The sequence below is a fragment of the Marinobacter sp. NP-4(2019) genome (assembly GCF_003994855.1).
In the GTDB taxonomy this organism is placed as follows: Bacteria; Pseudomonadota; Gammaproteobacteria; order Pseudomonadales; family Oleiphilaceae; genus Marinobacter.
In genome coordinates this window covers 3338701-3396371 of sequence record NZ_CP034142.1, presented here as the reverse complement: position 1 = coordinate 3396371, position 57671 = coordinate 3338701, and the positions used below count along the sequence as shown (strand labels likewise).

Annotated in this window: 46 protein-coding genes and 1 pseudogene (2 of these 47 only partly in view); 25 read left to right on the top strand and 22 right to left on the bottom strand. The window is 59.4% G+C overall.

Annotation, left to right across the window (positions count from 1 at the left end):
• Positions 1 to 150: the final stretch of a hypothetical protein gene (locus EHN06_RS15400; RefSeq protein ID WP_127333420.1), read on the top strand. The gene continues 174 nt to the left of window position 1, outside the view; only the last 150 of its 324 coding nucleotides appear in the window; its start codon lies off the left edge, out of view; the stop codon is at positions 148 to 150.
• 32 nt (positions 151 to 182) lie between these two features.
• On the opposite strand, the gene EHN06_RS15395 is transcribed toward EHN06_RS15400, so the two are convergent.
• Entirely contained in the window at positions 183 to 626 is a 444-nt protein-coding gene (locus EHN06_RS15395) for a YHS domain-containing (seleno)protein (protein WP_127333419.1), read from the bottom strand.
• Positions 627 to 780: 154 nt separating this feature from the next.
• Here EHN06_RS15395 and EHN06_RS15390 point away from each other — a divergent pair, with 154 nt between their 5' ends.
• On the top strand, positions 781 to 1284 hold the full coding sequence (locus EHN06_RS15390; protein ID WP_127333418.1) for a Crp/Fnr family transcriptional regulator: 504 nt from the start codon (positions 781 to 783) through the stop codon (positions 1282 to 1284).
• A 12-nt stretch (positions 1285 to 1296) separates the two neighbouring features.
• On the opposite strand, the gene EHN06_RS15385 is transcribed toward EHN06_RS15390, so the two are convergent.
• Complete coding sequence (locus tag EHN06_RS15385; RefSeq protein ID WP_127333417.1) at positions 1297 to 2247, bottom strand: GlxA family transcriptional regulator; 951 nt, start codon at positions 2245 to 2247, stop codon at positions 1297 to 1299.
• 92 nt (positions 2248 to 2339) lie between these two features.
• On the opposite strand from EHN06_RS15385, the gene EHN06_RS15380 reads away from it, so the two are divergent.
• Positions 2340 to 3116 (top strand): MBL fold metallo-hydrolase, encoded by a 777-nt coding sequence (locus tag EHN06_RS15380; protein ID WP_127333416.1) that lies wholly within the window; start codon positions 2340 to 2342, stop codon positions 3114 to 3116.
• 22 nt (positions 3117 to 3138) lie between these two features.
• Here the strand turns inward: EHN06_RS15380 and EHN06_RS15375 are convergent, their stop codons facing one another.
• Both EHN06_RS15375 and EHN06_RS15370 read right to left on the bottom strand, forming a co-directional pair.
• Complete coding sequence (locus EHN06_RS15375; RefSeq protein WP_127333415.1) at positions 3139 to 3984, bottom strand: DUF72 domain-containing protein; 846 nt, start codon at positions 3982 to 3984, stop codon at positions 3139 to 3141.
• A 39-nt stretch (positions 3985 to 4023) separates the two neighbouring features.
• Positions 4024 to 5049 (bottom strand): AraC family transcriptional regulator, encoded by a 1026-nt coding sequence (locus EHN06_RS15370; RefSeq protein ID WP_127333414.1) that lies wholly within the window; start codon positions 5047 to 5049, stop codon positions 4024 to 4026.
• 150 nt (positions 5050 to 5199) lie between these two features.
• Here EHN06_RS15370 and EHN06_RS15365 point away from each other — a divergent pair, with 150 nt between their 5' ends.
• The 7 genes from EHN06_RS15365 to EHN06_RS15335 all read left to right on the top strand — a co-directional run bounded on the left by EHN06_RS15365 (position 5200) and on the right by EHN06_RS15335 (position 12133).
• Positions 5200 to 6099, top strand: a complete 900-nt coding sequence (locus EHN06_RS15365; RefSeq protein ID WP_127333413.1) for a fatty acid desaturase family protein — start codon at positions 5200 to 5202, stop codon at positions 6097 to 6099.
• Between the two features lie 94 nt (positions 6100 to 6193).
• On the top strand, positions 6194 to 6577 hold the full coding sequence (locus EHN06_RS15360; RefSeq protein ID WP_127333412.1) for a hypothetical protein: 384 nt from the start codon (positions 6194 to 6196) through the stop codon (positions 6575 to 6577).
• 19 nt (positions 6578 to 6596) lie between these two features.
• Positions 6597 to 7400 (top strand): SDR family oxidoreductase, encoded by an 804-nt coding sequence (locus tag EHN06_RS15355; RefSeq protein WP_127333411.1) that lies wholly within the window; start codon positions 6597 to 6599, stop codon positions 7398 to 7400.
• A gap of 8 nt (positions 7401 to 7408) precedes the next feature.
• Positions 7409 to 7792: a DUF2750 domain-containing protein gene (locus tag EHN06_RS15350; protein ID WP_127333410.1), complete on the top strand. Its 384-nt coding sequence runs from the start codon at positions 7409 to 7411 to the stop codon at positions 7790 to 7792.
• Positions 7792 to 8796 carry an AraC family transcriptional regulator gene (locus tag EHN06_RS15345; RefSeq protein ID WP_127333409.1) on the top strand — a complete coding sequence of 335 codons (1005 nt, stop codon included), beginning with the start codon at positions 7792 to 7794 and terminating at the stop codon, positions 8794 to 8796. Before EHN06_RS15350 ends, EHN06_RS15345 begins: the two co-directional genes overlap by 1 nt.
• Positions 8797 to 8889: 93 nt before the next feature.
• Positions 8890 to 9522 carry a sterol desaturase family protein gene (locus EHN06_RS15340; RefSeq protein WP_127333408.1) on the top strand — a complete coding sequence of 211 codons (633 nt, stop codon included), beginning with the start codon at positions 8890 to 8892 and terminating at the stop codon, positions 9520 to 9522.
• 34 nt (positions 9523 to 9556) lie between these two features.
• Entirely contained in the window at positions 9557 to 12133 is a 2577-nt protein-coding gene (locus tag EHN06_RS15335) for a DUF2339 domain-containing protein (RefSeq protein WP_127333407.1), read from the top strand.
• 121 nt (positions 12134 to 12254) lie between these two features.
• Here EHN06_RS15335 and EHN06_RS15330 read toward each other — a convergent pair whose 3' ends face one another.
• Positions 12255 to 13733, bottom strand: coding sequence for a hypothetical protein (locus EHN06_RS15330; RefSeq protein WP_127333406.1), 1479 nt, complete (start codon positions 13731 to 13733; stop codon positions 12255 to 12257).
• A 71-nt stretch (positions 13734 to 13804) separates the two neighbouring features.
• Here EHN06_RS15330 and EHN06_RS15325 point away from each other — a divergent pair, with 71 nt between their 5' ends.
• A complete protein-coding gene (locus EHN06_RS15325) occupies positions 13805 to 14332 on the top strand; it encodes a shikimate kinase (RefSeq protein ID WP_127333405.1) in 528 nt (175 codons plus the stop codon).
• Between the two features lie 114 nt (positions 14333 to 14446).
• Positions 14447 to 15286 (top strand): alpha/beta hydrolase, encoded by an 840-nt coding sequence (locus tag EHN06_RS15320; RefSeq protein ID WP_127333404.1) that lies wholly within the window; start codon positions 14447 to 14449, stop codon positions 15284 to 15286.
• 10 nt (positions 15287 to 15296) lie between these two features.
• Here the strand turns inward: EHN06_RS15320 and EHN06_RS15315 are convergent, their stop codons facing one another.
• The 7 genes from EHN06_RS15315 to EHN06_RS15290 form a co-directional block, all read right to left on the bottom strand.
• Complete coding sequence (locus tag EHN06_RS15315) at positions 15297 to 17711, bottom strand: hypothetical protein (protein WP_127333403.1); 2415 nt, start codon at positions 17709 to 17711, stop codon at positions 15297 to 15299.
• A gap of 3 nt (positions 17712 to 17714) precedes the next feature.
• Complete coding sequence (locus tag EHN06_RS15310; protein ID WP_127333402.1) at positions 17715 to 18449, bottom strand: protein-L-isoaspartate(D-aspartate) O-methyltransferase; 735 nt, start codon at positions 18447 to 18449, stop codon at positions 17715 to 17717.
• Between the two features lie 285 nt (positions 18450 to 18734).
• Positions 18735 to 18878 carry an alpha/beta fold hydrolase gene (locus EHN06_RS21190; RefSeq protein WP_164735619.1) on the bottom strand — a complete coding sequence of 48 codons (144 nt, stop codon included), beginning with the start codon at positions 18876 to 18878 and terminating at the stop codon, positions 18735 to 18737.
• A 3-nt stretch (positions 18879 to 18881) separates the two neighbouring features.
• A complete protein-coding gene (locus tag EHN06_RS15305) occupies positions 18882 to 19169 on the bottom strand; it encodes a hypothetical protein (RefSeq protein WP_127333401.1) in 288 nt (95 codons plus the stop codon).
• A 207-nt stretch (positions 19170 to 19376) separates the two neighbouring features.
• Positions 19377 to 21152, bottom strand: a complete 1776-nt coding sequence (locus EHN06_RS15300; RefSeq protein ID WP_164735618.1) for a diguanylate cyclase — start codon at positions 21150 to 21152, stop codon at positions 19377 to 19379.
• A 229-nt stretch (positions 21153 to 21381) separates the two neighbouring features.
• Entirely contained in the window at positions 21382 to 21531 is a 150-nt protein-coding gene (locus EHN06_RS21535) for a hypothetical protein (protein ID WP_416332528.1), read from the bottom strand.
• A 37-nt stretch (positions 21532 to 21568) separates the two neighbouring features.
• On the bottom strand, positions 21569 to 22024 hold the full coding sequence (locus EHN06_RS15290; protein WP_127333399.1) for an aminoacyl-tRNA deacylase: 456 nt from the start codon (positions 22022 to 22024) through the stop codon (positions 21569 to 21571).
• 223 nt (positions 22025 to 22247) lie between these two features.
• Here EHN06_RS15290 and EHN06_RS15285 point away from each other — a divergent pair, with 223 nt between their 5' ends.
• From EHN06_RS15285 to EHN06_RS15265, 5 genes are all read left to right on the top strand, one after another.
• A complete protein-coding gene (locus EHN06_RS15285) occupies positions 22248 to 23609 on the top strand; it encodes a glycine cleavage T C-terminal barrel domain-containing protein (protein ID WP_127333398.1) in 1362 nt (453 codons plus the stop codon).
• A gap of 37 nt (positions 23610 to 23646) precedes the next feature.
• Entirely contained in the window at positions 23647 to 24588 is a 942-nt protein-coding gene (locus EHN06_RS15280; RefSeq protein WP_127333397.1) for a methylenetetrahydrofolate reductase, read from the top strand.
• 105 nt (positions 24589 to 24693) lie between these two features.
• The gene (locus EHN06_RS15275; RefSeq protein ID WP_416332562.1) at positions 24694 to 26376 is read left to right on the top strand and encodes a formate--tetrahydrofolate ligase; all 1683 of its coding nucleotides are present in this window, start codon (positions 24694 to 24696) and stop codon (positions 26374 to 26376) included.
• A 219-nt stretch (positions 26377 to 26595) separates the two neighbouring features.
• Positions 26596 to 34095 carry an RHS repeat-associated core domain-containing protein gene (locus EHN06_RS15270; RefSeq protein WP_127333396.1) on the top strand — a complete coding sequence of 2500 codons (7500 nt, stop codon included), beginning with the start codon at positions 26596 to 26598 and terminating at the stop codon, positions 34093 to 34095.
• A 42-nt stretch (positions 34096 to 34137) separates the two neighbouring features.
• Positions 34138 to 34470, top strand: a complete 333-nt coding sequence (locus EHN06_RS15265; protein WP_127333395.1) for a hypothetical protein — start codon at positions 34138 to 34140, stop codon at positions 34468 to 34470.
• A 227-nt stretch (positions 34471 to 34697) separates the two neighbouring features.
• Here the strand turns inward: EHN06_RS15265 and EHN06_RS15260 are convergent, their stop codons facing one another.
• From EHN06_RS15260 to EHN06_RS15235, 6 genes are read right to left on the bottom strand one after another with little or no spacing between them, the layout of a single operon-like run.
• A complete protein-coding gene (locus tag EHN06_RS15260) occupies positions 34698 to 34937 on the bottom strand; it encodes a formate dehydrogenase subunit delta (protein ID WP_127333394.1) in 240 nt (79 codons plus the stop codon).
• On the bottom strand, positions 34930 to 35769 hold the full coding sequence (gene fdhD / locus EHN06_RS15255) for a formate dehydrogenase accessory sulfurtransferase FdhD (RefSeq protein WP_127333393.1): 840 nt from the start codon (positions 35767 to 35769) through the stop codon (positions 34930 to 34932). The genes EHN06_RS15260 and fdhD overlap by 8 nt, the downstream gene beginning before the upstream one ends.
• Complete coding sequence (gene fdhF / locus EHN06_RS15250) at positions 35769 to 38639, bottom strand: formate dehydrogenase subunit alpha (protein WP_127333392.1); 2871 nt, start codon at positions 38637 to 38639, stop codon at positions 35769 to 35771. Before fdhF ends, fdhD begins: the two co-directional genes overlap by 1 nt.
• A gap of 2 nt (positions 38640 to 38641) precedes the next feature.
• The gene (locus tag EHN06_RS15245) at positions 38642 to 40219 is read right to left on the bottom strand and encodes a formate dehydrogenase beta subunit (RefSeq protein WP_127333391.1); all 1578 of its coding nucleotides are present in this window, start codon (positions 40217 to 40219) and stop codon (positions 38642 to 38644) included.
• Complete coding sequence (locus EHN06_RS15240; RefSeq protein WP_127333390.1) at positions 40216 to 40758, bottom strand: formate dehydrogenase subunit gamma; 543 nt, start codon at positions 40756 to 40758, stop codon at positions 40216 to 40218. Before EHN06_RS15240 ends, EHN06_RS15245 begins: the two co-directional genes overlap by 4 nt.
• Before the next feature lie 40 nt (positions 40759 to 40798).
• Positions 40799 to 41944, bottom strand: a complete 1146-nt coding sequence (locus EHN06_RS15235; RefSeq protein WP_127333389.1) for a GlxA family transcriptional regulator — start codon at positions 41942 to 41944, stop codon at positions 40799 to 40801.
• 280 nt (positions 41945 to 42224) lie between these two features.
• Here EHN06_RS15235 and EHN06_RS15230 point away from each other — a divergent pair, with 280 nt between their 5' ends.
• Positions 42225 to 43607, top strand: a complete 1383-nt coding sequence (locus EHN06_RS15230) for an L-serine ammonia-lyase (protein ID WP_127333388.1) — start codon at positions 42225 to 42227, stop codon at positions 43605 to 43607.
• A gap of 27 nt (positions 43608 to 43634) precedes the next feature.
• Here EHN06_RS15230 and EHN06_RS15225 read toward each other — a convergent pair whose 3' ends face one another.
• A complete protein-coding gene (locus EHN06_RS15225; protein WP_127333387.1) occupies positions 43635 to 46205 on the bottom strand; it encodes a GcvT family protein in 2571 nt (856 codons plus the stop codon).
• A gap of 152 nt (positions 46206 to 46357) precedes the next feature.
• Here EHN06_RS15225 and EHN06_RS15220 point away from each other — a divergent pair, with 152 nt between their 5' ends.
• The 3 genes from EHN06_RS15220 (at position 46358) to EHN06_RS15210 (ending at position 49642) form a co-directional block, all read left to right on the top strand.
• Positions 46358 to 48088, top strand: coding sequence for a chloride channel protein (locus tag EHN06_RS15220; protein ID WP_127333386.1), 1731 nt, complete (start codon positions 46358 to 46360; stop codon positions 48086 to 48088).
• On the top strand, positions 48075 to 49193 hold the full coding sequence (locus EHN06_RS15215) for an ABC transporter substrate-binding protein (protein ID WP_164735617.1): 1119 nt from the start codon (positions 48075 to 48077) through the stop codon (positions 49191 to 49193). The genes EHN06_RS15220 and EHN06_RS15215 overlap by 14 nt, the downstream gene beginning before the upstream one ends.
• A gap of 140 nt (positions 49194 to 49333) precedes the next feature.
• On the top strand, positions 49334 to 49642 hold the full coding sequence (locus EHN06_RS15210; RefSeq protein WP_127333384.1) for a lipoprotein: 309 nt from the start codon (positions 49334 to 49336) through the stop codon (positions 49640 to 49642).
• A 3-nt stretch (positions 49643 to 49645) separates the two neighbouring features.
• On the opposite strand, the gene EHN06_RS15205 is transcribed toward EHN06_RS15210, so the two are convergent.
• Complete coding sequence (locus tag EHN06_RS15205) at positions 49646 to 50704, bottom strand: malate dehydrogenase (protein WP_127333383.1); 1059 nt, start codon at positions 50702 to 50704, stop codon at positions 49646 to 49648.
• Between the two features lie 104 nt (positions 50705 to 50808).
• Between EHN06_RS15205 and EHN06_RS15200 the strand changes: the two are divergent.
• A pseudogene (locus tag EHN06_RS15200) lies at positions 50809 to 51576 on the top strand (AraC family ligand binding domain-containing protein); the annotation flags it as partial.
• Between the two features lie 66 nt (positions 51577 to 51642).
• Here EHN06_RS15200 and EHN06_RS21530 read toward each other — a convergent pair.
• On the bottom strand, positions 51643 to 52230 hold the full coding sequence (locus EHN06_RS21530) for a LysE family translocator (RefSeq protein WP_127334465.1): 588 nt from the start codon (positions 52228 to 52230) through the stop codon (positions 51643 to 51645).
• Positions 52231 to 52463: 233 nt separating this feature from the next.
• Between EHN06_RS21530 and EHN06_RS15190 the strand changes: the two genes are divergently transcribed.
• Positions 52464 to 53099 (top strand): DUF1326 domain-containing protein, encoded by a 636-nt coding sequence (locus EHN06_RS15190; protein WP_127333382.1) that lies wholly within the window; start codon positions 52464 to 52466, stop codon positions 53097 to 53099.
• A gap of 24 nt (positions 53100 to 53123) precedes the next feature.
• Here EHN06_RS15190 and EHN06_RS15185 read toward each other — a convergent pair whose 3' ends face one another.
• On the bottom strand, positions 53124 to 53576 hold the full coding sequence (locus EHN06_RS15185; protein ID WP_127333381.1) for an Lrp/AsnC ligand binding domain-containing protein: 453 nt from the start codon (positions 53574 to 53576) through the stop codon (positions 53124 to 53126).
• A 159-nt stretch (positions 53577 to 53735) separates the two neighbouring features.
• On the opposite strand from EHN06_RS15185, the gene EHN06_RS15180 reads away from it, so the two are divergent.
• On the top strand, positions 53736 to 57266 hold the full coding sequence (locus EHN06_RS15180) for an NAD-glutamate dehydrogenase (protein WP_127333380.1): 3531 nt from the start codon (positions 53736 to 53738) through the stop codon (positions 57264 to 57266).
• A gap of 170 nt (positions 57267 to 57436) precedes the next feature.
• Positions 57437 to 57671, top strand: the beginning of a protein-coding gene (gene putA / locus EHN06_RS15175) for a bifunctional proline dehydrogenase/L-glutamate gamma-semialdehyde dehydrogenase PutA (RefSeq protein ID WP_127333379.1). 3395 nt of this gene lie beyond the right edge of the window; only the first 235 of its 3630 coding nucleotides appear in the window; the start codon lies at positions 57437 to 57439; its stop codon lies off the right edge, out of view.

Sequence of the window (57671 nt, the reverse complement as noted above, 5' to 3'; positions counted from 1 at the left end):
ACGCTCATTCTGCATGATGGGCATCCGGGCATGGTGCTCTACCAGTTCGTGACCATGGATGATGAAGTGGGTAACGATTTTAAACAGATGCCATTATCCGATGTGGATGTAGATACGCTGTTTGACTGGATGCAGGACTACTTCGGCTGAACGGAGTGCCCGCCCCGTGATCCAGTTGGTATTTACTCCAGCACCTGTGGCCAGTTCTTATCCGCCTGACGGATAAAGGCTTCGGTGTCTTTCAGCCAGCGGTTCTGCACGGATTCGTCGTAGTTAAGGAACAGGCGCCCGTCCCTGATGGCCCAGTGTTGTGGGTCGCCTTTTGCCAGATACCCCTGACTGACCGCCCAGGCACAATAGCCGCCATAAGCCGGAGCGTAGCGTTCGGGGGTTGCCTCGAAAAGAGCCAGGTTTTCCGCAGTTGAGAAACGCCAGGTGGCGCCCATGTATTCCGTGGTGTATTCCGTGGAGCCTTTGGTTGGCTCCCCTGTTTTGAAGTAGCTAACGGTGTCGTAACCGCCGGCGCCGGTATTGCTCAGCAGGCCCGTGTAAACCGGATCTTCATCCGCCAGCGCATGGCTTGCTGAGAACAGGCTTATAGTCATGAGAATCAGAATCTTGATCATACTCGTCCTCCGTGTTGAATCTATTGAGTAGGACAACGAGGGGCGGGATTTGTTACAGGTTAATATTGCTGGAGCAGAGCGTATTGTGGTTGGTGGAGACCAGTGCGGGCCGGGTCTATACTCAATACAGCAGGAACCACGAAGTAACAGATGTATGCGTGAGATTAATGCTCAGGAATTCTGGCAGGCGCAGGCTGCCGATTACTTTCGCGAACTTTCTACTTTTGGCGCTCTTCCGGACGAGGTGATACAGCGCCTACTGCAAAATGGGCGGGTGATCACGCTTAACGCGGGGGACGTGCTATACACCGTTGGCGAGCGCAGTGACGCTTTCTATATTATCCTCAGCGGTAAAGTTAATACTTATATGCCGCGGCACGACGGTGGTTGGACGCTCGCACGTTGCCATGAGCCGGGCGACGATATGGGGTTTGTGCCGATGATCGCTCTCCAGGACCGGCCTGCCAGTACAGAAGCTGAAGTCGACTCAGTGGTCCTTGAGATCAGTTGTGGCCAGTTCCTTGAGCTGCAGCGGCAGGAACCGGACGCCTTTGGCGTTATTCTGTTAAACCTTGTTCGCGGTATGGCCAGGGCAATCATCAGTATGGCTTCTGTTCTGGCGGAGCAGGACAATGAGCTGCATAAAACGTACGAGTAGCCTGGGCGCTACTTACCATCCTGTTTGCCCAAATTGCTGACGGTATTCCCGTGGTGTCATGCCGGAAACCTGCCTAAAGCTACGCCTCAGGCTGGCGTCGTCAGCGAAACCCAGGGTGTTGGCGATTACGCTGAGCGGTTGTTCCGAGCTGATCAGCCGGTCACCGACCTGGTTAAGCTTGACCAGTCTCATCAATTCACCACAGCGATACCCGCTTTCCCGTAGCACTCGACGCTGTAACGTGCGTGGGGAGGTTTTCATGGCATTTGCCAGTGCGGCAATCTTCTGCCGGCTGGCAGGTGTGTGTTCAATCCACTGGATCACCTTCCTTAACCAACCCCCGCGCTGGATCAAAAGTGGCAGTTCCTGAAAGGGTGTATGGCTGGTGGCAGGGCGAGGTAGCACCATATACCTTCGCACCTCTTCCACCATGGTGGTGCCCAGGTATTCCTCTAGTACCGCAAGTGCCAGGGGCAGATAGCCGTGCACGCCAGATGCCGTTGCGTGGGTGTCCGTGTATACCAGGGTTTGACCGGGCTTCCAGTGAATGTCGGGGAAATTGCTGCCGGCGCGGTCGCGGAGCCACCAGGTGGTGGTAGCTGGTAATCCGTCCAGCCTGTGGGTCTGGGCGGCCAGGCAGACACCTGTGCAGTAGCTCCACAGGCGGGTCGTTGTCGGCAGGCACCTGATGGCGGCGACAATCTTGGCGTCTTGGGGGGTGAGGACAGTGTCGGTATCGCGCCAGGCTCCGGGAATCACCAGAGCGTCGAGTGGCTGCTCACCAAGCGGTTTCGTTTCAAGAGATATGCCATTGGCGGTCCGAATGGTGCCTCCCTGTTCACTGACCCAGTCGAACTCGAAGGTTTTCCGGCCATTGCGCAGGCTGGCTGCCAACAGCAGATCAGAAAATCCGAAAAGGCCAGCCGGCAGGCAGTCAGGGTAAAGAAGAAGTCCAATTCGCATGTGGCAACTTGTGCAATATTAATGTCTTTAAGTGCCATAGTAGCAACCGCCTTGATGGAATCACAATGGAGTCTTTCATCTCGGAGGTTGTCATGCAGATTACTCAGTTGAGAAACGCCACGATCATCATCGCTCTTGGGGAATACCGGATTCTGGTGGACCCGATGCTGGCCCCGATGGGCGCTATCCCGCCGCTGAAATACGCAACACGACATCGCAGACGTAACCCGCTGGTTAAGTTGCCGGAGAACACTGATGCGTTGCTGGAAACTGTTACCCATTGTCTGATCACCCACTGTCAGAAGGGCCATTTTGATCATCTGGATCGTGCCGGCGCCAAATGGCTTCGCAGTGGCAAGGTACCGGTATTCTGCATGCAGGGCGATGCCGGGTTTCTGCGGAAAAAGGGGCTAATGGTGACAGAACTGGAAGCCGGTAAAACGCAGCCTTTCCTTGATGGATTGATCACTCCGATTCCCTGCATTCATGGAATCGGATTCGTGGGCCGCTTCATGGCGCATGGCTACGGTTACCATATAGAGTTTCCAGAGGAGCCCTCAGTCTATATTGCGGGGGATACGGTGCTTAGTGACGACGTTCGGCGGTGCCTGGTCAGCAGTCAGCCTGACGTCTCGGTAGTGCCCGCCGGCGGAGCCCGGTTCGATCTTGGTGAGGAAATCATCATGGGTGTGGAAGACCTGGAAAAAGTCACTCGTCTGACCAGCGGTGTAGTGGTGGCCAACCATCTGGAAGCTTTGGATCACTGTCCGGTCACCCGGGAGGAGCTCAGGGGACTGCGGGAACAAAAAGGTCTGGGGGATCGGTTGCGGATCCCGATGGACGGGGAAACTCTACAATTTCCCGCTTAAGTGGCTGCGATATCAACCCTGTCTAGAACAGCCCCATCTGGGGCAGTTCATCGTTCAGGTGCAGGGCGTTCACTTCTGGTGTCCGTTCACTCAATAGCTCATTCCAGAGCGCCGCCAAGGGCAGGGCATTGCCATTGTCCGGCATGTGCATAAAAACAAATGGCCGCTTCCCTTCTTCTATCCAGTCACCAACGCGTTCGACCCACGGAGCCAGAAAACGGCGGTTGGTCTGAAGGTCGGGATGGCCAATGTAGCGGATCACCGGGGGCGCTTCGGAAGGAAGCAGATGCACCGGGACTCGTGGCTTTTTGCGCTGGGCGTCACGGATTGATTCACTATCCGGGGGCGCTGCAAACAGTGCCCGGCTGTCAAAGCATACTCGTGCCAGATTTCGCTCGCGCAGGCCGCGGTTCAAGGCTTTTTCTGCTTCGCCTTTGCTGAAGAACGCATTGTGACGGACCTCGATTGTGCTGGTCAGGGGAGCTGGTAAGGCATCGACAAACCGCCAGAGATTATTCAGGTGTTCGGGGCCAAATGCCGCGGGAAGCTGAACGAGTAGGGGGCCAAGTACATCGTTCAGCGGGGCCAGGATGTCCAGAAAGTCCCGTATTTCAGAACCAGGCCCTGCGAGTAGACGATCGTGGGTGATCCGGCGTGGAAACTTGAACAGGAAGCGAAAGTTATCTGGAACCTGAGATCGCCACTGTCGGCACTGCTCCTGGGTGGGGGTGGCGTAGAAGGTAGTGTTGCCCTCGACACAGCTGAACACCTTGCTGTAGCGCTCAAGCGGGCTCTGACCGGGTGGCAGTTGTGAGTTCCAGGCAGGGTGTTGCCACTGCGGACAGCCGAGAAAATAAGGTTGTGTCATGGCCTGATCGATGGATGTGTATGAGTCTTTCCAGAGGTTTCAGAGTCTATCAAGGCGTTGGTTCTGGCGATACTCTCCCGGAGAGCAGCCCATCCAGCGCCGGAACGCACGGGTAAAACTGGCGGTATCGGTGTATCCGAGATGGATGGCAAGTTCCTCCAGTTTCATGTCGCTGCCATCGAGAAACTGCAGGGCAATTTGCCGGCGCTCTTCTTCCACCAGGGTTCGGAAACTGGTGCCTTCCTGGTCCAGCTTACGGCGCAGGCTGCGTGGTGACAGGGCCAGTGCCTGGGCTATTTCGTCCAGTGAGGCGACCAGACCCAGCGGACCATGCAGCTTTTGACGCACCTGACCCGCCAGGCCGCTGGTCTGTAAACGCTCCAGACGCCGCCGACACTGGTCATCCAGCATGCGGACAAGGTGCGCGTCGTAAGTGGACAGTGGCTGATCGGCGGCGTCGCTGTGGACCACAATGGCGTTTCTTGCACAGTGGTATGTCGGCGTGATGCCACACAACTGCCCGATGCGCTGAGCATGCTCGGGAGGTGCCCCCTGAAATTCCAGAGCAACGATATCGATACTGGCCAGGCTGAGTTCCTTCAGGAGATTGAACCCCGTGGCCAGGTCCCGCTCCAGAAGAAACTGGCGCAGATGATGGGGAATCGGTTGCGCATCCATTGCGACGCCGAAGCAGTTGGCTTCATCGATTCTGGATATTGTGCAATAGGCAGTACTTAGCGGAAGGTATCGCATGGCCCTGGCGATCGCCTCCCGCAGGGTCCGGCTGGTGCGCAGGGCAAAACCCCAGATCCCGAAGGTGGCAAGGCTGTATTGGAGGCCAAGCTGGAAGCCTAGCGCCGGGGTGTCAGGCAGGGCGAGGATCAGGTTTTCGATCAGCCGCATTTCCTGATCGCGGCTAATCAGCGCCTCCCCATCCAGCAAGTCCCGGTCGCTAATACCGGTGCCTAACAGGCAGGTATCCCGATCCACCCCCTGGCTGGCGGCAAAGTTGATCATGACCTGACTGATCGCAACCGGATGCAATGTGTTTTCAACGTTCGGCATGGTGGGAAGTCTACTCCGGCACCGTCATCTTGGACAGTCATCCCGCGCCCTGGCCATAAATGCCTGCCGAATGGCCACTGCGGTCCTGTCTGGCGGTCCTGGCGCTGAATAGACTGGCATTCGTACCCACGTTCAATCCGGAGATTGTCAATGTCACAGGATCTTGCTGTACTCAATAAACAGGCGATTGCATCCGCCAAACGCTATATGGGGCATGTGTCCTGGCCCACCGTCGTTCTGGTAGCCGCCGTGGTTGTCGGATTTGTGCTGAACCTGGCGCTGTTCGCTCGTGGGGTGATACCAGCCTGGGTGGCTTTGCCAGTCCTCGGGGCCCTGACCTACATGTCCTATACGCCGTTGCATGAAGCTGTACATGGTAATATCCATGGCGGGCAGGAGTCGTTGAAGTGGCTGAACGACCTCTGCGGTTACCTGGTGGCGCCCATGATCGCGATACCCTACGCATCACACCGGGTGGAACACTTTACTCATCACCGTTACACCAATCAGCCGGACAAGGACCCGGATTATATCGTCAGCGGGATGGGCAAGGGGGTGATTCCCGCTGTGGTCACGGTGATCAAATTCCTCTGGGTTCAGAACAGTTTTTTCGTCAAGCAGCACTGGGGGACGGCGTCATTGAAGGATCGCGCCATCTATTGCCTGGAGGTGCTGGTGTCTGTGGGGTGGCGAGTGGCGTTTGTGGTGGCGGTCGATCAGCCCGGGACTCTCAGCGTTATCCTGTTGGGCTACCTGCTGGGCGGTTTCTTCACCGCTTACTGGTTTGCCTATCGCCCACACATTCCCTATCAGGACCCAAAACGCTACCGCAACACGAACAGTCTGATCATGCCGACGTGGATGAAGCCGCTGGAGTGGTTCTGGCTCGGCCAGAACCTGCATTCCATCCATCATCTGTTCCCGCGCGTGCCGTTTTACCGGTATCACGCCCTGCACCGGGATATCGAACCCATACTGCGCGCCCATGGCACCCCCATCGTGGGCATCTTCAGCCGTCAACCGGTGGAGGCAGGTACTCAACGCCCCTGACAGGGAATGAGTGAGTCCCGGGACTGCTGGCTTGGCTCGGGGGTAGAAGACCTTTATGATCCGGGACTCACGTCATCAAACTGGAAACCCGTCTATGAAGTTCCCCAAAGCGACCGTCATACTGGTTTCAGCAGCGCTGATTTTCGTCGTATGGGAACAATTCCGCGACCAGCCGGATCCCGTTAATTCTGCCCGGTTCAAGAATCTGGCCGCCAACCCGGCAGAGCGTAGCGAAGTGGTTGACTGGGTGGTCACCCAAATCCCCGTGCTTTGTGAAGAGGCCTCTGGTGGGGGAGAGGGGCGCGCGACCTATTCTGAATGCGTTGAGCGTGGTGAATCCCGAACGTCTACATGTCGGCGCAAGATCTACGACGCGTTCCCGGGTGTTATCGCCTCTGATTCGGTGTTTCGGGATGTGTCGATCACCATGATGAATTGTCTGGTGCCGCGTTCCGGACTCATCGACCCTCAGCAATAACAATAAAAGAGGAATGTGTATGCCGACTCAAACCATCTGGATTACCGGAGCATCCTCGGGCATTGGCGAGGCGTTGGCCGTCCGCTTCGCCCGGGACGGTGCCCGCCTGGTGCTCTCTGCCCGGCGGGAAAGTGAACTGGAGCGGGTGGCCGCGCGATGCCGGGAGGCGGGTCTTGAGCAAGACCAGGTCCTGGTGTTACCGCTGGATGTGACGGACTGGGAAGGATTGCCGGGTACGGTGCGACGCGTGCTCGATACCTTTGGGGGCATTGACCTTCTGGTCAATAATGCCGGCGTGTCCCAGCGTTCGTTGTGCAAGGATACCGATATGTCGGTCTATCAGACATTGATGGATGTGGACGTGATGGGACAGATTGCGCTTACCAAAGCGGTACTGCCGCACATGCTGGAGCGTGGTAGTGGCCACCTTGCAGTGACCGCCAGTGTGGCAGGCAAGGTGGGCGTGCCTCAGCGCACGGGGTATTGCGCCGCCAAGCACGCCGTCATGGGCTTCTTTGACGCCTTGCGCGCGGAAGTGGAAGATCAGGGTATTCACGTTTCAACGATCACCCCGGGCTTTATCCGGACGGATATCTCCCGCAATGCCCTGGCCGGTGACGGCAGGGCCTTCGGTCAGGAGGATGACGATATCGCCGGTGGCATGGATGTAAACAAATGCGCCGATGTGATTTTCAAGGGGCTCACAGCGAAGAAGCGGGAAATCCCGGTCGGCAAGGGCAAAGAAATGGCTGCACTCTGGATCAAGCGGATTTCACCGAATGCGCTGTTCCGGATTATCAAGATGCGGAACGGAAAAAGTTGAGTGACCCTATGAACAATGACGAGCTAAAGAGAGTTCTCGAATCAGACGGCGAAGAACGCTACGACTACTTCCTGAGCCAGGTGCTTGAAGAGCGTGAGATCTGGATTCTGGTGAATGCAGAGAATCGCTTTCTGAAAATTGTGTCTGACGATGGCGAAGTGGAGCACCTGCCGGTCTGGCCCAGCAAGGCCTTCGCGGCAGAGTATGGTAAAGATTCCAGTGATCTCACTCCGAAAAGCATTTCCCTGCCGGATTTCTTCAGGAAATGGGTGCCGGGTTTAACAAAGGATGGCCTGGATATCGGGGTGTTTCCCGGCCGGGATAAAACCCTGTGGATAACGGAGCCGGAAGAACTGAAGCGTGACCTGCAGGATGAATTGTCGAGTTTCTGATGGCTGAGAAAAGCGATAACGGCATTTTTCTCCTGATGACCTACCAGGCGATGAGCCGGGCCGGGCTGGATTGTGCCGCTATTTTCGCCAGCGTTGGCATGCCCGACGAGCCACCTGACCAGCAGTTGCGACGGAAGAACTCGCCCCAGCATCAGTTCTGGTCCGCCGCGGAGAAGGTCAGTGGTGACCCGGACATCGGTTTGCGTATTGGCGACCTGATGCCGCCATTCCGAGGCCAGGTGATTGAATACCTGTTTCTGAGTAGCCCTACCTTTGGCGATGGACTTGAACGTTGCATTCGCTATCACCGTTTGCTGACAGATGCCTTGCAGTTCAGCCTGCGGGTGGAAGAAGATGTGGCCGTACTCGCCGGCCTGGAACACCCGGTGCGTCACTATCTGGAGTGCGCCACCAGCGTGATTCTTCGCTTCCTGCGGCATGTGTCCGAGGGGCATTTTCAGCCCCGGGAAATCTGGTTCACCCATCAGGATGGCGCTGCGGCGGAAACCTACGAGCGGGTTTACCAGTGTCCGGTGCGGCTCGGCATGCCAGAAGGCGTGATTCGCTTTGAGCCCGACGTGCTGTCCAGGAGTTCCCTGACGGCCGAACCGGAATTGCTGGCGATCCATGAGGATCTGGCGAACGCCAAAATGGCGGACCTTTGCCGCAGGGATTTCTTCTACCGGATTGAGAACGAGCTCGGCAGCTTGCTGGAGCAGGGCACCGTGTCCCTGGACACACTCGCGATGCAGATGGGCATGTCCCCCAGGAGCCTGCGTTCGGAGCTCAGTAAAGCGGGCACCAGTTACAAGGAGGTGCTGGCGGGCTTCCGGGAGAAGCTTGCCCGGCGGTTGTTGGCTCGAACACAAGAACCGATTGACCAGATTATTTACCTGACCGGGTTTTCCGAACCCGCTGCCTTCTCCCGGGCGTTCAAGCGCTGGACTGGCGAAACTCCAACGGCTTACCGATCTCGCAAGCAGCAACAGAATCCCGACATTTGATCGAGGTGACGCTTCGCCGGCTACGCAGGATCAAAGAGGCTGGGGCAACCTGCGGCATGATAGATCCAACGAAGCAACGAGTGAGGATTGATCATGCTGGGTTTTCCAATTGCGATTCTGGGCGCCAACGCCTTTGAGTGGTACGCACACAAGGTCTGGCTGCATGAGTACCCGTCAAAGCATCGTAATGCACCGTTTTTCACCCACATCCGCCACCACAAGCGGGCACGACTGAACCAGTTTGAGGATGAGAGCTATCGCGAGTCCATGTGGCGGGATCAGGAGATGTTCAACGAGAAAACTGCCCTGATAGGCCTGTGTGTAGTATCGACCACGGTATTGCCCGTAGCACCGTTCTTTACCCTGGGTGCTTATTACAGTGCCTGGCAGTATTGGTCCAAACACAGTAAGGCGCACCTGGATCCCGAGTGGGCAAAGCAGAACCTGCCGTGGCATTACGACCATCACATGAATTCCAATCAGAATGCCAATTGGTGCGTCACCCGCCCCTGGTTCGACTACATTATGGGAACGCGTATTATTGGGGATCCTGAGATCGCTGAGTCGAATCCTTTGGGTATGAACCTGCCAGGCTGGCTGGAACGACCGGTAAATCGTGTCGCCCGGCGAGTGTTGCCCAAGGCATTCCGGCGCCTCGATGAGAACCGGCTTGAAGAAAGCCAGCGACAGGCGAAGGGACAAACGACTGAGATAGTAGCGGCTTGAGGATTGTTGATGGTGGAGAGACAGGGAGAAGGACTTGGAAGCATTACTCATCGTTCTGGTTGCCGGCATTGTTTTATTTGTTCCCGTCGGTTCCGTCCTTGGACTTCTCGCCTTTCGGCAACGTAGTGCGCAATCCGCCCGCATCGAATCGCTGGCGCGGGAGATATCGGAGTTGCGGGAGGAGGTTGGCCACCTGAGACGTCAGATGACGCCAGAGGGGGATGTGCCAGCGTCGCAACATGAAGAACCTGTAGAGCCTGCCCCTGTTGAACAGGCGCCAGTACCGCAAGACGTCGGAGCAGCCGACTCCAGATCAACTGATTGGATCGAGCAGGCGCCGCCGGTGGTGCACAGTAAACGATCGGAGCCGGACCGTGTTTCCCGCCTTACCGCCGCCCTGAAAGAAAACTGGATGGTCTGGCTTGGTGGCCTGAGCGTGTGCCTGGCCGGCATTTTCATGGTCAGCCATTCCATCAGTGCCGGGCATATCGGACCGGTCCAGCAACTGTTGCTCGCTCTGTTCACGGGGCTTGCCCTGCATGCTGGCGCAGAGTTCCTTCGTCGTCGCAATCGAGGGGCGGAGCAGGTATTTGCCGCGTTGGCGGGCGGTGGAAGCATTACCCTGTATGCGGCGTTACTTGCCGGTGTTCACCATTATGAGCTGATCAGCCCGCTGACCGGCCTGGTGGGGCTTGCGGCGGTCTCGCTGGGCACCATGGTGCTGGCTCTGGTTCATGGCCCGTTGCTGGCCATCATGGGGCTGAGTGGCGCCTATCTGGTGCCCCTGCTGATCGGGGGGGAGGACGGCAGTGTGGCCTTTGTGCTGTCGTACAGCTTCCTGATTACCCTCAGTTCGTTGTTGTTAATGCGCTATGTTTTTCGTGACTGGCTGTGGTTTGCCACCCTGGCCGGCGCGCTGTTGTGGTGGCTGGTTACCCTGTCCTCGGCCCCGGTTGGGGCTGCGACGGCCTGGTATATTGCGGGACTGTTTGTGGCCTTCGCGAATCTGCAGGGTAACCGGCAGGCAGGAGCGCCACGCCTGCGGGAAACGCTGCTCGCGCTGTCGGCCCTCTGGGGCTTGTCGATCGCTGACCAGCCCGCTGACAGTCCGTTGTTCTGGAGTTGGTTGCTTATCCTGCCGGTAGCCGCACTGGTGCCACAAAGCCGTGGGGTATTCTGGTACCTGCCCTGGGCGGCGGTGGCGGCCAGTGCCGCCGGTTGGCTGGCTTATCTGGTTCGTGACGTGGCAGATCGTGTGTATCTGGAGCAGATGCCGGTGGCGCATCAGGGCGGTTTCCTCTCCTACCTGATTGCCGCCGCGATCCTGACCCTTGGGCTCGGTCTGTGGCACTGGGTGCGTGACCCGGATCGCCGTCGCTGGGCATCGCTCACGCTGCTCTCACCGGTGGTGTGGCTGACCCTGGGCTGGTTGTTGCTGCACGGCTACGGTACGTCCTCCATGTGGGCGGTTGGCACATTGTTGCTTGGCGGTTTGTACGGTGCCCTGGCCTGGCTGATGGAAGGCCGTGAGCGCTATCGTATGGGGGTGGTCTGGGCCATCCTGGCCGCGCATGTCAGTTACTCGCTGGCGGCGGTAATGGTGTTCCGCGAAGCCTCACTCACGCTGGCGTTGTCCGTTCAGTTCATCAGTCTTACCTGGCTGGCGCGCCGCTATGAGATGCCGGAACTGTATCTTCTGCTTAAAATCGCGCTGGCGCTGGTGGTGGCGCGGCTGACCTTCAATCCATGGTTGCAAAGCTACGATGCCAGTGTGCACTGGTCACTGTGGACCTACGGTGGCGCGACCCTGTGTGCGGCGGTGGCCACCTGGATCGCAAACCGGAATCACAGCATCCGCCCCTGGCTGGAAGGGGCGACGCTGCACCTTCTGGTGTTATTCCTGGGGTCGGAGATGCGCTACTGGCTCTACGATGGCAACATCTTCGCCCATGAGTACAGCTTCACCGAGGCAACGATCAACACACTGCTCTGGGGTGGACTCAGCGTTACCTATACGGTTCGCGCCAAGGCCAGTGAATCCCTGGTCTGGCTCTACCGGCTGTTTGCATGGATTCTGCTCGGTCTTTCCTGCCTGAGTTATCTCACGCTGGTGACGGTGCACAACCCCTGGTGGGGTGGCAGTGCCATTGGCGATACGGCGATCTTCAATATCCTGTTGCCTGCCTACGGCGGACCGGTGCTGCTGGCACTGATTGCCAGTCGGTTCCCGTCGCTGGCTCCGAGATTCTGGTCACTGTGCGTGGCGGCTGCGAGTTTTTTGTTGTTCACAGTGCTGGAGATTAGACAGCTCTGGCAGGGCAGCGAAATGGGGCTGTCGTTCGGGATCAGCGAGGGTGAACTTTACAGTTACTCCGTTGTGGGCATGCTGTACGCCATTGCCGCAATCATCTATGCCACCGGACGCAGTAATACGGTGTTGTACAAAGCCGGTATGGCCTTGTTGGGGCTGGTTATAGGCAAGATCTTCCTGATTGATATGGCCGGTCTGCAAGGCCTGTGGCGGGTGGCCGCCTTTATGGGATTGGGACTTGCACTGTTGGGATTGGCGTGGCTCTACCGAAAAGCTCAGGGGGCTCCGGAGCGTGGTTAGGTAGCCCGGCAGCGGCAGGCGGTCAATTAACGGTCATATTCCTGAAACGCCCGTTTTATGGCCCTTGGGAGTACCTTTCCTTACGTTGCTAACACAGTTATCCACAGATTCTGTGGGCAACTTATTCCCTGACTGGCTCGAAGTAGCGTTCGAGCAAGTCCGGATCGTCGAAATGGCGCTTGCCGATAAACGCGGTGGCGTGGTGGCCCCATTGGCGCATGGCCCCGGGTGAGACTACGCCGGTGTTCCAGAGCAGGAATCGCTCCAGGCGTTGTGTGCCGGCCACCAGGCCGTTGGGCAGGAACAGGCTGCGGTATCTGCCGGTATTGTCCGGTATCGCCCTGAGCCGGTCATAGTGGATAAGTTGGTAAGGTGTTGTCTCTTTTGTCAGATCCGGAGGAGTTCCAAACTTCACATTGGTGACGTAGTGAGTACCACTGGCCAGTTGCACCACGGGGCGGGACATATCCCTGTGGCTGGCCGGCGGTTCAAGAGGCAATACTGTCATGATCTCGTCCCCCACTGCGCCGGGTTTGAGCCGGAGGCGGTCCGACAGCGGATACCATTGGTGATAGCAGCCACAAGGGTGGACGCTGTCATACATCAGGACCTCACCATTTTCGTCCAGGGTGATGCGCCACATCAGTCCATCCAGCCGACCGCCGTAAATATCCAGGGGGTGGGGCTTGGGACGTTCATCGAACCAGAACACATAGACCAACTGCGGCAGCCATTGGTTCTGCCAGCGAACCTGAGTGACCAGCGTATACGCTCGGGCGGGTGGTTCTACCACCCACTGGCTGTCTTGCCACCGGGGGGTTCCCGGCCGGTCATAGGATTTGTCGCTTGCCATGATCAGGTGAGGAGCGTGATAGGCCAGCAGTTTTTCGGCATCTTCCTGTGGAAACACCGGCAACCCAAGACGGTCCCGGGACTGCTCATGGCGTAAAATGGGCGCTACTTGTGCAGGATCCGGTGCCGGTAACTCTGGTGCGAACTGACGGGCACCGGAGTTGTCAGCCTGAGCGCCAAACTGTTTCACCTGTGACGCCTGGAGTCCGCGGACCTGATGAGCCAGTATGGGCCGCATCAGGGGATAGGCGCCAATGGTGCGGCGCCAGTCCAGATAGGCATCCGGCACCTGCACGTTGGATACAAGGTCCGCCCACTGGCGCGAATCGGTCGCCAGCGCAGCCAGCTGTTGTCTGGCGCAGTGCATCAACCAGCCGGGGTCAAACATATGACGTTTTTTTAGCCGGGCGAGTCGGACACGCAACGCCCGCTCCCCGTTGTATAGTGCATGGTGTAACCAGTCATGGCGTTCCGGGGGCGTGAGGGCAGGCAGGTCAAAATCGGCCAGCGTCCGATCAACTCGCAGGTAAGGGTAGCCGGGAACCGGATTTCCCTGGGCATCCTCAATGCCGACCTGTTGCAGTTGCCGCTCAACATCCTGCCAGGCTATGGTGCAGGCTTCGCTGGTCAGGGGCATCACCGGTGGTGTGGCTGGTTGGCCGGCACAGCCGCCAAGTAGCCACGCCATCACCATCAGGGTCAGGAGGTTGCAGTTGAACGCCTGGTGCGGCCTACGGAGTTTGAGCATTTGCCTGGCTGCCTCGGGTGTCTCTAGCGCTATTGACCCCGGGGCGGTTTGGAAGTTTCAGGAGGACAATAATGAGTAGCAGTATACCCACCAGCAATATCATCATGACCGGCATGCCGGGCAGCGGTAAAAGTACCGTAGGTGTTTTGCTGGCCAAACGACTCGGGCTTGGCTTCGTCGACACCGACCTGCTGATCCAGCAACACGCCGGTTGCACGCTGCAGGACATCGTGGACAACCAGGGCTACCAGGCATTGAGGGCCGTCGAGGAAGACGTCCTGCTCAAGCTGGATGTGGAACAGCACGTCGTTTCCACGGGGGGCAGTGCCGTCTATAGCGCGAAGGCAATGGAACATCTCAAGAAGAATGGCGTGGTGGTGTTCCTGGATATTCCGCTGGATCTGGTCACCAAGCGCCTGGGGGATTTCAGCCTGCGTGGCATCTCACGCCGGCCGGATCAGTCCCTGGAAGAGCTGTTTGAGGAACGCTTTGAACTTTATAGCCGTTATGCGGATATCACTGTTTCCGGTGTCGGGCGGGATCAGGATGAGGTGTGCGAGGCGGTAGTCGAGGCCCTGGAAACGCAGCTTTCCTCTTGATTTGCTGTTCATTGAACAGCAATGAGCGTCTCGCAGTCATCTTCTCTTGTTGTCGTATGAATGGGGCATCAGGGCAGGCAAAGGATGGGACAAAACGAACCCCGGAGGGGATTCATGGGAATGCTGGCGAGCGTTGTGCTGATAGCAGTGGGGGTCTATCTGGCGCTATTGTTGTTGCTTTTCCTGATGCAGTCACGTCTCCTTCATCTTCCTGGCGTGCCGGGGCGGTCTCTGGATGCCACTCCTGCAGCAATCGGCCTTAACTGGGAGGAGGTAACACTGAGTGCCGCCGATGGTGTCAAGCTACATGGCTGGTACCTGCCGGCGCCGCAGGCCGAGCACCGCACTGTTGATCGTACTGTGTTGTTCCTCCATGGCAACGCCGGCAATATCAGCCATCGTCTCGAAAGCCTGGAGATCTTTCACGAACTGGGCCTGGCGACACTGATTATTGACTACCGTGGTTATGGCCGCAGTGAGGGCAAGCCGTCGGAAGCCGGCCTGTATCGTGATGCGGACGCGGCCTGGCACTACCTGGTGGAGGACCGCAAGATCCCGCCGCAGCGGGTGATCGTTTTCGGCCGCTCCCTGGGCGCCGCAGTGGCCGCACATTTAGCGGCTGAGCGACCGTTGGGCGGCCTGATCCTCGAATCCGCCTTCACGTCGGTACCGGATCGTGGAGCGGAGCTCTACTCAATCTTCCCTATTCGGCTGCTGGCCCGTATTCACTACCCTACGGCCGAATGGGTCACGCAGGTCAGGGCGCCCGTGTTGGTCATCCACAGCGAAGAGGATGAGCTCATTCCCTTCCACCACGGAGAGGCGGTTTACCAGGCGGCACCGGAGCCAAAGCAATTCCTGCAAATTCAGGGCGACCACAATTCCGGTTTTATCCTCAGCCGTCCGGTGTACATGGAGGGTTTGGCGCAATGGTTCGAAAGCCTGTCGCCATAGCGGATGAGCTTCATACAGCGGCGGTTCTTCCAGGTGGGTCTGCAAGCCGGCTTCCCAGAATGGCAGCGGCCAGGTAGCAGATGCTTGCACACCCCATCAACACCGTGAATCCCCAGTGCATGGCGATCAGCACCGCCGCCAGTGACCCGATGACGCTGGTAAAGCCGTTGATGCCCCAGGCCCAGGCGATGGTGGACTCGCCGGCGGCGCGAACGCGAAGCATACCCTGGGGCAGGGCGCAGCCCATGGGAAAGGCGATGGCGAAGACCGCGGCAGAGATAAAGCCGGCGCGGGCCGCGAACGGCCAGTCCGCGGCAATCTGGAAACCATGGGCGAACAGGCCCATAAACAGGGGCGCGAGGCCGGCAGGCAGGAGCAGCCAGCCGACTAGTGCACGGTTGGTCAGCCGCCGCCGGCCCAGCCAATAGCTGCCCATACCGGCACCAACAAGCATGGCGGCGACCACAATGCTGAATGCACTACTGGTAGCATCAAGCAGCAAGGTGCTCTTTTGCAGCAGGCCGATCTCAACAAACATGAAGCCCAGGCCCAGGGCACTGAAATAAAGGCCGGTGGGGAGTCTTCGTGCCCGGTTCACGTGCATGGTGTCCCGGCGGATAAAGGCCAGGGGAGCAATAACGGCCGTCAGGGCCAGCCCGGTGCCGATCAACAGTGCGGCCCAGTGCAGCAGGTAGCCCCAGCTCAAGTGGGCTCGCCAGGTTGGCCCGAAGCTCTCGCGTAACGTGGCCAGGCCCTGGTGGCGGAAAAATTTGTCGAAGAACGGACTGTCGTCGGTGGTGGGCCGGACGTCGAAGGCATAGTTCTCCTGAAAGGTCGTTGCTTCGCCCTCAAGGAGCGCCTTGAAAGGGGCATAGAGACCGCCGTTTCGCCGATGATGAAAGCGATTCGTGTCCGTCTCCTGGAGCCCTGGCAGTGCCACCAGGTCGAACCGCCAACGCTCGGCGAAGGCACGCAGCGCCCGTTGCCGGTTCTCGTTGATGGGGGCCTGGGTGACGAGCAACACGAGGTTGCGCCAGTCCCGAATCGCCGCAATGTGCCCGGAGGGGGGCTTGCCCAGCTCGCGTAACGCGCGTGTTGCGGTCGCGGCCAGCCGCAGGCTGTGTTGGGGCATGGCCTTGATGTCGGTCACGATGGCATAGACACCGGTCTCGCTCACATCGGCCAGTACTTCCCGGAAGGCTTCCACCGTGGTGTCGTAGCTTACGGTACCCGCTGCAAGCCCGGCTTCCGGCGCGGAGAGGGTCAACATGACGACATCGAATTTGCCTGAATGAGCAGCATGGAACCGCCGCGCGGTCATCGGTACCAGTTCAACGCCGACAGGCAGGTAGGGGCGTGCCAGGACTGTGGCGGCGGCACCGGTGAGCAGACGGCGCAGGGCGGCGTTTTCCTCGCTGGCCTGGATGCGTTCCGGGTCATGGGATGTGGCAACCCAGGCCTGCCAGCCGCCACCCAGTGAATGCAGCAGCACCGTGGGCTGTGGTGGTGCCAGGTGAAAGGCAGCGCTGGAGATGACCGATTGCATCAACGGTGGCGGCGTTGCCACGTCCAGCAAGGGCGTGCCACCGTCGCCGTCAGAAAACAGCCGCGCCTGGGGCGGGGCGTTCGCGGTTGAAGCGATACTTAGCCCCGGCGCGCCGTGAAGACCGGGGGCCTCCAGCACCGTCAGGCGGGTGTCGGGGGTGTCCCGTTCCCAGAGAATCTGCGCATCGCGGGTGTTCAACTGGACGGACAGCTCCTTGTACTCAGCGGGTTGAACGAGCAAGACGTTGAGGTTGTAAATAGCCGCCAGAATGCCCACCAGACCGACGCCGATGGCCCTGTTCAGGGCAGACGCCCGGGCCAGGACCACGGCTATCGCCGCCGCCAGGGATAACAGGATCAACAGGTTTTCCAGGGCCATCACGTGCAGGGCAAGCGGTACGCTCAGGGCGCCAGCGGCACTGCCGATCAGGTCGGCGGCGTAAAGTTGGCCAATGCGTGCCGACCAACAAATGAAGCACGTAGTGACAAACAGCGCGCCCAGGAAGAAAGCGGGCAGGAAACAGGCAACGTAGAGGCCAAACCCCACCAGTTCCTCCGGACGCCAGGCCAGTGCCGGCAGCGTCATGTCGATGCGTCCGGACACGACCACGCTGATCGGCAGGGCCAGGGTGAAGCCGGCGGCGGATACCGTGAGCCAGGCTGCGCCGTGGCGCCGGATGGTGTCGGCGAACAGGCTCGCAAAGGCGCCAGCGGCTCCGAAACCGAGCAGGCCCAGAGCGATGATCACTGATGCGAGGTGATGCAGGTGCTGTATCGCGATGATGCGGGTGAGCGCTACCTCAAAGCCGACGATTCCGGCGGCCACCAGGCCCAGCGACAGGAGCAGGGTTCGATGGGGTGGGGCGTCGGCGGGTTGCATGGGTCAGCGTAGGGAGTTGCTGGTCAGAGGTACAAACCGGACCGGTAACAGGCTCTCGGTGGTGGTTTCGCCGGTCTGGTCTTTGGTTACCAGCATCAGGGTCTGCGCCCCCCAGCGGGGGCCAACGGGAATGACCATCCGTCCATCGGGCTTGAGCTGTTGCAGCAGTGGCGGTGGAATATGCGCTGCGGCCGCAGTCACCAGGATGCGGTCAAACGGGGCCTGCTCTGGCCAGCCATAATAGCCGTCACCTTGTCGTGTCCGGATGCGGTTATAGCCCAGGTTGGCCAAGCGCTGCTGGGCATCCCGGGCCAGGGGCTCGATGATTTCGATGGTATAAACCTGGTCCGTCAGTTGCGCGAGAATGGCCGCCTGATACCCCGAGCCGGTACCCACTTCCAATACCTTGTGGGTGGCGTCCACATCGGCCAGTTGTGTCATCAGGGCAACAACCGTCGGTTGTGAGATGGTCTGGCCATGACCAATGGGTACGGGTTTGTCCAGGTAGGCCTCGTCCTGGAGCCCGTCTGGAACAAAACGGTGCCGCGGTACGCGCAGCATGGCCGCGCGGACGTTCGGGTCGTCGATCATCAGGTCGGGCGCGACACCGCGCAGGGACTGAACCAGCGCTTGCCGTTCCGCCTGTCGGTCCGGGTCGGCCAGGGCCAGAGGTGCCTGGCTTAGGGCCACACAGGCGCCCAACCACATCAGGATCAATGCGTAGACGCTTCGGCTCATTACAGGCAAGAGCAGGCACGGATGGCCGCACCGGCTCGATGCTCCCTAGAAGTGAAGCACCTGCGGGTGAACCAATCGGTCGTAATCCTGGTAGCTCACCGCATTGCTGTCGAGAAATTCTCGGAGTTTCTGGCTGATCATGGCATTACCCCCCCCCCTCACCGTAGTGAAAGTTCCATGACATCTTCCTTACCAGTCTAGCACGCCAACCCGACCCTGCCGGTAGCAGTATTCCCGCGTCACGAAATCGTGCGTGTTCCGGCAGGGCAGGCCAAAGGGAAGAGGCTACGGGCCGGCCGGTTCCTCGGTGGCGGACTCGAGCAGGAAACGGGTGAATTCCTGCTGGAATCGCAGGGGTTCGTCCAGCATGGGTATGTGGCCTGAATTCTCGAATATCACCAGCCGGGACTGGGGGATCAGGCCTTGCATGGCCTATTGCGCCTCCAGGGTAAAGTAGCGGGAGTGACGGCCTATCATCAAGGTGGTGGGGACGTCGATATGCTTCAGCGCGTGCCAGGTATTCCGCCCCGCCATGAACGCCCGCATGACCAGCAGGTACGCGGACCAGCGCTCGACGGGCATGAGCACCTGGGTGAGCAGCCCTTCCGCCAGCCGGGCGCCGGCCATGATCCCCAGCCGGGTCCAGGGCCGGTTTAGGGTGTAGTGGAAGATGTAGGCCACGGAATCCCGCAGTGCGGTGCGTACCGGTGGAAATACCACCGAGGATCGCCTGGTCCAGTTCGAAGTGGTCGAAGAGGTCGTTGGCGTAGACAAACCTGTAAAGGAACCTGACATCAGGGCGGACAAAGGATGGGACAAAACGCACCTAAGAGGGGATTCATGGGAATGCTGGCGAGCTTTGTGCTGATCGCTGTGGGCATCTATCAACCGGTTATTGTAAGAGTATGGCCGCCCAATTTTCTCCAATTATGCAGTAGCAACGAGGTGATATAGCCGGGTCCGATTGCGGCCCTGTTCCTTGGCCTCGTACAGTGCAGTGTCTGCCCCTTTCAGCAGGTCTTGCGGCGTGAGTTCTGCATGGGGCTTGGGTGCACAGACCCCGGCGCTTACCGTCATTGACAGCGTCAGGCCCGCCACCTCAATCCGCGCCGCCAGAATACGCTCGCGAATACGGTCAGCCACACCGAGCGCACCCTGCATATCCGTGTCCGGGAGCATTAGCACGAACTCTTCGCCGCCGTAGCGGAAGGCGATGTCAGCGGGCCGATTCAACCCGTCCTGTATCATTCCAGCCATCACTTTGATGCACTCATCCCCCACATGGTGACCATGGCGGTCATTGATCGGCTTGAAGTGGTCGATATCCAGCAGCACGACTGCCAATGGCCGGCCAGAGCGCTTGGCACGTGCCAGCTCCTGCCCCAGGAGGCGATCCAGGTAGCGGCGGTTTTTTAGCCCGGTCAGGCCGTCTGTCACGCTGAGTTCGTTGAGCTCCTTATTCAGCGATTCCAGCTCCCGGGTCCGTTCCCGCACCCGTTCTTCCAGTTCCAGATTCAGTTTGTGTGAGATGGCCAGCGTTTCGGACTGAGCTTTAAAACGCAACCTGCGCTCTACATTGATGCGCTGCGCAAGGGCAAATGACAACAACACGACTTCGAACAGGTTGCCGATTTGGGCGGAATAGTTCGTCAGGGAATTAGGCGGCAATATTCCAACCTTGTTCAGGACCAGTACGATTCCCCCCAGCAGAGGGAACGACCAGGCGATAACATAGAAACGAGCCGTCACCTGCCCCCGATACCAGGCGTAGATGCCCACATAGAGTCCATATACGCTGGCCAACACCGTTATTAGTGCCAGCAGGCCGATCATGAATTGGTAAGAGATCACAAAGGACAGCACTACACAGATCACACTGAACACGACCACCGCTTTAACGCCGTTATCCAGACGTGGTGAGATCTCCCGAAGGCACAAAAAGCGCCTGGAAAACAGTGCGCCGAACCCTAACGCCCCCGACAGAAACACCAGTATGGCCTGATCATTCCATCCGGAAGCGGTAGGCCAAAGATATCGGAAGCCGTAGCCGGTGAATGCCACCATAAACAATACCAGACAGATTACGAACGCTACGTAATAGAGGTAATTTCGTTCTCCCAGTGAAAAGAACAGCAGCAGGTTGTAGATCGAAATCGCCAGCAAGGCGCCGAAATATATGCCGTGCATGATATTCCGGGTCATGTCGTGGCTGTAAAAAGCTTCCGGCTGCCAGAGGGTCAGCGGGGCCTGTACCGCACTGGTGGAGAGGATGCGCAAGTAAACCGTGGTTGTCTCTCCAGGTGCCCATTCCAGGGGTAGCACGTAAAAGGGGTGATCGATCGGTCGCTGCTGGTAGGGAAAATGACGACCCAATTGGTAACGCAGAGGCGTTCCGCTATCAGGCAACACATGGACCAGAACGTTATCAAGTTGAGGAAAGGACAGGGAGAGTAACCGTTGCACCGCCCGGTTGTTCTCATTGGTTACGGTAAAACGCAGCCACCAGGCGGAATTGCTGAAGCCCTTACTGAAGACGCTGGTACCGTTGGCCTGCCAGCTACCATGATTCCGAACATCACCCAGAGCAAGCTTGCCTCCGGGGTCTTCCAGGATTTCGATTTCAGTATACAGCATCCACTCCTGGGCATCGGATAGCGGCGCTCCCTGGAGCGGCCTCGGCACAACCAGTATAAAAAAGAGCATCAACCCGATCTGGAAGGGACAACGTCTAGCCAAGATATGGATGTACCACCCCTCTTGTTCGGTAACCATTAATTGATGTGAACGGAGTCGCTTCCAGAAGCCTGCCTGACTTAAGCGATTGGCGCCGCAGATCAGCCTTAAGTCAGACAGGCTCCTGGCAGGCCCAAGTATAGATGGTCGTTGTAGACGAATCTGTGGGCCAATTGTAACCTCTGATTATTGGCAGGAGTTACGCGAGGGCATCCCGAGCGCCCGGGCAAGGTCGAGTCATCGGCTCGATGATTTCGATGGTATAAACCTGGTCCGTCAGTTGTGCGAGAATGGCCGCCTGATACCCCGAACCGGTACCCACTTCCAATACCTTGTGGGTGTCGTCCACAGGACCGGCACGGGTTATCGCACCGGCCCTGTACTCTCTAGAAGTGAAGCACTTGCGGGTGAACCAGGCGGTCGTAATCCTGGTAGCTCATCCGCATGACCTCGCTGTGGCTACCGGCGTTGAAGACGATGTGCTCGTCCTCCCGCAGATGCTCACTGACGAACACGTCCATGTTGTACAGGTTGCCGAACGGCGGCATGGCACCGATCTCACAATCGGGGAATGCGGCATTGATATCGTCTTCATCCGCCAGTTCCAGCTCCTTGGCACCCAGCGCCTGTTTCAGCTGGTCTACGTGAACGCGGTCTGTGGATGGCAGGACCGTCATGAACAGGCGGCCGTCTGCTTTGACAATCACCGTCTTGGCGAACTCGCGGCCCCGTACATGGGCGGCCTGGGCGGTTCGTGAAGCGTCAACGGTAGGTTCATGGGCTTCCGTCCGGTAGCTCACTGCATTGCTGTCGAGAAATTCCCGAAGTTTCTGGTTAATCATGGCATTACCCTCCTTCACCTCAGTGAAAGTTCCATGACGTTTACATTTACCAGTTTAGCACGTGATCGGATCGCTGTCGGAATACGTTCGGAGCCCGGGATGATCGGACCTGGTGCAATGGTTTGCCGCTTTTGGACTTTTCAGTGTCGTATTGGTCCATCCTCCGCCCACCAAACACCGTCACATTAAAACTATCGAAAACCCGAGAAAAGGGGAGATAGCCATGGCGGTTAATTTTGAGAAGGCCTTGTTGGATCATCCACAGCAACGAGCTGGCGCTGCACGTCAGCCCGGAAGTGTCGACCAGTCGGACCGCAAGGTGCCGATCAACTTGCGCCAGTCTGGCCCGACGCCGGTGGAAATGCTGATTTCCACCCGGGTCCGCAAGTCCCCGTATTGGCATCTGGCATATGAAGCCGGTTGCTGGCGGGCCACTGTGTATAACCGTATGTATCATCCACGTGGCTATGTCCGCCCGGAAGACGGCGGCGCCATGGTGGAGTATGAATCCCTGATCCATGACGTCACCATGTGGAACGTGGCGGTCGAGCGCCAGATCCAGGTCAAGGGCCCGGATGCGGAGCGTTTCGTCAACTACGTCATCACCCGGGACGCCACCAAAATAAAGCCCATGCGGGGCAAGTACGTCATCCTCTGCAACGAGGACGGCGGCATCCTGAATGATCCGGTGTTGCTGCGGGTGGCCGAGGATGAGTTCTGGTTCTCCCTCTCCGACAGCGACCTGGAGTTCTGGCTACGTGGCGTCAACATCGGCATGGGCTTCGATGTCAGTATTGCGGAAATCGATGTGGCACCCGTCCAGATCCAGGGGCCCAAGTCCGAGGCGCTGATGGCCGATTTGTTCGGCGAAGGGGTGAAGGACATTCCCTACTACGGGCTGATGGAGGGCCAGGTGGCCGGCCACGACGTGATCGTTTCCCAGACCGGTTTCACTGGCGAAAAGGGCTACGAGATCTACCTCAAGGACGCCACCAAATACGCGGAAGATCTCTGGTATACCGTGTTGTCCGCTGGCGAACCCCATAACTTGCGGGTTATTGCTCCGGCACACCATCGCCGGATTGCCGCGGGCATTCTTTCCTGGGGTCAGGATGTCGATCAGGAAACCCTGCCGTTCCAGTGCAACCTGGCGTACCAGGTACCGCGCAACAAGGACGCGGACTACATCGGCAAGCAGAAGCTTGAAAAGGTTCGCGAGCAGCTTGATGCCGGTCGTCCTCCCTTCAGTCACATCATGGTGGGTATCCGCTTCGGCGGTGGCAAGGTGACTGACTACGCCAACGACTTCTGGCTGATCAGCGGGCAGGAGGGCGGGGAGCCGCTGGGGTATGTGACCTCGCCCTGGTATTCCCCGGAACTGGAAACCAACATCGCACTGGCCTACGTGCCGTTTGACCTGCGCGCCATCGGCACCCGGCTGACTGTGCACCTGCCCGTGGAGTATGCCGCAGCGGACGGTTCAACCGAGGTGGAAGCGGAAGTGGTGGAAGTGCCGTTCCGGCCTTCAGTCAACCCCAATGCCCGGGAGCGTGCCAGGGCCAAGGGGATCGACTTCGCGGATTAACCGTTCACGGGCATCGCTTGAATGAGGTGAGAGAATCATGAAGCTGGCATACCAACGGCAGACTGGAAATGCGGAAGATCCGCGGACCATTGCGCTCGTGCAGGAGCTGGTCTGCAACGCCACGATCGAGGCGACGCCCCGTCAGATACTGGAAATCGACTCCCTGACAGAGCTGTTTCCGGCCGGCACCTGGGTCTACGTTCCCTTCCTGCCCCACGGTCAGTTCAGTGAGACATTGCCGGCCTGTCAGCGGCTGATCGACGAGGGAATGTTGCCGGTGCCCCACCTTCCCGCGCGGTTGGTCGAAAGTCACGACCAGCTACGGGACTGGCTGGGGCAACTGAGAGAAATCGGCGTTGATCGCCTGATGTTGATTGCCGGTGACAGCGACTCGGTCGCCGGCCCTTTCCCCGACACCCTGGCTTTGCTGGAATCCGGCCTGTTAGAGCAACAGCAATTCCTGCACATCGGGGTTGCGGGTCACCCGGACGGACACCCTGTCGCCGGGCCGGATAGTCTGGCCCGGGCCCTGTCGCTCAAGCGCGATTATGCCAGGGTCACCGGCACGCGGTTGTGGGTGGTGACCCAGTTCGCCTTCGAGGCAGAGCGCTATACCGGCTGGCTTCAGGCCGTGGGAGATATCCTGCCGGAAGTACCGGTCTATATGGGGGTGGCCGGCCCCACCAACCTGAAGACATTGATTGCTTATGCTGCGCAATGCGGCGTGGGTGTATCAGCGCGGACGATGTGGCGTAAACCTGGCAGTGCGCGGCTGTTGCGGTCCTGGACCCCCGATGGCCTGGTGCACGCCCTGGCGCGTCACCGACAGGATTTCCCGGACACCCTGCTTGCGGGCATACACCTGTTCCCGTTTGGTGGCCTGCAACGGTCTGCCCGGTGGATACGCCAGTGTGGCGAGCCCGATGAACCCGATGAGGTCCGGGGCAACCTGTCTGACCCCGTGTCCGATAGTGTGTGACATCTGGATAGCGGCTTGAGGGGAAGAGCTTCAGCCAATAGGGGGAAGAGAAACGTGAGTCTTCAATACACCGAGTACAACGAAACCGCTCCGATTCCGGAGAGGCTGCCGCCCGGCACCCCCGATATCGAGATTGCCCGCTCCGTCCAGCCCCAGTCCATCCTGTTACTGGCCCAGCAACGATTTGGCCTGCCGGGGGACAGTCTGATTCCTTTTGGCCACTACAAGGCCAAGCTGGACATGGCCCATGTGGATACCTCCGCACGGGCGTCCCGGGGCAAGCTGGTGATGGTGACTGCCATCACGCCAACTCCCGCCGGTGAAGGCAAGACCACGACCAGTGTGGGACTGAACGATGGCCTCAACTGTCTGGGGGTGCGGTCTTCAGTATGCCTGCGGGAGCCCTCCCTGGGCCCCTGCTTTGGCATGAAAGGCGGCGCAGCGGGTGGCGGCCGCGCCCAGGTGATCCCGATGGAGGACATCAACCTGCATTTCAACGGTGACTTTCACGCCATCACCACCGCCCATAACCTGCTGGCGTCGATTCTGGATAACCACATGCACTGGGGCAACGAGGTCGGTCTGGACCCACGGCACGTATACTGGCGGCGGGTGATGGACCTGACCGACCGGTCCCTGCGCTACATGGTGAGCGGTCTGGGTGGCATGGCCCATGGCACCCCGCGGGAAACCGGGTTCGATATCACTGTGGCTTCGGAAATCATGGCGATACTCTGCCTGGCGGATGGCCTGCCCGACCTGCGCCAGCGTCTGGGCAGTATCATCGTTGGCCGGCGCACGGATATGTCGCCGGTCACAGCGCGCGATCTGGGTGTGGAAGGGGCGCTGACGGTATTGCTGAAAGAGGCGTTGCTGCCCAACCTGGTGCAGAGCCTGGAACACAATCCGGTGTTCATCCACGGCGGGCCGTTCGCCAACATCGCCCATGGCTGCAACTCGGTGACCGCCACCCGCGCGGCCCTGGCGCTGAACGATGTGGTGGTGACCGAGGCGGGTTTTGGCGCCGACCTGGGGGCGGAAAAATTCATTGATATCAAGTGTCGCCAGACCGGCCTGCGCCCGGACGCGGCGGTACTGGTTTGCACTGTGCGCGCCCTGAAGATGCAGGGTGGTGTGGCTCGCAAGGATCTCGCGACTCCGGATCTGCAGGCGCTGAAAGCCGGCGCAGTGAATCTGGAACGACACATCCGCAACCTGCGGCAGTTCGGGCTGGTGCCGGTGGTCTGCATTAACCGTTTCCCGACGGACAGTGACGAAGAACTGGCGCTGATCCAGTCCATCTGTGCCGATTGGGGCGTGCGTGGGGTGCCGGCTGATCATTGGGCCATGGGTGGCGAGGGCGCAACGGATCTGGCCCAGGCGGTGTTGGACCAGATGGACGAAGGCACACCGGAGATCCAACTGCTCTACGAAGACGACATTCCTCTGGCAGACAAGATCGAGACCATCGCGACACGGATCTACGATGCGGCCAGCGTGGATTTCGCACCGGCGGCGAAACGCCAGCTTGAAGAGTACGAGCAACTGGGCTTTGGCCATCTGCCGGTGTGCATTGCCAAGACCCAGTACAGCTTCTCGGCGGACCCGTCGTTACGGGGCGCCCCAAGTGGTCATGTGCTGCCGGTGAGGGAAGTGCGCCTCTCCGCCGGCGCCGGTTTCGTGGTGGCGGTCTGCGGCGACATCATGACCATGCCTGGTTTGCCGCGTCGTCCGGCGGCGCTGGATATCGCGCTGGATGAAAACGGCCAGGTTACCGGGCTGGCCTGAGGCATGTCATGAGCAAACGGCGTTGAGGCTCGAGCCTTCCCGGTGACCCGATTGCCTATCATTTAAGTGTTAAACATAGAAGGAGTGCTATTAACCCCGCTAGTTGAAAGCAATATTACAAGTTGTTAAGGTCCTTATCGGTGCGTCTATATGCAGTGGCGGCGCTACCACCATCCGCTGGTGTGATTGGACGAGTAGTAACGAATAAGGAGATTCCCGATGGGGCGCCGTAGTACCGCGTGGGCCATTTGTGCCGTTTTTGCCGTAACCTCTCTTTTCAGCCTCGTAACCCATGGGGCCCAACCTAACGAAAGTCCCAATATTGATTTCCTTGACGCCCTTTGGTTGGCAGAGTCTCATCACGTTACCAAGGTGGCGATCGAGGACGGCGAGGTGCTTTTCCAGCTTCCCGATAGCCACCACATGCAAGCGCATGCCGTGGACCCGCACCGTGGCGTTCTTTGGGGATACGTTCGCGGGGAACTCCGGGCGTATGGATTTGACGGGCAATTGCTGCGCAGCGTCGAGGTGAGCAAGTCAGTTCTTAACTACCTGTCCTTCCTGCACCTGGAGAAACTGCTGCCGGGAATTACTAGAAAGGGAAGCGACACATGGTTACTTGGTTGCTCTACGGCCGAGGCCGAGTTGGCAATAGATCCGGTAGATGGCGCGGTCTGGTTGGGTGTGGGCAAATGCCTGCTACGTATTACTGAAAACGGCAACATTGAGCAGGCCGTACAGTTGGCAAGGCCAGTACGGTCGCTTGCTATGGATACCGACAACCAGCTTCTCTGGGTCGCTACCCATAATGCTCTGAAGGTTTATGACCCTTCGGGTAATCAAACTATGGAAGTGCTTTCCGGGCGCGGGACGAGCCTTACGGATATCGCTTACGAAAGTCATACTGGTGAAATCTGGGTAGCCAATCGCCAAAGCGTTCAACGCTATACCCCCCAGGGCAAAAAGACGTTTGAGGTGTCAATACAGCCTAATATTCGTATGCTGGCGCCAGACGGGCAGGGCGGCGCCTGGCTGGCGGGGCCAAGAAAACTCTATCGGATGGATGTCTCCGGCTCCGTGTTGTTCGAGCTAACTCCATTTCATCGCCGTGGCACTATCGTGGACCTGGCTGCGGATCCAGCGGATGGTTCGGCTTGGGTTGCTGGTAAAGATACCACGTTCCATATTGGCAACGATGGCCTGGTGGAGCGCGAATACACAGGGGCTGGTCATTGGTCGCCTGTTCGCGCCATTGCTCTGTACCGGGATACGATTCCACCGGAATTGATGATCGAGGCTCCTGAAGAAGGCGCCTACTTAGGCGCAAGCCGTCCCGGCCTGGAGTTCAGTTACAGTGACGTTGGAATTGGGGTTGATCCCGCAACCCTGGTGATAGAAGGATACGGACGAGAGCTGGATGCCAGCTGTGAAACCTCGGATGGAGTGGCGGTGTGCACCCCCGGGCAGGCCCTCGATGAAGGCCCCGTTAGTATTAAAGCCACCATAGAGGACTTTGCCGGTAACGTCTCTGAACCGGACGAAGTTACCTTTACGGTTGATACCATTCCGCCGGAAATCGAGGTTATCAACCCCGCCGATGGCACCCACACCAACGTGGCCGAGGCAACTATACGTGGCGTGGTTAGCGAGCCGAGTACCCTGACTCTAAATGATCTGGATGTGACGCTCGATGTCGGCAACGGGTTCGAAGAGAGCGTCAGCCTGCTGGAAGGAACCAACACCTTCACCCTGATTGCCCGTGATTGGGCAGGCAATATCGGTCAGGTAAGCGTTAATCTCATACTGGACACGGTGGCGCCCGAAGCGGTGGGTGTCGGTGCCATCAATATCGGCCAGTCCAACAACGACCAGATTGAACTCTCGGCAGAGCCCGGTAGCGCCGAGCCGGGAGCAACAGTCCGCATTACCAACTTGCGCACGGGTGAGACTGTCACGGCGCGGGTGAACGCAGATGGCAGCTTCTCGGTCATGGTCCCGGGCCAGGCTGGGGATGCATTCGAAATTCAGGTCATTGATGCCGCTGGAAATACCAGTGACACTACCAACGTAAAGGCGGATGGTGGCTCCAACGACCCGGAGCAAAACGCACCGGAGCTTGACCCGGCGGTCGCAACCCCGCTCCACGCGGCAACGGAATTTCTCTATACCGGCAGTAACCCGGTACAAAAGGGTGTGGAACCAGATACGATCGAGCCCCGAAGGGTAGCCGTACTGCGTGGTAAGGTGCTGGACCGCAGTAACCAGCCACTGGACGGCGTACGCATTACCGTTAACCATCACGACGAATACGGAGAGACCTTCACCCGTGATAATGGCATGTTTGACATGGCGGTGAATGGTGGTGGCTACGTCACTGTGACCTATGAAAAGGAAGGTTACCTTCCGGTACAGCGCAAGATTCAAGCCCCTTGGCAGAAGTACGCCTGGGCGGATGATGTGGTGATGATTACCTTGGATACCAACTCCACTGACGTCAGCTTCGGCGGCTCCAACACCTATCAGGTGGCTCGTGGCAGCGTCTCGGACGACGAGGCCGGGCAACGTCAGGCCACCCTGCTGTTTCCTCCCGACATAACCGCCGACATCGTCCTTCCCGACGGCAGTCGTACGCCGTTGACCTCGGGCACTGTCCGAGCCACCGAATACACTGTTGGCGAGAACGGCTTCGAGGCGATGCCGGGCGAGCTGCCCCCCAGCACCGCATACACCTATGCGGTGGAACTCAGTGTTGACGAGGCCGTGGCAGTCGGTGCTGAACGAATAGACTTCAATCAGCCTATCTCGACTTATGTCGACAACTTCCTCGACTTCCCCACTGGCGAGATCGTCCCCGCTGGCTACTACGATCGCAACGCTGCAGTCTGGAAGGCGGGCGACAATGGCCGGGTCATCGAGATCCTGCGCATTGAAGGTGGTCGGGCAGTACTCGATGTCATGGGGAATGGCGAAGCGGCTACTCAGGCCGAACTCGATACCCTCGGCATTGACGAGGCCGAACTGCAACAACTCGCGGGTTTGTACCCCGCTGGAAAGAGCCTATGGCGCACTCCGATTTCCCATTTCACTCCGTGGGACTTCAACTGGCCGTATGGGCCGCCGGAAGATGCGGAGCAGCCCGACGTGGATGAACCGGAGAAAGCAGATAAAGATGAGCCGAAGAGCTCGGGTGAGGAGTGCGAGAAAAAGGGGTGTGTTATCAGTGCACAGCGCCAGACCCTGGGTGAGAACATTCCTGTAACCGGAACCCCGTTTGAGTTGGTTTATCGCAGTGACCGAACCCAGGGTTACAAGGGGAATGTCGCGCGGATTGACCTAAGTGGTGAGAATGTGTCCGCCAGCCTGGCAAGCATCCGGCTTGATATCAAGGTTGCTGGCCAGCGCCTCTCCCGGACGTTCAGTGCTGCGCCCAATCAGCAATACACCTTCGAGTGGGATGGCATGGATGGTTATGGCCGCAAGGTCCATGGTGCACGGGAGGCGGAGGTTGCAATCAGTTACCTGTACCCTTGTGTTTACTATGCATCAAGCACAGAGTTTGATCGCGCTTGGGCGCAGGTTGACAACACGGGGCGTGCGATCGGCACACGCGACAACTGCCGTTCCATGGCCTTAAGCCAGATAAAGGTTGTGTCTATGACCTCTCCACACAAGGTAAGGCCTGATAGCGCCGGCGCCTGGTCCCTGAACATCCATCACGCTTTTGATGCGAATGTTAACAGTCTTCATCTCGGAAGCGGCGGACGACGCGCTCTAGCCACCCCCATAATCGATACGGTTGCAGGCAACGGGAGGCGTGGCTTTGCCGGCGATGGTGGTCCGGCCACCGCCGCCCGGCTGAATTATCCGAGTGATGTGGCGGTGGATGCTGAAGGCAACCTGTACTTCGCAGACTTTCGTAATCACCGTATTCGCCGGATGAGCCCGGAAGGGACCATCAACACCGTGGCCGGGACCGGGGACGCGGGTTTTTCCGGTGATGGCGGTCCGGCCACCGACGCCCGGCTGAATTATCCGAGTGGTGTGGCGGTGGATGCTGAAGGCAACCTGTACATCGCAGACGCTTATAATAGCCGCATTCGCCGGATAAGCCCGGACGGGACCATCACCACCGTGGCCGGGACCGGTGACGAGGGCTTTTCCGGTGATGGCGGCGCGGCTACCGCCGCCCTGCTGAACGATCCGCGTGGCGTAACGCTGGATGCCGCCGGCAACCTGTACATCGCGGACACTCGTAATCACCGCATCCGTCGGGTGAGCCCAGACGGGACCATCAGTACCGTGGCCGGCAACGGGAAATGGGGCTTTTCCGGCGATGGCGGTCCGGCCACCGCCGCCCGGCTGGTCTATCCGCAGGGCGTGGCGGTAGATGCCGCAGGTAACCTGTACATCGCAGACGCTGGCAATCACCGCATTCGCCGGGTGAGCCCGGATGGAACCATTAGCACTGTGGCCGGGTCTGATACAGGGGTTACAGGGGCCTTCGGAGGCTTTTCCGGTGATGGTGGTCCGGCCACAGCCGCCGAGCTGAACTCTCCGGATGGTGTTGCGGTAGGTGCAGCGGGCAACCTGTACATCTCAGACACTGGTAATCACCGCATTCGTCGAGTGAGCCCGGACGGGATCATAAGTACCGTGGCCGGCATCGGGAAATGGGGTTCTTCCGGCGATGGCGGTCCAGCTACAGCCGCCCGGGTGGTCTATCCGCAGGGTGTGGCGGTGGATCCCGCAGGCAACCTGTACATCGCAGACTATTATAATCACCGCATCCGCCGGGTGGCAGGCTATTCTCTTCAATCTGGAGCCAGGGACGATGCAGTCGTTGTGCCATCCGCAGACGGCACTCAGCTCTACCACTTCGACGCGACCGGCCGCCACCATCGCACCTCGGATGCCGTTACTGGCGCCACCCTCTCCACCTTCGACTACGACACGGATGGTCTCCTGAGCACGGTCACTGACGGTGATGGCAATGTGACAACCTTCGAACGCAACGCCTCCGGCCAAGCCACCGCGATCATCGCCCCGGATGGCCAGCGCACCGAGTTGACCGTCGACGGTAACGGCCATCTCGTTGCGGCGAAAAATCCCGCCGGAGAGCGCTGGTCCATGGGCTATACCGCTGACGGCTTGCTCACCCGTTTCGAAGACCCCAACGGCCATGCCAACGCCTTCAGCTACGACGGCAACGGCCGGCTGATCCGCGACGAAGCCCCTAACGGCGGTGGCTGGAACATCGGCCGCACCGCCCTGGACGATGGCTACCGCACCGACATGACTAGCGGCGAGGGGCGAGTCTCCCGCTTCACCGTGCGCCGTGATGCCACGGACCAGCGGACCTATCTGGACCAGGCGCCCGACGGCACAGTGACGGAGCGCACCTACACCGATAGCGTGAATACGGTCACTCGCCCCGACGGCACCCGGGTTGTAAGCGAAGAGGCTCCCGATCCCCGCTTCGGAATGTTGGCACCCTTTACGAAAGAGCGGCGCATCGACACACCAAACGGCCTGGCGTTGCGACAGACAACCCAACGCACCGCCTCTCTGGATCACCCACTTGATCCGCTGAGCCATACAGCGTTGACGGAGACGGTCACCGTGAATGGCCGCACACAAAACGCAGCCTATGACGTCGCCACCCGTACCTGGAGTACGACCAGTGCGGCAGGCCGTATCGGCACCGTTCAACTGAATGCGCAGGGCCGGCCAACCCTGAGTCAATTCGGAAGCCTCGCTGCCGCCAGTTACGGTTACGATGCCAGAGGCCGCCTGAGCACCCTCAGCGCCGGCGAAGGCACCGAACAGCGTACCACCGAGTTTAGTTACGATGCCCTTGGCAACCTCGCAAGCATCATCGACGACCTGCAGCGTACAACCCAATTCGACTACGACCTGGCCGGCCGTGTGACCCGTCAAACCCTGCCTGACGGCCGGGAAATCGAATACAGCTACGATCCTGTCGGCAACCTGGTGGCCATCCTGCCACCGGGACGCGACGCACACGTGTTTGCCTACAATGAGGCCGACCTGGAAGCGGGCTACAGCCCGCCTAGCCCGGAGGGTGCGGAGACCATTACGGCGTATTCCTACAACCTGGATAAGCAACTCACCCGGATCGAACGACCCGATGGGAAAACGGTGCGGTTTGCTTACGATTCCGGTGGCCGTTTAAGTTCCCTGGAGATTCCAATAGGCATCTATAGCTATAACTACCAGACAACTACAGGGCAATTGCAGACCCTGACGTCACCGAGTGGCGATACATTGTCCTATACCTACGACGGCTTCCTGCCCCTGACTGAAAGCTGGACCGGAGAGGTGTCCGGCACCGTAAGCCGCACTTACGACAACAACTTCCGGGTTAGGCAGCTCACCGTCAACGGGAGTGCCATAGCCCTGGACTACGACGCCGACGGCCTGCTGACCGAAGCTGGCGCCATGGCCCTGGAACGCCAGGCTGACAACGGCCTGCTGGCGGGCACCACCCTGGGCAACGTCACCACAACCATGGCCTACAACACCTTTGGCGAGCCTGTCAGCGAACAGGCGCAGTACAGCGGCGATGTTTCCTATGCGGTGGACTACCAGCGCGACATCCTGGGCCGGATCACCGAGAAGCAGGAAATCCTGGAAGGTGTCACCACCGTCTATGGCTATAGCTACGACATCGCCGGCCGACTCGTCCAGGTTACCCAGAATGGCGACGTCAGCGACACCTACACCTACGACGTCAACGGCAACCGCCTCAGCCACAACGGCAAGACCGGCACCTACGATGCCCAGGACCGGCTGCTGACATACGGCGGGGCCAGCTACACCTACACCAAAAATGGTGAACTGACTTCCAGGACGGAGAGCGGCGCAACCAGGGCCTACGACTATGACGTCCTGGGCAACCTGCGCCAAGTACAACTTCCCGGTGACCTCACCATCGGCTATGTGATTGACGGCCAAAACCGCCGCATCGGCAAAAAGGTGAATGGCGAATTGGTGCAGGGATTTCTGTATCAAGACCAGTTGAACCCAGTAGCCGAACTGGATGGCGCCGGTAATGTCACGGCCCGCTTCGTGTACGCGGACAAACCCCACGTCCCTGCCTACATGATCAAGGATGGCGAAACCTACCGCATCCTCACCGACCACCTGGGCAGCCCCCGCCTGGCGGTGAACACCGCCGACGGCACCGTGGCGCAGCGGATGGCCTACGACGCCTTCGGCAACGTCATCGAAGACACCAACCCCGGTTTCCAGCCATTTGGTTTTGCCGGGGGGCTTTATGACCAGCACACTGGTCTGGTGCGCTTCGGCGCGCGGGACTATGATCCGGAGACGGGGCGTTGGACGAGCAAGGACCCGATTCGGTTTGAGGGTGGGGATACTAATCTCTATGGGTATGTGTTAACTGATCCTATAAACTTCATTGACCCAACTGGATTGGCTCCTGGTTGGGTTGGGCCTACAGCAGCCGTTGTAGGTACTGTAGGCGGAGGGTTAGTTACTGCAGGTGTTGTTACCGGAAATCCCGTTGTTGGTGGAGTAGGGCTCGGGCTTGCTGGTATTGCAGGAGCGCTTTCGATTTGGGATTGGGCTACTACTCCTATAGAGCAGATCGATAAAATTAAAAACAGTGAAGAAATGGATAAAGTTGAAGATAGCATTCAGAAACTGAAAGATTTTAATGGTGAATCTTGCGAGTAATGCTAGGGTTTAAAAATTTGATGTGAATTGTTGAGGTGTTTAATGGGTGAAATGGACATTCGTGGAAACGCTTATTATAAGCGGCTTGACAAACTTCTATTTTGGCCAGTTTTGGGATTGGTTGTCTTGGTTTTAGTCGTTAGTGTTTTGCTGTTCGTTGTATTTAATCAGTATTATTTGCCTAGCATTTCATTGAGTCTTGAACAAGCTGTTTCAAGTGATGTTCTGGCCTTCATAAGGGCTGGTTATCAAAAAATTGCTACCACATTATTTGTCTGGATAAGTGTTCTTTTATTCCTTAATTTTTTACTGGTATATGTCGTTTGGAATGTAAAAAAGTTTTTAGCAGACTTGAGTCGTAATGTTGATAGATGAAGCTGCAATGGATTGCTTTTTGGGTGCAGTGGCAGGAGCTTGATTTGAGATTCTGAGTAAGCTCCCAAAATTCAGCGATAGTACGGCCTTTGCCAACACCGCACAGGATATGTTGCCGCCATGGAAGATGCTTTGTACGAGATCGAATCCAGGCGGTGCACTGCGAGCTTGAGACTGTGAATAATCCTCCCGGATGCTGGTTCGAAGACCATGGAGCCCCAACCCCACTAAAGAATGTGCTTGAGGCTGGATTCCAGGGCCCTGATGGCCTCCACGGCCGCAGGGCTCAGGCCTTCGCCACCGGACTCCAGATAGGCAACAATGTCCTCCTTCATGGAATGGGCCCAGAATTTGTGGATATGGTTGGTGGTTGCCTGGGTGACCGCCGCCGGATCGTCCTGACAGGGGCAATTGGCAGCGATCTGGTTGATCATCTTCACCAGGTGGGCGGTGGATTCCTTAGTCATGCGCAGGGTCTCCCGAGGTGTAGACTACCTGCCGGCCACGGCGGGCAAAGCCGATAAGGTTGAGCCCGGCCTGACGGGCATCGCGGATGGCCATGGCGGTCACACCGGACACGGTTACCAGGGTGCCCAGATCGGCCTCTGCGGCCTTGGCCACCATCTCATAGCTGCCGCGGCTGGACACCAGTGCGAATCCATTACTCCGGTTATGTCCGGCGCGTCGCAGCGCGCCGATCAGCTTGTCCAGGGCGTTGTGCCGACCGACATCCTCCCGCAACAATTGGATTCGTCCCTCGCTGTCGCACCAGCAGGCGGCGTGCATGGTGCCGGTTACCTGCTGCAGGCGCTGATGCTGGTCGAGGCCGGTAAGGGCGGTCTGGATCGGCTCGGGCGCCGGTAGCGGTTTGCGCTGGCGTGTCGGTAACGGCTGGCGGATCTGCTCCAGGGTGGCCTTGCCACACAGGCCGCAGCCGGTGGGGCCGACCAGGTTGCGTTGCGCCAGCTTGAGGGCGTTGGCGCAGGCGCCGTGGATATGCATCTGCAGTTCAACACCCTGTTCGCCGTGATCGATAATCTCGGTCTCAAATATCTGCTCCGGTTCAGTGACAATACGCTCGGACAGGCTGAAACCCAGGGCGAAATCTTCCAGGTCGGTGGGGGTGGCCATCATGACTGCATGGGAGATACCGTTGTACACCAGCGCCACCGGGCATTCCTCGGACACCGAGTCGTGGAGGGTGCGTTGTACCCAACGGCCATCGTGGCGCTCCCGTACCTGGACGGTGACTGGCTGATAGCCATTGCCGGCCAATTCGTCCCGCTTTGGTGCCGTCATCATGACTCCCGGGCCGGTGTGGCCCCGGTCAGATAGCCCCGCTGTTCCCGGTCATCGGCCTGATGGCGTTTCTGCCAGTTGGAAGGCTGGTGCACTTTCTCGACCTGAACGGCGGTCACCTTGTATTCCGGGCAGTTGGTGGCCCAGTCGGAATTGTCCGTGGTGATGACGTTGGCGCCACTGACCGGGTGATGGAAGGTGGTGTAGACCACGCCGGGCTGAACCCTGGTGCTGATCCGTGCCCGAAGCACGGTGTTGCCGGCGCGGCTGGTGATGCCGGTCCAGTCGCCGTCGGCGATGCCCCGATCCTCCGCGTCCTGCGGGTGTATATCCAGAACATCCTCCTGGTGCCAGAAACTGTTCCTGGTGCGCCGGGTCTGGGCGCCCACATTGTACTGGCTGAGAATACGACCGGTGGTCAGCAGCAACGGGTAGCGGCTGTTGGACTTCTCGTCCGTGGGCACGTATTCGGTCTGCATGAACCGCCCCAGGCCAATGGGAAACTCCGCCACATGCATGATCGGGGTACCTTCGGGGAAGGCTTCGTTGCAGGGCCACTGGATGCTGCCGAGGCGGTCGATCTTCTCGAAGCTGACACTCCGGAACGTCGGCGTAAGCCGGGCGATCTCGTCCATGATTTCACTGGGGTGGCTGTAGTTCATCGGATAGCCGAGCGCGTTGGACAGGTCCTGAGTGACCTCCCAGTCGGCCTTGCCGGCCAGTGGCGGTATAACCTGACGTACCCGGTTGATCCGTCGTTCGGCGTTGGTGAAGGTGCCATCCTTTTCCAGGAAGGAGGAACCCGGCAGCAACACATGCGCGAACTTGGCGGTCTCGTTCAGGAACAGGTCCTGGACGATAAGGCATTCCAGTGATTCCAGGGCCTGCTCCACGTGGCGGGTATTGGGGTCGGACTGGGCGATGTCCTCACCCTGCACATACAGTCCCTTGAAACTGCCATCCACTGCCGCATCCAGCATGTTGGGAATACGCAGACCGGCTTCGCGACCGATGGTCACGCCCCAGGCCTGTTCAAAGGGCTTGCGCAGCTCGTCCACCGCGACGTGTTGATAGCCAGGCAGTTCGTGGGGGAAGGAGCCCATGTCACAGGAACCCTGTACGTTGTTCTGGCCCCGCAGGGGGTTCACGCCAACGCCTTCCCGGCCAAGGTTGCCGGTGGCCATGGCCAGGTTGGCAATGCCCATGACCATGGTGGACCCCTGGCTGTGTTCGGAGACCCCCAGGCCGTAGTAGATGGCGGCATTACGGGCTTTGCCGAACAGCCGCGCCGCTTCCCGCACCTGCTCGGCGGGTACACCGGTGACTGCTTCGGTTGCTTCCGGGGCGTGTCGCGGATCGGTGATGAAGGTTCGCCATGCAGCGTAGGTATCGGGCTCGCAGCGTCGACTGATGAAGTCCTGATCTTCCAGCCCCTCGGTGACCACCACGTGGGCGAGGGCGTTGATCAGTGCCACATTGGTGCCGGGCCGAAGCGGCAGGTGAAGTCCCTCGTCGGCATGGACCGTTCGCAACAGATCGATGGAGCGGGGATCGGCAACGATCAGCCGGGCACCCTGGCGCAGGCGGCGGCGCAACTGGGAGGCAAACACCGGATGGGCGTCGGTGGGGTTGGCGCCGATCACCAGGATCACATCGGCGTGCATCACCGAGTCGAAGGTCTGGGTGCCGGCGGACTCGCCCAGAGTCATCTTCAGACCATAACCGGTGGGGGAGTGGCAGACGCGGGCACAGGTGTCGGTGTTGTTGTTGCCGAACGCCGTGCGCACCAGTTTTTGTACCAGATAGGTTTCCTCGTTGGTGCAACGGGACGAGGTGATACCACCTATGCTGTCGCGGCCATGGCGGGACTGGATGTCCCGCAGGCGCCGGGCGGCGAAACCGATGGCCTCGTCCCACTCCACGCGGCGCCAGGGCTCGTGGATGCTGTCGCGAATCATAGGGGTGGTAATGCGGTCCGGGTGGGTGGCGTAGCCAAAAGCGAAGCGACCCTTGACGCAGGAATGGCCGTGATTGGCGTGGCCATCCTTGTGGGGCACCATGCGCACCAGTTCATTGCCTTTCATCTCGGCGCGGAACGAACAACCCACACCGCAGTACGCGCAAGTGGTCACCACGCTGCGATCAGGCTGGCCCATTTCGATCACACTGTTTTCCATCAGGGTTGCGGTGGGGCAAGCCTGGACGCAGGCGCCACAGGAGACGCATTCGGAATCGACAAAAGGATCGTCCTGGCTGGCGGCCACGGTGGAGTCGAATCCTCGTCCCTGGATGGTCAGGGCAAAGGTGCCCTGGACTTCCTCGCAGGCCCGGACACAGCGGGAACAGACAATGCACTTGCCGGGATCAAAACTGAAATAGGGATTGGAGGTATCCGGTTGTGCGTCCAGGTGGTTGTCGCCGTCGTAGCCGTATCGCACCTCCCGCAGCCCCACTGCGCCGGCCATATCCTGCAGCTCGCAGTTGCCGTTGGCAGAGCAGGTCAGACAGTCCAGGGGGTGATCGGAGATATACAGTTCCATCACGTTGCGGCGCAACCGGGCCAGTTCCTGGGTCTGGGTCTGGACCTTCATACCGTCTTCCACCGGTGTGGTACAGGCGGCGGGATAGCCACGCCGGCCCTCGATGGCCACCAGGCACAGGCGGCAGGAGCCGAAGGCCTCCAGGTTGTCGCTGGCGCAGAGTTTGGGTATCCGGTGTCCGGTCAGTGCTGCTGCCCGCATGACCGATGTGCCGGCGGGCACGGTGACCGCTACGCCGTCGATGGTCAGTTGCACCTCGGTCTCCGAGGCCACGGGTGGGGTACCCAAATCAATCTCGGCTGCTTGCGCAGGATCGTAATATTGCAGCATGGTCAGCCTCCCACATTGCCCGCTGGCCGGGCGAAATCGTCGGGGAAAAATTGCAGTGCGCTCCGCACCGGATTGGGTGTCATGCCACCCATGGCGCAGAGCGAGCCCATTTCCATGGTGTCACAGAGATCCTGCAGCAGGGCGAGGTTATCGGTACGGTCCTGGTTGGCGATGATGCGGTCGATCACTTCCACCCCGCGCACCGCGCCGATGCGGCAGGGCGTGCATTTGCCGCAGGATTCCACGCGGCAGAACTCCATGGCGAAGCGGGCCTGCTGCGCCATGTCCACGCTGTCATCAAAGGCAACGATGCCGCCGTGGCCAACCATGCCGCCGACGTCGGCCATTGCTTCGTAGTCCATCGGCGTATCCCAGTGACTCTCCGGCAGGTAGGCGCCGAGTGGCCCGCCGACCTGTACCGCCCTTAACGGGCGACCCGATTCGGTGCCGCCGCCAAAATCGTACAGCAGGCTGCGCAGGGTGACGCCAAACGCCAGTTCCACCAGTCCGCCCCGGGCCAGGTTGCCCGCCAGTTGGAAGGGCTGGGTTCCCCGTGAACGGCCCATGCCGTAATCGGCATAGGTCTGGCCGCCTTCGGCCAGTATGTAGGGCACGGCGGCCAGGGTCAGTACGTTGTTGACCATCGTGGGTTGGCCGAAGGCCCCGTGATGGGCTGGCAGTGGCGGTTTGGCGCGTACCATGCCCCGCTTGCCTTCGAGGCTGTCGAGCATGGCGGTCTCTTCGCCACAGATGTAGGCCTCGGCACCCAGGCGGATGTACAGGTTAAAGGTCCGGCCACTGCCCCGCAGGTTGGTGCCAAGATAGCCTTCGGTTTCTGCCCGGGTGATGGCTTCGGTGAGTATCCGGTGGGCGTTGGGGTATTCCGAGCGCAGGTAGATAAACCCGGTGTCGGCGCCCACGGCCAGTCCGGCAATCACCATGCCTTCAATCAGCACATAGGGATCGCCTTCCATCAGCAGTCGGTCGGCAAAGGTGCCGGAATCGCCCTCGTCGGCGTTGCAGACGATAAACTTGTGGCCGCTCCAGGGTTGCCCCGGCCGTTTCGGGTCGGCCTCCAGAACCGTGCGCCACTTGCGCCCGGCGGGAAAAGCCGCGCCGCCCCGGCCGCGTAATCCCGAAAGCTCCACCTCGTCGACAATCTGGTCTGCTTCCAGCGTCAGTGCCCGTTCCAGTCCGCGGAACCCGCCATGGTTGCGGTAGTCGGCAATCGATAGTGGGTCGATAATGCCCACACGGGAGAACGTCAGGCGTTGCTGGTTCCGGAGGTAGGGAATGGTCTCCGTAACGCCCTGGCACAGCGGATGGCTTTCGCTGCCCTCGAGCATTCCATGGTCCAGCAGGGCGGTGATGTCGTCCGGTGTCACCGGGCCATAGGCCATCCGCCCCCGGGGCGTGTCCACCTCAACCAGCGGTTCCAGCCAGAACAGACCACGGGAGCCGTTGCGCACCACTCGGGCGGACACGCTGCGCTGTTGGATTTCCCGTGTGAGGCGATCCGCTACAGCGTCGGCACCCAGTGACAGGGCGGTGGTGTCCCGGGGGACATAGACGTTGATCATTGGCTACCCCGCGTTGTGTCACCGGTTTCGGAGGCCATTGGCTCGGACTGGAAGCGGAGGGGGACCCGTGTCAACTCGTCCAGCAAGCGGTCCATGGTTGCCGCGTCGACCCGGCCCAGGACCCGGTCGCCAATGCGGACGCTTGGGCCGGTGGCGCAGTTGCCCAGACAATACACCGGCTCCAGGGTGATCTCGCCATCCGCCGTGGTCTGGTGAAAATCCACCCCCAGCTGTTGCCGGGTATGCGCGGCCAGCTGCCGGCTGCCCCGGGCCTGGCAGGCTTCCGCACAGCAGATCTGCAGGACATTACGACCGCAGGGCTGGGAGCGGAAACCGTGGTAAAAACTGATGACCCCGTGCACCTCGGCCCGGCTCAGGGCCAGGGCTTCGGCAATGGCGGGCACGGTGGTAGGAGGGATGTAACCGAAGGCTTGTTGCACGGCATGCAGTAGTGGCAAAAGCGCGCCTGGCAGGTGCTGGTGCTGCTCGATCAGTTGCGTTATCCGATTATCCTGATCGTTAAAGTTCGGTTCCTGCATTCGACGCCTCCCGCTGCCTGGGCAGCGATCATGGGAACGGTCAGTTCACGGTCCCGGATGACCTCGGCGGTGGATTCTCCGGACCGAAAATGCCGTAAGTCGGCTCGACCCGGGCGCGGCGCAGCGCCATCATCGATGACGATGGCAGGCTCTGCATGGTGTCAGTGATGACATCACCGGTGATGTCCGGAGTAAAAACCTCCATTCGTTCATGCTTCGGAGCCCTGCCCATGAATTTACGGTAGCAGCGGCTGAAATGGGTCGCGGAGACAAACCCACACATGGAAGCAATTTCAACAATGGAGCACGAGGTCTGTTTCAGCAGTCGGCGGGCCCGGTTGAGTCGTATCCTCAGGTAGTAGCGTGAGGGCGTGCAGCCCATGTGTTTCAGAAAAAGACGTTCGAGCTGGCGGCGGGAGATTCCTGCCAGGGTGGCCAGTTCCTGAAGCTCTATGGGTTCTTCGATGTTGGCTTCCATCAACTGGGCAGCTTCTGCAAGTTTGGGCTGTGCGCAGGCCAGCTTGGGAAGCATCGGCATGGGTTGTTGCTCCCGCTCTTCGCGCACCCTGTCACAGACGAACATATGGGATACGGCATTGCTGAGTTCCTGGCCATGTCGGCGTGCCAGGAAGCTGAGCATCATATGCATGGGAACGGTGCCGCCGGTGCAGGTCATCCGTTCACGCTGCACGGTAAACAGGTGGTTGTTGGTCTGTACCCGGGGGAAACGCTCCTGTATGGCTTCCAGGCACTCCCAGTGGGCACTGCAGGAATAGCCGTCGAGCAGGCCCGCACTGGCGAGGACGTAGGCCCCCGTGCATACAGCCCCCAGTAACACATGCCGGCGGGACATTTGTTTCAGCCAGTTGACTTCATTCGGCGAAAAACTGCGGGTGACATCGATGCCGGCGACCACGATGATCAGGTCAAATTCATGTTCGTCGCGAATTGAGGCATCCGGCAGCATGGTAATGCCGTCACTGGCGCGGGCAGCTTCGCCTTCCGCTGTCAGCAGTTTCCATGAATAAAGTTCGGCACCGGCCAGCTGGTTGGCCATTCTCAGGGGCTCAACAGCCGTGGCTAATGCGATCAGGGTAAAGTTGTCGATCAGCAGAAAGCCCACCCGATAGGGTGTACTGGCAGGGTTGCCTGCGTGCGCTGTGTGCGAGTCTGTATCGGTGGCCACTGTGTTATCTCCCCGCCTCAATCTGAACACTAGCTGTTGCAATTGGATTGTGCAATTAATGATCAGTTCCGGCTACATTCCATTCTAAGATGGAGCAGTGGTGACGAATGGTCCACAACCGACATCGCCCCTTCCCGAATGTTCCAAAAGCGACGTTCCTGATGCATTTGGCCCGGGCTTGCGATGTGTCGTAAATCATGCTGCGAGTGTCGCCTGCAAGCACGTGGCGGAGGTCGGGCCGCGTTACCGTTAAGGAACGTACAGCGGCAGGAGCAGTCCATTGGCTATCAGTCTGTTCGAGCTGTTCAAGATTGGTATTGGCCCCTCCAGTTCCCATACGGTCGGGCCCATGGAGGCGGCGCGTCGGTTTGCCAGTGCTCTGGAAACCGAACAGCTGGCACCTTCGGTCCGGCGGCTGAAAGTCTCCCTGTATGGTTCGCTGGGCGCTACTGGCAAGGGGCATGGTACAGGCCCCGCTGTATTGATGGGCCTGGAAGGCGAGCGTCCGGACGGGATCGATCCGGATACCATGCCAGACCGCATCGAGCGTATCCGCCACGACGGGAGCCTGTCCCTGGGTGGGCGGTGGCCCGTACGGTTCCGGGAAAAGACGGACCTGGTCTATTTTCGCCGCAAATCCCTTCCCGAACATCCCAATGGCATGATGTGTCTGGCCTTTGACGGGGACGGTCGGTGCCTGCTCGAGAAAACCTACTACTCGGTGGGTGGCGGCTTTGTGGTGGATGCTCAAGCGGGTGGTCAACTGACGATCCGGGAGGATACCACCCGGCTGCCGTATCCGTTCGGCAGTGGTCGAGAGTTACTGGCACTGTGTAGCGAACACGATATGGCCATTGCCGATATCATGTTTGCCAACGAACAGGTCTGGCGTACACCGCAGCAGATCCGTGACGGTATCCTCGGGCTTTGGCAGGTGATGCGTGAATGCGTCCGGAACGGTATTCGCCATGAGGGCGAGTTGCCGGGCGGCCTGAAGGTTCGTCGGCGGGCGGCGGCGCTGCACCGGTCGCTGATGGACAAGCAGCGGGTGGATCTGATTTCCCCCTCCCTCAGCGCCCTGGACTGGGTGAACCTTTATGCCCTGGCGGTGAATGAGGAGAACGCCGCCGGTGGCCGGATTGTGACGGCGCCCACCAACGGTGCCGCCGGCATTATCCCGGCGGTGCTGCACTACTTCGTGGAGTTCTGTCCGCGGGCAAATGACGACGGTGTCGTCCGGTTCATGCTGACGGCAGCGGCCATCGGTGTGCTGTTCAAGGAAAATGCCTCCATTTCCGGCGCCGAGGTAGGTTGTCAGGGAGAAGTCGGCTCCGCTTGTGCCATGGCGGCTGCCGGACTTGCTGCCGCCACCGGTGGCTCACCGGAGCAGGTGGAGAATGCTGCGGAAATTGGCATGGAGCATCACCTGGGCATGACCTGTGATCCGATTGGCGGGCTGGTGCAGATCCCCTGTATCGAGCGCAATGCCATGGCATCGGTAAAAGCCATTGATGCAGCGATCATGGCCCTGCGGGGGGATGGCAAACACTATGTCTCTCTCGACAAGGTGCTTCACACCATGAGGGAAACCGGTCGCGACATGCTCGACAAGTACAAGGAAACCGCCAGGGGCGGGCTGGCGGTCAACATCATTGAATGCTGACCGCCGGCATTGGCGAGAGATTGGCCGTCAGGATTTCACCCGCTCGTTATCAGGATCAAACAGTGCCCGGTAACCAACCGCCTCAATCCGGATCGGGTAGTGCTCCTGGAAGTATTCCAGGGTCAGTTCCCGCCCTTCCTGGGCATAATCGGCCGGGATGTACCCCAGCAGGATGATCTTGCCCACCGACGGCCCCCAGACGGCACTGGTGTTGTAGGATCGACGCCCCTGGCTGTCCACCAGCACCTCGCCGGTTTGCGGGTCCAGGATCGGCCACTGGCCCACCGGGTAGCGCAATACGCCGCTGGCATCACGGTGCTCCAGCATGGTCATGGTGCACAGGTAGGCGGCCTGCTGTGGCAGTGCCCGCTGCTCCAGGTAGGCGGCCTTGCCATGGAAGTCCGCTTCCTTGACCTTGGGGCGGGCCAGTCCGGCCTCGTACAGGTTGTATTCCACCTCCAGATCCACGTTCTGCAGGCGCAAACTCTTCTCCAGCCGGCGGGTGTTGGCGTAGGTTTCGATGCCAACGGGGGTGACACCCGCGTCGTAGAGCAGGTCCCAGATCCGCAGGCCGTAGCTGAACGGGAAGTAGAGTTCCCAGCCCTGCTCCCCCACATAGGAAATGCGGAAGGCCCAGACCGGTACGCCCTGGATATTCAGTTCCCGGGCGGTGGCAAAGGGGAAGTTCTCGTGGGACAGTTCGTCCGGATTGCTGACCAGCGATGACAGGGTCTCCCGTGCTTTGGGTCCCCACAGCCCCAGGGTGGCAAGCTCATCGGTGCGGTCCTGTACGCGAACCTTGTCCAGACCTTTTGCCCGGGCCATCCGCGTGATCCAGCAATAGTCCCGGTGGCCGGTGTCACCACCACAGATCACCCGGTAGTCGTTATCGCCCCGGCGGATGATGGTCAGGTCGGAGCGGACACCTCCCCGGTCGTCGAGGAAATGCGTGTATACCCCTTTGCCATGGGGCGTGGTGCCGCCCACCTTGGCAACGGAAAGGTACTCCAGCAGGGCTTCGGCATCATCGCCGGAGATATCGAAGATAGCGAAGTGGGACAGGTTGATCATGCCCACGGATTCACTCATCTCCAGTTGTTCGGCATTGGAGACTTCCCAGAAATGCCGGGCGTCCCATTCGTGTTCCCGCACCGGTATCCGGTCCCGGTACTTCTCCAGCAGCGTTGCTTCGTTGGCGGCGTAACCATGGGCCCGCTCCCAGCCGGCGGCTTCCATGAAATAGCCCCCCAGTTCCACCTCCCGCAGGTAGAAGGGGCTGGTCCGCATCTGGCGCCCGGTCAGGTAGGGCTCCCGGGGATGAACCGCCGGATTGTAGATTTTTTTCGCGGTTTCGTAGCAGCGGTTGTAGACGTAATCCGGTGTTTTCTGCAGCGGGTAGTGGCGGGCGATATCGATGCTGTGCGGGTCCAGTTCCGGCCTACCGTCGGTCATCCAGTCCGCCAGAACCTTGCCGGCCCCGGGACCGTCCTTGACCCAGACCGCTTCGCAGAACCACAGGTTGCGCACTTCCGGAGATTCCCCCATCAGTGAGCCGCCATCCGGCGTGACGGACAACAGTCCGTTAAAGGAATGTTTCTCTTCCCAGCCCAGTTCGCCCAGGATCGGGGTCATTTCGATGGCCTTTTCATAGGCATCCATGACCTGCTCCAGCGACAGGTCCCGCATGGACGGAGACATCCGTGCGTCTTTGGGTTCGGCGATGGCACTGGGGTACACCAGGCGCGGGTCTTCCGCTTCGTAGTAGCCCCACTCGATGTGACCGCCTTCGGTGGTGGTCGGGTCGCCGGTGTCCCGCACATAGGCGGAGTTGCCCTGGTCGCGGAACAGTGGATAGACGATCTGCTTGCCGGTACCGTTCAGTGCCTCGTAGGGACCGAAGAACAGCAGCGGATGTTCCAGCGGCATCAGTGGCAGGGGGGACGAAGCGGTACTGGCCATCAACGGCCCCCAGATACCCATGGAGAGCACCACGTATTCCGTCTCGATGTAGCCCTTATGGGTTTCCACACCGCGCACCTGGCCGTCCTGGACATCAATTCGGATCGCCGGTGTGTAGGGGAACGCCTGCAGTTTGCCGGTGGCAACGGCTTCTTCCACCAAGTCGCCGGCCACTTTCTGGGACCGGGGCACCACCAGCCCGGCATCCGGGTCCCACATGGCACCCTGGATGCAATTCTCATTCAGCAGCGGGAACAGTTCCTTGGCCTCTTGGGGTGAAATCATGCTGACATTGGTGCCAAAAGCCTTGCCGGAGCCGACTTTTCGGCGAAGCTCGTCCATGCGCTCATCATCATCGATGCGGGCGACCTCCATGCCACCGCATTTCTCGTAGTTTCCGCGTTTTTCGTAAAATGCCTGGCTGTACTTGGTGGTGTAGACGTTGAGCTTGTCTTGGGAGGTGGTGAAACAGAAATCCGAGGCGTGGGAGGTGGAGCCAATGTCCGTGGGAATGGCGGACTTCTCCAGCCCAACGATGTTGTCCCATCCGCGTTCGATCAGGTGGTGGGCCACCGATGAGCCAACAATTCCCCCTTGCCCGATAATCACGACTTTTGCGCTTTTCGGTAGTTGTGCCATAGCGATAACCCCTTCCACCAGAAATATTCAACCAGGAATATCAAGACTGCTGCCAGTCATTCCGGACACGGCTTTGTTTCAATGTGGCCCCGATTCCGGGAGGTTGCTACATTAAATACGACATACTTCAGTCCAAAAACGGCACTGGCATCATGGACAGACTGGACGTTCGGCAGACGGTGTATCAAGTCATCATGGTGACGGTGGTGGCTGTCATCGTGGGTGCCATAGCGTCACTGGCGGCCATTGCCTTTGTTGAGGCGGTTCTGCTACTGAATGATTATCTGCTGGTGTCGCCTTACGCCCGTATCCAGGCGGAGGACCGGCACCTGTTGGTGGTGGCTGCAACCATCGCGGTGCCGGCGTGCGGCGGACTGATGGTCGGGTTGATTGTTCGCTGGTTTGTGCAGGAACGGCGCGCCCTGGCCCCTCCCGATGCCATCCTGGCAGCGCAGACCCAACGCGCCGGGCCCGGTTTTCGCAGCGGCCTGGCGTCCACCCTGGCGGCTCTGGTCTCCCTTGGCAGCGGGGCCTCGGTGGGGCAGTACGGTCCACTGGTTTACCTGGGTGCCATGTTCGGCAATCTCGCCGGCCACCTCAGGCTCAATCTTCGGCACCAGCGCTCCATCGCCATCGCCTGTGGAGTGGCAGCCGCTATTGCCACCGCATTCAATGCGCCTATCGCCGGGCTGGTATTCGCTCACGAAGTGATCCTGCGTCACTATTCCCTGCGGGCGTTTGCGCCGGTCACCGTGGCCTCCGCGACCGGCTATATCATCGCCAACGTGATCTTCGACCGGCCCGCGCTGTTCCTGGTGAGTTTCGATCATGTGGAACACAGCTACGAGTTTTTGTTCTTCGCCCTGGAAGGAGTTCTGAGCGCCGGGCTGGCCTGTGGTTTTATGTGGCTGCTGCGAGCCAGTACCGCCGCTGCCGGTCGGTTTCCGGTGCCGCAGTGGTTGAAGCCAGCGTCGGCAGGGTTGGTGCTGGGGCTGGTTGCACTGTGGATTCCCGAAGTGCTGGGGATCGGCCAGGAAACCCTGCGGTTCGCCACCATTGAGGGGGCCTTCGGCATTGGCGAGCTGGCGCTGATTATCGTCGCCAAGCTGGTGCTGACGGCACTGTGTATCGGCTTTGGTTTTGTGGGTGGCGTTTTCAGCCCGGCCCTGTTGGTGGGGATCTTGTTCGGCGCCTTCTACGGCCTGGTCCTGCCTTACCTGCTGCCGCTGCCATACTCCGGGCTCGAGGTGTATGCCATCTGCGGCATGATGGCGCTGGCCAGCTCCGTTATCGGCGCACCGCTGACCACGATCCTGATCGTATTCGAACTGACCCGCAGTTATGACCTGACCATTGCCGCCATGGTTGCCGTGGTGTTCTCGAATCTCATTTCCTACCGGGTGATCGGGCGTTCGCTGTTTGACCTTCAACTCCGGGCCCGCGGGTTTGATCTCTCCCTGGGGCGGGACAAGGCGATTCTGGAGACCCATCCGGTCCGCGACTATTGCATCCAGACCTACACTACGGCCTACGTGGATGAAACCGTCGGAGCCGTGCGCCAGCGACTGGTGGAGGATGACCGGGCCGAGGCCATGGTGCTGACCCGTGAGGGGCTGTTCCGGGGGGTGGTGCGGCTGCAGAAACTGGTCAATGGTCGGGCTGATGCACCGTTGGAGACCGTAATGGTGGCCGACGCGACACGGTTTGATGCCGACACCACGGTTTGGCAATCCATGGAAATGCTGCGGGGATTTCTGGGGGAGGCCGTGCCACTGGTCGGTGGTGATGGCCGACTGATTGGCGTGGTGCCGGAAGAGGCGGTGATCCGGGCCTACCTGGAAATCGTTCATGATCTGCGTGAGGAAGAAAATGAAGCGGCTTAGCAGCTGGACGATGCTGATGGGCGCTGTGCTGGTCCTTCCGGGCCTGTTGTCAGCTGAAGAGCGGGTGCTGACGGTGGCCACCTGGGGCGGAGCCTACGAGGCGAGCCAGAGGGAGGCCTATTTTCAGCCGTTTACCGAGCAGACGGGTATTGAAGTGCGCACGGTCCTCTATAACGGTGGCTTGCAGGTGCTTCGCGACCATCTGGCGTCCGGAAACGTGGAATGGGACGTAATCGACATGATCCAGTCGGATGCCAGCGCGGCCTGCGAGGAGGGACTCCTGGAGACTATCTCCCCGTCAATTCTGGCACCGGCCCCTGACGGCACACCGCCGGAAGAGGATTTCATGGGCGGCGCCATTAACCCCTGCTATATCACCCAGATCGTTTTTTCTACCGTGATTGCCTATGACGATCGCGCCTTTCCCGGCATCAAGCCTCGCAACGTGGCAGATTTCTTTGACCTGGAAACCTTTCCCGGCAAGCGGGCATTGCGACGGGCGCCGGTGGGCATGCTCGAGTGGGCATTACTGTCGTTGTCGGTACCGAGAGAGCAGCTCTATGATTTGCTCAGCACTCGACGTGGGCTGGAGCTGGCGTTTCGACGCCTGGATGAAATTCGCGACGAGATTGTCTGGTGGACCGGCGGTGACGAGTCGGTCGAGTTGCTCACCAGCGGCAAGGTGACTATGGCAACGGGGTATAATGGGCGGTTTTTCGATGCCCAGGTAAAAGAGGGGGTGCCGATTTCGGTGATCTGGGATGGGCAACTGATTGGCTTTAACAGCTGGGCGATTCCCAGGGGCACGGATCAGGCCGCCATGGCGGAGCAGTTTATCGGGTTTGCCACCCGCACTGAGCATATGGCCGCCCAGGCAAACCGGATCAGCTACGGTCCCACCCGTCGCTCGGCGCGCCAACGTATTGGTCTCCATGTGGAGACCCGCGTGCCGATGCGCCCCCACATGCCAACGGCGCCGGAGCATATGGCCAACGCCGTCATTCGCGACCACCGTTGGTACTCCCAAACAGTCCGGCTGCGGGAGCAATGGTTCCGGGAATGGCTGGAGCGAAACGACGAGGCACTTTCTGACGATTCACAATGATCTGTGGTGACTGGCTGTTCTACGGAAAACTCACCTCAGATGGGAACCTGGGCCCTGACTTTGGCGTGTATTGATGTTGCCTGAGGGATGGAGTTGGGGTAAAACGCCACCCCGCTTTCGATTATCTGGAGGAGTATCCGTTGAAGAAGGTTTATTTGTTTCCACTTTTCCTGACAACCGCTTTGGCCGGTTGCCAGACATCCGGCTACATGACGTCCGCCGCCACCGACGGCGACGGTGTGACCTGCGGTGAAATCTATCAGGCCTTTGATACTTACCAGCAGGACAAGCAGTCCGCCCAGTCATTGCAGCAACTGGCTGCCTTGGTGAACCCGACCGCTGGCTCCATGGCGCAAAAGGGCGTGAGCTCTGCGGAGAGTTACTACGAGCAGATCAAGGCCAGCGCCAACATCGCACTTGCCGTCCGTGGCTGCCAGCCGGTCGGGTAACGATTAACGCACCCGGTCGGTCCGCAGGTACTGCCCCGACCGCAGGCCCACCGAGAGATTCAGGTGCGACGCTTCCGTTTCCTTGGGGAGCAGGTCGGCGACGGTCTTCATTTCGGTGAGTAACTCCTGTTCGGTTGCCGTCATTTTTTCCCGCGCAAAGTCACTGATCTCCAGTCCCTGCACGATCTGGTAGCGGCCATAGTCACAGCGCACCGGGAAGGAATAGACTATCCCCTTCGCGACACCGTAGCTGCCGTCGCTGACGATGGCCATACTGACCCAGTCATTCTCGTCGGTGCCATTGATCCAGTCGTGCATGTGGTTGATGACGGCCTGGGCGGCCGAGGCCGCACTGGAACGCCCGCGGGCTTCAATAACGGCCGCTCCACGCTTCTGGATCTTCTGGATAAAATGATCGCGATACCAGCGTTCATCCACCTGTGACATCGCCGGCTCACCGTAGATGGTGGCGTGGCTCAGGTCGGGGAACTGGGTGTTGGAGTGGTTGCCCCAGATTGTGATGCGCCGAATGTCCTTGGGGTTGGCGCCGGTGTGGTTGGCCAGAATGCCCCTCGCACGGTTGTGATCCAGCCGGGTGAGGGCGGTGAACTGCGCCGGTGACAGGTCCGGGGCGTTGCGGCTGGCGCACAGCGCGTTGGTGTTCGCGGGATTGCCCACGACCAGCACTTTCACGTCCCGGTTGGCGAATTGATTGATGGCACGACCCTGGCTGGCAAAGGCCGGTGCGTTCACGGCAATCAGTTCGCTACGCTCCATACCCGGTCCACGGGGCTTGGCGCCTAGTAGCAACACATAGTGGGCGCCGACAACACCTTCTTCAAACTTGTCGTGCAGGCTGATGCTGTGTAGTAACGGGAAAGCACAGTCTTCCAGTTCCATGGCTACGCCGCGCAACGTCCCCATGGCCTCGGGCACTTCGATGAGCTGCAGAATAACGGGTTGATTCCGGTCGATCATGTCGCCGGTGGCGATCTTGAACAGCAGGGAATAGCCGACGCTACCGGCGGCACCAGTGATTGCAATTCTGACGGGACGTTTCATGAAGACCTCCCTTATGCAGATGGGCATTCCATGTAAACTCTAGCACTGTGCGGTAGGAAATTCCTCCGCAAACCAACGCCCACAAGTCGGAGGTGAGTTACGGTATGAGCAGATCATCCACATCCCAACCGGTATTCTGGCGGGACAGCCGGCTGCCCCATGTCGAGCTTCGGGTCGTCGAGGATGGCCGTAAGGTGTGTTACGCGCCCCATACCCACACCCAGTGGTCGATGGGCGCCATTACGGCCGGGCAGAGTACGTTCTTCTACGTGGATCGGCAGTACCGTGTCAGTGCCGGGGCGTTGGTCTTCATGAACCCGGAATGGGTGCACAATTGCAATCCCATTGCGAATCAGCCCTGGGCCTACCTGATGCTGTATGTGGATGCCGATTGGCTAACCAGGCTCAGGTACCGTCTGGGCTTGATTGACGAGCCGGTTTGGCAGGATCTGGATTGCGATGTCACTCGGTCGGAGCCGCTGTTTTTGGGGTTCCGGGCTCTCGCGGACTGCCTGTTGGATGAACAGGTACCGATATCGCAGAAACGGGCCAGGGCGGAAGGGTTTCTGTCCGAGGTGATGGTGACGGTTGCTGCGCCATCCGCGCAGGCTGACCGGCCATTTCCACCTGCGCCAGATCCGGTTCGGGCGCTTGCCCGGTACCTGGATAACCATTGTGCGGATGAGTTATCCCTTGAGTGGATGGCGGAGCGGGTGGCGCTGTCTCCCTCTCATCTGGTACGGGTGTTCCGCAAACACTTCGGGATGACGCCTCATGCCTACCAAATCAATCGCCGCATCCAGCTTGGGCAGCGCGCGCTGAAGCAGGGAGCGCCGATTGCCGACGCCGCCCTGGCGGCCGGGTTCTATGATCAACCCCACTTCCAGCGGGTTTTCAAGCGTTTGGTGGCTGCCACGCCGGGACAATACGGCCGGCCGTTAATCGAGGATCAGGTACAGGCAACTGGCCGCAAGCAGGACGGCGAGGCTGCGATTGACGGTTTGCAGCAGTCGGGGGCGCTGGATTTGCTGGCGGAGGAAGCGCCCGGTCAGCACCCAGGTAGACAGCGACAGCCAACAGATCGGTAGATACAGGGTGGCAAAGATCGTCAGTTGAACCAGGTCGCCACCGGACGTGTATGCCCCAATTCCAGAGGCCGAGGCCAGCCACGCCTTGGGGTTGAGCCACTGCATGAGTGCGCCGGTCCAGAATCCGGGGGCTTTGGCGGGGGTGTCGCTGGTGATGGTTCCGTCATCGATGGCCAGTCGGTAGCTCAGGTAAAGCAGAAACGCGATACCGGCCCAGGTCAGCAGGCGTTCAAATCCCGGAATCCAGGCAAGTGTGGAATGCAGTCCCAGTCCGATGGCCAGAAAGAGCGCGATGAATCCCAGCGTAGCGCCGGTAACGAACCACAATCCCTTGTACAGGTGATAGCGGGTGCCGCTGCTCAAACAGACAAGATTGACCGGTCCTGGCGATATGGAGGCGGCCAGGGCAAAGGCGGACATGGGCAGAATCAGGGACAGGGTCACGGGCAGCTCCTTACTTGTGGATGGTCTGCAAGGAGTGTGACGGGGCTGCGGCCACAGGTATTGCACAAAATTGCGCTGTCCTGAAATCGCGCATGAAGCAGAATGCGCCGGATAATGCTGACAATTATATCCGGCTGATTCTGGGTTCGTAATCGTCTAATGCCATCCCCTGATCTGAGCTACCCTTACTACCCACACACACTGCGTTGCTTACGGGAGTGACGGAGATGAATAAGGTTGATTGGCGCATCAAGGGATCTGAGTTCGTAAACTGTAACTGTGAGGTGGGTTGCCCTTGCCAGTTCATGGGCCGACCGACCCATGGTGACTGCAAGGCGTTTGCTGCGGTGAGGATTGAAGAGGGATTTTTTGGCGATACCCGTCTGGACGGTTTGTCGTTTGCCATGACGCTGCAATGGCCCGGAGCCATTCACGAGGGTAATGGGCAGGGTCAGGCCTTTGTCGACGAACGGGCGACACCTGAGCAGCGTGAGGCTCTGATGTCGATCCTGTCCGGCGAGACATCCGAACCCGGGGCCACTTTCTTTAACGTGTTTGCCAGTACATTGACAAAAATGCACGACCCGCTGTTCTGTTCGATTCAGGTGGACTGCGATGTTGAGCGGCGTCGTGCCAGTGTCCGGGTGGCCGATATGATTAATGCGTCCGGAGAGCCCATCATCAATCCGATTTCAGGTGAGGAGCATCAGGCTCGTATCGACTTGCCTGGTGGTTTTGAATATGCGGTGGCGGAAGTGGCCCGTGGACGCACGAGTGCCCATGCGGGAATCCCCCTGGAACTGGATGCCAGCCACTGCCATCTGTCCCATCTGGATATTGGACCGAGCGGCGTTTATCGATAGGTGATCAGGGGCTGTTGATTTCGCTTACAGCCCCGCATCCTTGACGCTCTCCATGACCACAAACGTGCTGGTCTGCAACACATGGGGCAGGGCCGAGATCTGTTCCCCCAGCACCTGTCGATACTCTGCCATGTTGCGGGTCCTGACCTTAAGCAGGTAGTCAAAGTTGCCTGCGATCATATGGCATTGCTCGACGGCGGAAATCTGCTTCACGGCTTGGTTGAAGGCTGTCAGGGACTGGCTGCTGGTGTCGTGCAGGGTGACCTGAGCGAAGGCGATATGGCTCTGCCCGAGTTTGGTCTGGTTCACCAGTGCGGTGTAGCCGGTGATGTAGCCCTGTTCCTCGAGCCGACGCATGCGAACCTGGCAGGGGGTCTTTGACAACCCCACGCGTGAGGCAAGCTCGGTGACAGTGATCCGGGCGTGTTTCTGAAGTTCGCGAATAATGGCGTGATCGATTCTGTCCAATTCGACCATAACTATGTTTCCTGGCTGGATGAACGGCTATATCAAGAGCCAAATATAATCAAAATACCTGTATTTTGAAACTATATGGTCAAAGAGACTTTCGGGACTTGAGTATACTGGAACCTCGTCCATTCCATATACCCAGTTGAATGTACCCGGAGCCGCTCCATGCCACAGTCCCGCCCTTCACAACAACAAACCTTGCTGGAACAACTCTCTGACGCCCTCCAGGATCAGGAGTCGGATCCCCACGGCGCGAGGAACCTGCGGGAAATCGTCGCGAAGATGATGACCGAGTCCCAGTCCTGGGACGACGACCTGCATGCACAGTTGGTCGAATCTCTCGGTGAGGCGTCCGGTGGTCTGTGCGCGCAGATGTTCAGTGGCGGTTTTCCCTCAGCATACCGGGCACGGTTCCCGGTGGCGGAGGCCATTGGCGACATTCACCAGATCCAGTCCATCGCCGTCAGCTCCGACGTCCCCATGCGTTTTTACCAGCTTGCGGAGCCATCAGCTGATAAACGGCCATCGTCCGAAAGGGAGATCCACTTCAAGCTCTACAGCCAGGGCAACCCGGTCATTCTCTCGGACGTCATACCGATCCTGGAGAACCTGGGAATGCGGGTGCTGGGCGAGCATCCGTATCGGGTCCAGCGGCGGGATGGAGTACATTTCGGCGTCAGTGATTTTACCGTGGAGTGCCATTCCCATTGCCGCGACGCCGATCTGGAAAAAGCCAAACCTCTGTTGCAGGAGGCGTTTCGTGAAATCTGGAATGGCTTTGCGGAAAATGACGACTTCAACCAGCTTATCATGGCGGCAGGGCTGGGCTGGCGCGAAGTGGCACTGTTGAGGGCATATTCCCGGTACATCAAGCAGATACGTTTCGGCTTCAGCCAACCGTTTATTGCCGACACGCTGGCGCGTCACCTGAACATTACGTCGATGCTGGTGGTCTACTTCAACGCGCGTTTTGATCCGGAAATCCCGGCGGAGACCCGGGAAGTGATGGCCGGGCGGATTGAGAGCGATATTCTCGGCGCCCTGGAAGCGGTGGAAAGCCTGGACGATGACCGTATCCTCAGGCGTTTCTATGTGCTGATCAAGGCAACGTTGAGAACCAATTACTACCAGCGCCAGCACGGTGGCCAGGTCAAGGGCTACCTGTCATTCAAGCTTGATCCCGCTGCTATTCCCGATATCCCCAAACCCTGCCCGCGCTTTGAGGTATTTGTGTATTCGCCGCGTGTGGAAGGTGTTCACCTCCGCGCGGGGCCGGTTGCCCGGGGCGGTCTGCGCTGGTCTGATCGCGTGGAGGATTACCGCACCGAGATCCTTGGTCTGGTCAAGGCTCAGCAGGTCAAGAATTCAGTGATCGTACCGGTGGGGGCCAAAGGCGGTTTTATCGTCAAACAGCCACCCCGGGGCGGCTCGCGGGAGGACCTGAGAGCGGAAGGCATTGCCTGCTACCAGACCTTTATCCGGGGGTTGCTGGATCTGACGGACAACCTGGAAGATGGCGACGTTGTCCCACCAGCCGATGTGGTTCGCCATGATGACGATGACACCTACCTGGTGGTCGCTGCTGATAAGGGAACCGCGACCTTTTCCGACATCGCCAACCGGCTGTCGGAGGAATACGGTTTCTGGCTGGGTGATGCGTTTGCCTCCGGTGGCAGTGAGGGTTATGACCACAAGAAGATGGGGATTACCGCCCGCGGTGCGTGGGAATCGGTGAAACGCCATTTCCTGGAAAAAGGACTGGATACCCAGAAAGACGAGTTTACCGTGGTTGGCATCGGGGATATGGCCGGCGACGTTTTTGGTAACGGCATGCTGTTGTCTGACCGTATTCGCCTGGTGGGTGCGTTCAACCACCAGCACATTTTTATCGATCCGCAGCCGGATACCAGGGCTTCCTTTGCCGAACGCCAGCGCCTGTTCCGGATGCCCGGCTCAAGCTGGGCCGATTACGACACCCGGCTGATCAGTGACGGCGGCGGTGTGTTTCCCCGTTCCATGAAATCGATCCCGTTGTCACCACAGATGCGTGCTGTGCTCAATGTGGAGGCCGGGCAATTGTCGCCCAATGAGTTGATCAGTGCCTTGCTCAGGGCTCCGGTGGATATGTTGTGGAATGGCGGGATTGGCACCTACGTAAAGGCCAGGGACGAGTCCCATGAAGATGTAGGCGATAAATCCAATGACGGATTACGGATCAACTGCGACCAGTTACGCTGCAAGGTGCTGGGTGAAGGTGGCAACCTTGGGATCACCCAACTTGGCCGCATCGGGTTTGCCCGCACTGGCGGAGCAGCCAACAGCGACTTTATCGATAATGCCGGAGGCGTTGATTGCTCGGACCATGAGGTCAACATCAAGATCCTGCTCAACGACCTGGTCCAGCAGGGTCGGCTGACGCTGGACGAACGTAACCGGATGCTGCGGGCGATGACGCCCGAAGTGGCTGACCTGGTGCTGACAAACAATTATCGGCAGGCCATGGCGTTGAGCCTGGCCCAGAGTGGCGTGGTTGCCTCGACAGATGAATATGAGCGTCTGATGCGGCGCCTGGAGGTCGAAGGCAAGCTGGATCGGGCGCTTGAATTCCTGCCCGACGATGAGGAGCTTCAGGCCCGGCGTGAGCGTGCGGCTGGCTTTACCCGTCCGGAGCTCTCGGTGCTGGTCTCCTATGCCAAGATTGAGCTCAAGCAGGCACTGCTCACCGCGCCCATTGTTCTCGATCATCGCTTTGCCCAGGCGCTCCATTCCGCCTTTCCGGCGTCGTTATTGGAGGCTTTTCCCGATGCCATAGCGGCGCATCCCCTGCGTGCCGAGATCTCCGCGACCCAGATCGCCAACGATATCGTTAACCGCATGGGGATTGCCTGGGTAGACAGGATTCGCAATGCCACCGGTGTCGACTGTGGTCGCCTGGCGGCTGCCTACCTGATCTCCCTGCGCGTCCATGGCGTAGATGCCAAATGGGCCGATATTGAAGCGCTGGACGGCAAGGTCAGCGCGCAGATCCAGGCCGAGATGTTCGGGGATGTCATTCGCCTGGTGACTCGCAGTACCCGCTGGTTATTGCAGAACCGCTGGCACGGTCTCGATCCGGACAACTGCGTGGGGCGCTATCAGGAACCCCTGGCCGAAGTATTGGCGTCAACGGAACGGTTGGCCACGGTGATCCCGGAAAGTCGTTGGCAGGAGCGTTATGAGGAGTACCATAAAGAGAAGGTGCCGGAGCATCTTGCGATTTATTGTGCTTCGGCCGAGAGTCGTTATTGGCTCATGGATATGATTGAAATATCCCGCCAGCTGGACCAACCCCTTGAGTCCGTGGCGTGGGTGTATTTCCGGCTGGGAGAAAGTCTGAGCCTGACGTGGCTGGACAGGCAGATGCGAGTATTCCGGGCTCGGGGACATTGGCAGGTGCTGGCAACAATACACTACCGGGATGAACTTGATCAGAAACTGCGGGATCTCACGTCCAGTGTGTTTTTGGCGGCTTCTGAAGCTCCTCCCGGGGAGCGTTCCCCGGAGCAGTTGCTGGAGGTCTGGCGCGAGGACAAGCAGCCGTTGCTGGGGCGCTGGAAACAGATGCTGGGAGATATGCAGACGGCCAGTGAGGTTGATTGTGCGGTTTTCTCGGTGGCTCATGGCGTGCTGCGGGAGCTGGCCTCGAAAAGCGAGTGATGGGGTTCTTGTAGTGGAAATGTCTAATAATTCGTTGTTCGATAGAGAATTAAGAAAAGTTTAAATAACAAAAAAGACAAAATGGTATGCAAGTACGGTTTTAATAGAGAAACAGTCTTTGTTGATCTCGGTAGAATGCGAGACAGATAAACAACTAAGAGGGTACAACTATGAGACCGCAGCAGTCAGTGACTCCCGCACTTGTCGATAGCCGGCAGGCCATTCGTGATTATTACCTGGCTGACGAATACCAAGTGATTCGTGAGTTGATTGCTGGCGCTCAGTTGTCCCAGCCGGAGCGGGAGGCCATCTCTGCCCGCGCGGCCGACCTGGTGCGCAGCGTCCGCAAGAACGCCAAGTCCACCATCATGGAAAAGTTCCTGGCGGAATACGGCCTCACCACCA

Excerpts from the sequence above, each read along its gene's own strand:
- EHN06_RS15395 (WP_127333419.1), bottom strand. The coding sequence starts at position 626 with ATGATCAAGATTCTGATTCTCATGACTATAAGCCTGTTCTCAGCAAGC.
- EHN06_RS15390 (WP_127333418.1), top strand. The coding sequence starts at position 781 with ATGCGTGAGATTAATGCTCAGGAATTCTGGCAGGCGCAGGCTGCCGAT.
- EHN06_RS15385 (WP_127333417.1), bottom strand. The coding sequence starts at position 2,247 with ATGCGAATTGGACTTCTTCTTTACCCTGACTGCCTGCCGGCTGGCCTT.
- EHN06_RS15380 (WP_127333416.1), top strand. The coding sequence starts at position 2,340 with ATGCAGATTACTCAGTTGAGAAACGCCACGATCATCATCGCTCTTGGG.
- EHN06_RS15375 (WP_127333415.1), bottom strand. The coding sequence starts at position 3,984 with ATGACACAACCTTATTTTCTCGGCTGTCCGCAGTGGCAACACCCTGCC.
- EHN06_RS15370 (WP_127333414.1), bottom strand. The coding sequence starts at position 5,049 with ATGCCGAACGTTGAAAACACATTGCATCCGGTTGCGATCAGTCAGGTC.
- EHN06_RS15365 (WP_127333413.1), top strand. The coding sequence starts at position 5,200 with ATGTCACAGGATCTTGCTGTACTCAATAAACAGGCGATTGCATCCGCC.
- EHN06_RS15360 (WP_127333412.1), top strand. The coding sequence starts at position 6,194 with ATGAAGTTCCCCAAAGCGACCGTCATACTGGTTTCAGCAGCGCTGATT.
- EHN06_RS15355 (WP_127333411.1), top strand. The coding sequence starts at position 6,597 with ATGCCGACTCAAACCATCTGGATTACCGGAGCATCCTCGGGCATTGGC.
- EHN06_RS15350 (WP_127333410.1), top strand. The coding sequence starts at position 7,409 with ATGAACAATGACGAGCTAAAGAGAGTTCTCGAATCAGACGGCGAAGAA.
- EHN06_RS15345 (WP_127333409.1), top strand. The coding sequence starts at position 7,792 with ATGGCTGAGAAAAGCGATAACGGCATTTTTCTCCTGATGACCTACCAG.
- EHN06_RS15340 (WP_127333408.1), top strand. The coding sequence starts at position 8,890 with ATGCTGGGTTTTCCAATTGCGATTCTGGGCGCCAACGCCTTTGAGTGG.
- EHN06_RS15330 (WP_127333406.1), bottom strand. The coding sequence starts at position 13,733 with ATGCTCAAACTCCGTAGGCCGCACCAGGCGTTCAACTGCAACCTCCTG.
- EHN06_RS15325 (WP_127333405.1), top strand. The coding sequence starts at position 13,805 with ATGAGTAGCAGTATACCCACCAGCAATATCATCATGACCGGCATGCCG.
- EHN06_RS15320 (WP_127333404.1), top strand. The coding sequence starts at position 14,447 with ATGGGAATGCTGGCGAGCGTTGTGCTGATAGCAGTGGGGGTCTATCTG.
- EHN06_RS15315 (WP_127333403.1), bottom strand. The coding sequence starts at position 17,711 with ATGCAACCCGCCGACGCCCCACCCCATCGAACCCTGCTCCTGTCGCTG.
- EHN06_RS15310 (WP_127333402.1), bottom strand. The coding sequence starts at position 18,449 with ATGAGCCGAAGCGTCTACGCATTGATCCTGATGTGGTTGGGCGCCTGT.
- EHN06_RS21190 (WP_164735619.1), bottom strand. The coding sequence starts at position 18,878 with ATGCAAGGCCTGATCCCCCAGTCCCGGCTGGTGATATTCGAGAATTCA.
- EHN06_RS15300 (WP_164735618.1), bottom strand. The coding sequence starts at position 21,152 with ATGCTCTTTTTTATACTGGTTGTGCCGAGGCCGCTCCAGGGAGCGCCG.
- EHN06_RS15290 (WP_127333399.1), bottom strand. The coding sequence starts at position 22,024 with ATGATTAACCAGAAACTTCGGGAATTTCTCGACAGCAATGCAGTGAGC.
- EHN06_RS15285 (WP_127333398.1), top strand. The coding sequence starts at position 22,248 with ATGGCGGTTAATTTTGAGAAGGCCTTGTTGGATCATCCACAGCAACGA.
- EHN06_RS15280 (WP_127333397.1), top strand. The coding sequence starts at position 23,647 with ATGAAGCTGGCATACCAACGGCAGACTGGAAATGCGGAAGATCCGCGG.
- EHN06_RS15270 (WP_127333396.1), top strand. The coding sequence starts at position 26,596 with ATGGGGCGCCGTAGTACCGCGTGGGCCATTTGTGCCGTTTTTGCCGTA.
- EHN06_RS15265 (WP_127333395.1), top strand. The coding sequence starts at position 34,138 with ATGGGTGAAATGGACATTCGTGGAAACGCTTATTATAAGCGGCTTGAC.
- EHN06_RS15260 (WP_127333394.1), bottom strand. The coding sequence starts at position 34,937 with ATGACTAAGGAATCCACCGCCCACCTGGTGAAGATGATCAACCAGATC.
- fdhD (WP_127333393.1), bottom strand. The coding sequence starts at position 35,769 with ATGACGGCACCAAAGCGGGACGAATTGGCCGGCAATGGCTATCAGCCA.
- fdhF (WP_127333392.1), bottom strand. The coding sequence starts at position 38,639 with ATGCTGCAATATTACGATCCTGCGCAAGCAGCCGAGATTGATTTGGGT.
- EHN06_RS15245 (WP_127333391.1), bottom strand. The coding sequence starts at position 40,219 with ATGATCAACGTCTATGTCCCCCGGGACACCACCGCCCTGTCACTGGGT.
- EHN06_RS15240 (WP_127333390.1), bottom strand. The coding sequence starts at position 40,758 with ATGCAGGAACCGAACTTTAACGATCAGGATAATCGGATAACGCAACTG.
- EHN06_RS15225 (WP_127333387.1), bottom strand. The coding sequence starts at position 46,205 with ATGGCACAACTACCGAAAAGCGCAAAAGTCGTGATTATCGGGCAAGGG.
- EHN06_RS15220 (WP_127333386.1), top strand. The coding sequence starts at position 46,358 with ATGGACAGACTGGACGTTCGGCAGACGGTGTATCAAGTCATCATGGTG.
- EHN06_RS15215 (WP_164735617.1), top strand. The coding sequence starts at position 48,075 with ATGAAGCGGCTTAGCAGCTGGACGATGCTGATGGGCGCTGTGCTGGTC.
- EHN06_RS15205 (WP_127333383.1), bottom strand. The coding sequence starts at position 50,704 with ATGAAACGTCCCGTCAGAATTGCAATCACTGGTGCCGCCGGTAGCGTC.
- EHN06_RS15190 (WP_127333382.1), top strand. The coding sequence starts at position 52,464 with ATGAATAAGGTTGATTGGCGCATCAAGGGATCTGAGTTCGTAAACTGT.
- EHN06_RS15185 (WP_127333381.1), bottom strand. The coding sequence starts at position 53,576 with ATGGTCGAATTGGACAGAATCGATCACGCCATTATTCGCGAACTTCAG.
- EHN06_RS15180 (WP_127333380.1), top strand. The coding sequence starts at position 53,736 with ATGCCACAGTCCCGCCCTTCACAACAACAAACCTTGCTGGAACAACTC.